This window comes from Vibrio sp. 2092, from assembly GCF_033339635.1.
Taxonomy (GTDB): Bacteria; Pseudomonadota; Gammaproteobacteria; order Enterobacterales; family Vibrionaceae; genus Vibrio; species Vibrio alginolyticus.
Genome location: NZ_JAWOUY010000004.1, coordinates 106,270 through 163,940, shown reverse-complemented (window position 1 = coordinate 163,940; position 57,671 = coordinate 106,270). Strand labels below are relative to the sequence as shown.

Genomic DNA, 57,671 nt, shown 5'->3' with positions numbered 1-57,671 from the left:
CGTTCTTCTCGTTTACTGGGTGGAAAGGCAGCTTCTACGGCGACCTGCATGCTTACGGTAAACAAGCGGTTCGCTTCTACACCGAGACGAAAACTGTCACCGCGCGTTGGTTTGAAGATGACATTCCAAGCGGTCCAAACATGACCATTCAACTTAGCTAATTACTGGATTAGCGACACCTCTAGCCAAGCGCCACCGTTTAAGTGGGCTTGGCTCGGATACAAATGCAACGAATTAGACCTTAGGACTTCAAGATGGATTTTGAATTAAACGAAGATCAACTCGCGTTTGCCGAAGTAGCAAAGCAGTTTGCAGACCAAATGTTAGCGCCTCATGCGGCCGAGTGGGATGAAAACCATCATTTCCCTAAAGACGTACTGCGTCAAGCAGGTGAACTTGGTTTTCTGAGCATCTATACGCCGCCAGAGCATGGTGGCTTAGGGTTATCTCGTTTGGATGCGGCGATCATTTTCGAGCAGTTGGCTATGGGTTGTACCGCGACTACTGCGTTTATGACCATTCACAACATGGCGACGTGGATGATCACCAGCTTTGCCAAAGCCGAAGTGGCGCAGCAATTTAGCGCGGATCTAATTTCGGGTGAAAAGCTCGCTTCCTACTGTTTAACCGAACCTAATGCCGGCTCTGACGCCGCTTCTCTAACGACTAGCGCAGTGCGTGATGGCGATGAGTTTGTCCTCAATGGCGCAAAAGTGTTTATCTCGGGTGCCGGTGATACAGATGTATTGGTCGTGATGGCGCGTTCGTGTGGTGAAGGAGCGGGTGGCGTTTCTGCATTCGTTGTTCCTGCTGATTGCGAAGGCATTAGCTACGGTAAAAAAGAAGCCAAAATGGGTTGGAACTGCCAGCCAACTCGCATGATTACCTTCGAAAATGTCCGCATTCCGGCTGACTATCTGTTGGGTGAAGAGGGAGAAGGCTTTAAGTTCGCCATGCTTGGCCTTGATGGTGGTCGAATCAATATCGCTACTTGTTCCGTCGGTACTGCGCAACAAGCACTGAACGAAGCCAAGCAATATATGAACGAACGCAAACAGTTCGGCCGTTCACTGGCGCAATTTCAAGCGTTGCAGTTCAAGCTTGCTGATATGGCGACTGAGCTGGTCGCTGCGCGTCAAATGGTGCGACTCGCTGCCGCTAAACTCGATGCCCAGCACGCAGAAAAAAGTGCGTACTGTGCCATGGCAAAACGCTTTGCTACTGATGTGGGCTTTAAAGTCTGCGATCAGGCGCTGCAAATTCACGGTGGCTATGGCTACATAAAAGAATATCCAGTCGAGCGCCATTTCCGAGACGTTCGTGTTCACCAAATTCTTGAAGGTACCAACGAAATCATGCGTCTGATCGTCGCAAGACGATTACTAACGGAAGGCGTTGAGCTGCTTTAGTCAGCGAGACACAGCCTTACCTAAAGAAATTAAAAAGGACTGAAAGATTATGACGGCACAAATCAAATTAGAGCGCGAAGCGCATATTGCCAAGCTCACGATTAGTAACCCGCCAGCAAACACCTGGACGCTTGAATCTTTGAATCAGCTAAAAGAGTTGGCAATTGAACTTAGTAATGATCGCTCTATTTATGCGTTGGTTTTAACAGGCGAAGGCGAGAAATTCTTTTCTGCTGGAGCAGATCTTAATAACTTTGCATCGGGTGATAAATCACAAGCAGCAAACATGGCGTTCGCATTTGGTGAAGCGTTTGAAGCGCTTTCTGCATTCGATGGGGTTTCTATCGCAGCGATTAATGGTTACGCGATGGGCGGCGGTCTGGAAGTGGCGATGGCGTGTGACATTCGCATCGCAGAAGAACAAGTACAAATGGCACTTCCTGAAGCATCGGTAGGCTTGTTGCCGTGTGCGGGCGGGACGCAAAACCTGACCGCGTTGGTAGGTGAAGGTTGGGCGAAGCGTATGATCCTGTGTGGCGAGCGTGTGACGGCCGAGCGAGCGGAAAAAATTGGGTTAGTCGAAGAGGTGGTGGCGAAAGGTCAAGCACTCGAAGCGGCTATGGAGCTAGCACAGCGTGTTGCAGGTCAATCACCGAAATCTGTGTCTGCGTGCAAAACGCTAATTCAAGGTCGACGCAGCCAAACTCACGCAGCTGGATTGGTTTTAGAGCGTGAACTGTTTTTACAGCTGTTCAATACACACGATCAGACTGAGGGTGTGAATGCGTTCTTGCAAAAGCGCAAGCCACAATGGACAAACAGCTAGCGGAGGCCAAATGACAGGTACAGTAAATGTTTCAAAACTTAAGTGCGCTGATGGCTCTATTATTGGTGTGCTAGAGCTTGATAATCCAGCTGCTCTCAACGCGTTGAGTTACGTGATGATTGAGAAGTTGTACAAACAGCTTAGTGAATGGCAAACGGACGACAGCGTCGTCGCGGTATTCTTGCATGCTCAAGGTGAAAAAGCGTTTTGTGCTGGCGGAGATATTCAAGCGATCTATCGTGCACTTGAAAACAAAGAGCAAGATTTTGATTCTGCGTTTTCAGCGATGGAAACCTTCTTTGACCTCGAATATCGCTGTGATCATCTTATTCATACTTATCCAAAACCGATCATCGCGTGGGGACATGGTTATTTGATGGGCGGCGGTGTGGGCTTATTTATGGGTGCCAGCCATCGCGTTGCAGAAACGACCACACGCTTTGCAATGCCAGAGATTAAAATTGGCCTTTACCCAGATGTAGGTGCGACGTACTTCCTAAACCAGTTGCCAAAACATTTGGCACTGTTCTTAAGTTTGACTGCTTGTCAAATTAACGCAACAGATATGAAAGCGTTGGGGTTAAGCCAATGGATTGCACAGCCAGAAAACAAGCAAGTGCTGCTGGATCTGCTTGCATCGGTAAGTTGGAAAGGTGAAGCGAACATCAACGAAAAAATCGCCACTACGCTGCGTTCGGTACACGTGGACGAGCCAACCGAAGGGATGTTGATGCCCTATGCGGAATTGATTGAGCAGTTATGTTCGGGTGACTTAGCGTCAATTGTTGATGCAATCAGCCGTGCTAGCGTTGATAACAAGTGGTTCGTCAATGCGCAGAAGTCACTGAACTATGGCAGTCCGTTGTCGCTCAGTATCACTTATCAGCAGTTAACGCAGTATCAAAGCCTCTCTTTGAAAGCGTGTTTTGATATGGAATTTAACCTAACACTACGTTGTGGCTTAGAAGGTGATTTTAGAGAAGGGGTTCGTGCGCTGATTATTGATAAAACCAATCAACCGACTTGGCAACATCGCACGGTTTCTGACGTAACGCCACAAGTTTTGGAGCGCTTCTTCTCGCCAATTGACTCAGCAGAATACCCACTGACCGCATCGTCGGTAGCTATAGCGGCACTTTAGTACAAGGAAGAAATACGATATGGACAAAATTGCATTTATTGGCCTTGGTAACATGGGTGCGCCTATGGCTAAGAATCTACTCAAAGCGGGCTTGAATGTCGAAGTATTTGATTTGAACCCAAGCGCAGTTGAGGAGTTGACCGCATTGGGCGCTTCAAGTGCCGATTCCGTTCAGCAGGCAGTACAAGGTGTGGAGGTGGTTGTCACTATGCTGCCAGCGAGCCAACACGTTCAAAGCGTTTATCTTGGTCAAGATGGCATCTTAGATAGCGTCGAATCAGGCACCTTGCTGATTGATTCATCCACCATCGATCCGGCGACTGCTCGTTTGGTTGGCGAAAAAGCATCGCAACTTGGTATCAGTTTTGTTGATGCACCAGTATCTGGTGGCGTTGCGGGCGCAGCAGCAGGTACGTTAACTTTCATTGTTGGCGGCTCACAAGAGAACTTTGTTCAAGCCAAAGCGGTGCTTAGCCACATGGGTAAAAACATCTTCCATGCGGGCGATGCTGGAGCTGGTCAGGTGGCGAAGATCTGCAATAACATGATGTTGGGCATTTTGATGAGCGGCACCTGTGAAGCACTCAATTTAGGGATGGAAAACGGACTCGATCCCAAAGTGCTTTCCGACATCATGTTGCAAAGTTCAGGGCGTAACTGGGCGCTAGAGCTTTATAACCCTTGTCCAGGTGTGATGGAAAATACGCCTGCAAGCAATGGTTATCAAGGCGGCTTTATGAGCCAGTTAATGGCTAAAGATCTGGGTCTTGCGATGGAAGCGGCGGTTGCCAGTCAAACATCAACGCCAATGGGCAGCTTGGCTCGTAATCTGTTTAATTTTCACAACGGTCAGGGCAACGGGCAAAAAGATTTTTCAAGCTTGTTTGAGTTCTATCAAAAGCAAAATCAGGCCTAAGGAGCGCTTATGGAGTTAGCAAATAAGGTCATTGCGATCACGGGGGCAGGGCAGGGGCTGGGTAAACAAATGGCACTGTCACTGGCGGAAAATGGCGTTCATCTTGCGCTTATCGACCTCAATTCAGATCAACTGGCTGAAACGAAAGCGGAATGTGAATCTCTCGGCGTTACCGCTCGTTTTTATGTGACGAACGTGACTGACGAACAGCAGGTGTGCACTGCTTTTGAGCAAATTGAGGCAGATTTCAAGCAGCTCAATGGCGTTATCAATAACGCAGGTATTATGCGTGATGGTATGTTCATTAAAGTCAAAGATGGTCAGGTTAACACGATGTCGCTGGAACAATTTCAGTCTGTTCTAGATGTGAATGTAACAGGCACTTTCCTGTGTGGCCGTGAAGCGAGCAAGGTAATGCTGAACACCGATAGCAAAGGGGTTCTGATCAACATATCCAGCGTTGCGCGTGCCGGGAATATTGGTCAAACCAACTATTCAGCATCTAAAGCGGCGGTAGCCACCATGGCAACGGTGTGGGCGAAAGAGTTAGGGCGTTTCGGAATTCGCTCAGTGGCGATTGCTCCGGGTGTCATCAAAACTGCCATGACAGACCAAATAAAACCTGAAGCGATGGAACGTTTAATCGGAATGATTCCGGTTGGACGTTTAGGTTTGGCGGATGAAATTTCATCGACCATAAAATACGTGTTAACCAACGAATTCGTGACCGGAAGAGTGTTCGAAGTCGATGGCGGAATGCGAATGTAACCCCTTCTGCAACATAAAAAAGGGGAGCGAGTTTGATTGTCCGCTTCCTTCCATTTTCTCCTTTCTTTTATTGCTTCTATCTGAAAAATGTATTGGATGCATGGTCGACTGCTATCTCATCGAACGGTATAAAAATGGATTCTATTTCTAATGTGAATGGTTAGTTCTATATTGCTTGTCATGTAAATGTATCAACTCACAACTAAGACGATCTTTTGTCTCACTAACGAGATCGTCATTCTTGGTGTGTAAAAAACATTCTTATTGGTCATATTGTAACCGAAAACTATTTCGGCATCTAAAGATGGTGATTTATTATTCAGCGCAAAATACATGGGAATATGAGGCTGACTGAATAACCTTCAGTTGTCTTAATAATAAATAATCAGAATTCTCAATTACACTGAAGTAACTACCCATTAGGGAAGAGCAATAATGTCACTATTTCATTCGCTTAGGACGATGCCGCTATTATTGGGGTGTCTGTGTTTTTCTGTTCAGGCCTCCACAGAAAAGGTGGAACAGGAAGGTAAGTTTTTACAGTCGTTAGAAGGCATCGAAAATCAAATTTACGCATTACCTCAGAGTTCTTTAGCTTTGATTGAAGCGTTAGAAGAAGAGTCTTTACTACAAAACCAACCAACAGCGCTGTTGGTGCGTTACTGGCTTGCCAAGGCCACGGTTTTAGAGCTGCTAGGGCGCGTAGAAGAGAGTCAGAGTGTCGTTCAAAAAGGATTGGAGCTTGTGCGTCCACAGAGCCATGAGTATCTCCTGTTTAAGTTGATTCAGATGCGAACTATGGTTGGAAAGAGCGATATCGATACCGCGCTTTCTGCGTTGGATAGCTTGTTGGAAACATCGCGTGAGAATGGTGATAAGCAACTTGAATCAGAAATCCTGTTGCTAAAAGGACGCTATTACGATGAGCAAGGTGAGTTTAAAAAATCCTATGCTGCACTTATGTCGTCCATGGATGCGGCTGAATCTTCAGGTGTTCACGGGCTGGTCGAACGTGCAGCACTAGAGCTAGGTGACGTACTTGTCAAAATTCAGGGTTACGACCGATCTGAGGCGCTTTTGGAACAAGCATATCGCTATTTTAGGGATAGGCGTATGTCGTTCAATGAGTTGTTGAGCGTTTTGACGATAGCGAAACTTCATAAAGCACAGTTCCAATACGAAGAGGCGATAGCGTCATATCAGCGAGCGTTAAAGCTGGCTCAAATTATCGGTGATGGACGCTTTAGATTTCGAGTTAACCTTGAACTTGCAGCTTTATATCGCGAGACGAAACAAGAAAAGAAGATGGTTAACCACTTGAAGCTGGCGGAGAATTTACAGTACAGAGAAACGTCTAGCGCGTATTTGGCAACATTTAAGTTGTTACAAGCCGAATATATGTTAGAGCAGCAGCAATTTGAAATACTTTTAGCGATGATCGCACCAATGCTGCCGGAGATTATAGAGAGTCGATACGTCAAGCAACAGCAAATGGAGCTACTAAAAGTCGCCGCTATGGCCTATGCGGGAAGCAATGACTTTAAACTAGCATTCGAAACTTACGGTAACTATCACGATAAATTTATCCAATTTAGCAATCAAAGAGAAGTTGAAAATCTTGAGCGCCAGCAGACGTTATTTGAGTTGGAACGACTTGAATATGAGAACGAAGATCTCAACTGGAACAATGTTTTGCAGCGTATGGAGCTAGAAAATAACCGTCGTACTTTTTACTTATTGGGTGAAGCGCTACTTGCGCTCATCGGTGTTCTATTTTTGATGGCGGTAGTATTTCTCGTCGTCAATCGCTCGCGTTTGAGAATGCGTCGCCTCGCAAAGACAGACACATTGACAGGGTTGTTCAATCGCGGTTTTTTAGAGGACTGGTTCACTAAGCCAGTAGAAGTGAGGCGTGAGCGAAAAGAGAAACCGGTACCTCAATCTAAGCAAGAAAAAATACAACACTTTGTTTTTGAGCAAGTCGAGCAAGTTAAGTACGGTTATCTAGCTTTAAATAAATGGGTAGATAGCAAACTCGATAAACAGAAAATGGTGCCAAATAAACCACAATCGGGGCCAGTAACTTTAGCGTTAATCGATGTGGATTATTTCAAGCAGGTAAATGATACCTATGGGCATGTGTTTGGAGATACCGTACTAACGGGCGTTGCCAAAGTGTTGGAGGAAACTGTACGTGAGAACGACATTGTTGCTCGCTTTGGTGGTGAAGAGTTTGTTGTTGTTATGCCCAATACAGACCATGAAAACGCCCTTATTACTGCCGAACGTTTACGTAGCGCTTTATCCCTACATTGCTTTGTTACGGAACAGAAAGAAGAAGTGAGAGTGACCTGTAGTTTTGGAGTCGTTACCACTGAAGATAATGAGATGAGCTTTAAATCACTTTGCGATCAGGCCGATAAATTGCTTTATCAAGCGAAAGCGAACGGACGCAACTGCGTGAAAGGTCGCTCGCTAGCGTAACAGAAATCAAAAGTTCAGGCTCATCGCACGATGAATCTGAACTTATCCCTCCCATTTACTTTGATAGCCAAGTGACTTTGAGATCCTTGCTTCGAATATAAAACGCTGAATCTAAAATCTTAAAGTCACTTGGCGATATTACTTAAAAATGGCTTAAGGATATCGAATCGCATATTCATGGCGTTCAATATAACCTCTCTTTTTGCCTCCTTCACCTTCAAAGTGCGAATGCCACTTGTGTCTACAAAACTATAACAAACTAGTGTGTCTATTCTTTGTACAAACAAACCATGTACAGGTGAAATGATTAGTGGTCGATATAATTTTTTTGTGGCACAGATTTTTGTTGTTCAAAAATCAACTCGTTCATCATCGTTTTAAAAATGGATCTACATTTAAGTGCTTGATTTTAATTGCTTTATTTGTTTGTTCTTAAACTGAAATCTAGTTATCCCGACAAGTTCTTACCGAGCAATTTTTCGTACACCCTCAACTTTTCATCCTTTTTTACTAACATTTTTCTTTAAAAATAATTTGAGTTCGAATTAATTTTCAGGCATTTTATATTTAACTAACCGTTCAATTAAAAATAACAGGGACGCAAAATGCCAAAGGTGGGGATGCCTGAAATCAGAAAACCGCAGCTTGTGAAAGCGACAATGTCAGTGATTGATAGAGTCGGTTTACACGCGGCGAGTATTTCGTTAATCAGCAAAGAAGCCGGTGTATCAACGGGGATTATCAACCACTATTTCGGTGGTAAGCACGGATTGCTGGAGGAAACGATGCGCGAAATCTTGCGTCAGCTTTCGTCCACTATCACACAGAAGTTACGTGAGCTGCCAAGTGATGCTCATCACCAAAGAATTAACGCCATCATTGATGGTAACTTTGTCGGCTATCAGGCAGAAAACCAAGTTGCTAAGACTTGGCTGGCGTTTTGGTCGTACTCAATGCATGACGAGCAGCTCAAGCGTTTGCAGCGTGTCAACGAACGACGTCTATTGTCCCATCTAAGAAAAGAACTCAAAGCATTATTAAATGCAGAGCAGGCTGAATTGGTTGCTCATGGTATTGCATCACTTATTGATGGAATTTGGCTGCGCGGAACGCTCAACCCGCACGGCATTGATGCAGAAAGAGCGAGAATCATCATCAACGATTATCTCGAAAAACAACTTACGTTTTATTCTGAAAAAATATAAAAGTTACAGGTCTTCAAAATGGAAATGAAAGCACACTATATCAATGGTGCGATGTACGACGGGTGTTCAGATGAACACTTCACCACTTACAATCCGGCGAATGGTGAGCCATTGGCCAATATTAAACAAGCGAACCAAGACGATCTTCAAGCAGCGATTGAATCGGCAAAAAAAGGTTTTGCTGCATGGTCGGCGATGACTGCGATTGAGCGCAGCCGTATTTTACACAAAGCCGTTGCCATTTTACGTGAGCGTAATGACGAGTTGGCTGCATTGGAAGTGGCAGATACTGGTAAGCCAATTCAAGAAGCTATCGCGGTTGATGTCACAACAGGTGCCGATGTTCTTGAGTACTATGCGGGACTTGCTCCAAGTCTACAAGGTGAACAGCAGCCACTCAGCGACGATCAGTTTTTCTATACACGTCGTGAGCCATTGGGCATTTGCGCCGGTATTGGTGCTTGGAATTATCCAATTCAAATTGCGATGTGGAAATCGGCGCCAGCACTGGCTGCGGGCAACGCAATGATCTTCAAGCCATCAGAAGAAACACCATTAACGGCGCTTAAGCTCGCCGAAATTTATTCAGAAGCGGGCATGCCAGATGGCGTATTTAATGTCGTGCAAGGGGATTACCGAGTAGGACAGATGCTAACGGCGCATCCTGATATCGCAAAAGTGTCATTCACGGGTGAGTCAGGCACCGGTAAAGTCGTCATGAGTGACAGCGCTAAGACACTAAAACAAGTAACGATGGAGCTTGGTGGTAAGTCTCCGCTGATTATTTTTGATGATGCGAAGTTAAACGATGCCGTTTCTGCGGCCATGGTGGCGAACTTCTACACCCAAGGTGAAGTTTGTACGCACGGTACACGCGTATTTGTCCATGAAGGTATTTATGATGACTTTATCGCACAACTTAAAGCCCGAACCGAGCTGTTAGTCGTCGGCGATCCGCTTGATGAGAACACGCAGATTGGCGCGCTAATCTCTAAAGATCATGAATCGAAAGTTTTAGGAGCGATTGAAGCCGCGAAAGCGAGTGGCGCGACGTTACTGACTGGCGGCTACAAAGTAACAGACAATGGTCTAGCTAATGGTAACTTTGTTGCTCCAACCGTATTTGTCGATTGCGATGATGACATGAGCCACGTTCAACAAGAAATCTTTGGCCCGGTAATGTCAGTCCTGAAATTCCGCGATGAGTCGGAAGTGATTGCGCGTGCAAATGGCACCGATTATGGCTTAGCGGCAGGTGTATTTACTCAAAACCTATCTCGTGCGCACCGTGTGATCCATCAAATTCAAGCGGGTATTTGTTGGGTGAACACATGGGGTGACTCACCTGCGGAAATGCCAGTTGGCGGCTACAAGCAATCAGGTGTTGGCCGTGAAAACGGAGTCGAAACCCTTAAGCACTACACACAAACGAAGAGTGTTCTTGTTCAGCTAAGCGACTTCGAAAGCCCTTACAAATGATACCAATCGTAGTAGATAACTGACCACTTTAGCTTGTTAAAATGCTCGATAACTACGTTGTCAATTTTGATTGTAGGTTAACTACTTATCAAAATTTCCGCCTTGTTCTCAAGCATTTTTCCTACGCTAATTTCGTTCACTTATCTACGGTGATTAGTATTAACTCCTAGGAGAATAAAAATGCAACAACACTACGATTACATCATCGTCGGTGCGGGTTCGGCCGGCTGTGTGTTAGCGGATCGCTTAAGTGAAAGTGGTCAAAATTCGGTCCTTTTACTCGAAGCGGGTGGGTCGGATAAAAGTATTTTTATCCAAATGCCAACAGCGCTTTCTTACCCGATGAACACTGAAAAATACGCGTGGCAGTTTGAGACGGTTGAAGAGCAAGGGTTGGATGGCCGTCAACTTCATTGCCCTCGCGGAAAAGTTCTGGGCGGTAGCTCATCTATCAACGGCATGGTTTACGTTCGCGGACACGCTTGTGACTTTGACCAGTGGGAAGAGGAAGGCGCGAAAGGCTGGAATTATCAGTCGTGTTTGCCTTATTTCCGTAAAGCAGAGTCTTGGATTGGTGGTGCTGATGAATATCGGGGCGATCACGGTCCAGTCGGCACATGTAACGGCAACGATATGAAGCTCAATCCACTGTACCAAGCTTTTATTGATGCAGGCAAAGAAGCGGGCTACCCAGAAACAAAAGATTACAACGGTTATCAGCAAGAGGGCTTTGGCCCAATGCATATGACCGTCGACAAAGGCGTACGCGCTTCGACCTCTAATGCATACTTAAGCCGCGCTAAAAAACGCAAAAACTTCACCCTAATGAAGAGGGTGACGGTTCATCGAGTTTTATTAGAAGAAACTGGTTCAGAAGGAAAGAAAGCGGTAGGCGTTGAATTTGAAAAGTCAGGTTCAATTCAGCAATGTTTTGCGAATAATGAAGTGATTTCGAGTGCGGGTTCGGTTGGCTCCGTTCAGCTGTTGCAGCTTTCAGGCATTGGCCCTAAGGCAGTATTAGAAAAAGCGGGCATTGAGGTGAAACACTCGTTGGAGGGGGTAGGTAAAAACCTGCAAGATCACTTAGAAGTGTACTTCCAATATCACTGTAAGCAACCTATCACGCTCAACAGCAAATTAGGTTTGGTGAGCAAGGGCTTGATTGGCACTGAGTGGATATTAACTCGCAAAGGCCTTGGTGCTACTAACCACTTTGAATCGTGTGCGTTTATCCGCTCTCGAGAAGGGCTAAAGTGGCCAAATATTCAATATCACTTCTTGCCAGCGGCAATGCGTTATGACGGGCAAGCTGCTTTTGATGGTCATGGTTTCCAAGTGCACGTTGGACCTAACAAGCCAGAAAGTCGCGGGTCGGTCGAAGTTGTCTCTGCGAATCCGAATGATAAGCCGAAGATTGAGTTTAACTACATTTCCACTGAACAAGATAAGCAGGATTGGCGGGATTGTATTCGCCTTACTCGCGAGATCCTCAATCAGCCAGCCATGGATGAGTTTCGTGGGGATGAGATCCAACCCGGTCTGAACATCACAACGGATGAACAGATTGATGAATGGGTGAAGCAAAACGTCGAGAGTGCTTACCATCCATCTTGTACCTGCAAAATGGGCGCAGATAATGACCCATTAGCCGTCTTAAATGAGCGATGCCAAGTACGCGGTATTCAAGGCTTGCGTGTGGTGGACTCTTCTATTTTCCCAACCATTCCGAACGGTAATTTAAATGCGCCAACGATTATGGTGGCAGAACGCGCCGCGGATATGATTTTGGATAACGCCCTAGAAACGTCGAACAACGTACCAGTTTGGATTGCACCGGACTGGCAAGAGATGCAACGAATGCATCCGCCAAAAAGAGATCTCGATTCGATCTCATAAAATGAAAAAGTCAGTAATCATTACAAGGAATTCAACATGTCTAAGATGACAAAAATCTTCTCAACAATTGCACTAAGTACTTTAGCAACAGGCGCTTACGCCAACCAATGTGAAACGGTTCGTTTCGCAGATGTAGGTTGGACTGACATCACAGCGACCACTGCCGTTACATCAGAGTTACTTAAAGGGTTGGGGTACAAAACGAAGACCGATCTTCTGTCTGTGCCTGTAACTTACTCCTCTATGGCTAATGGCGATATCGACATTTTCCTAGGTAACTGGATGCCAACGATGGAAGGTGATATCGCGAAATACCGTGATGCAGGTACTGTTGAAACCGTACGCGCGAACCTCGTTGGCGCAAAGTACACGCTAGCGGTTCCAAAATACGTTTATGACGCAGGCGTAACCAACTTCGCTGACCTAGTAAAACATGCCGACAAATTTAAAGACCGCATTTACGGCATTGAACCAGGAAACGATGGCAACCGCTTAATTCAGTCAATGATTGATAGCAACGCATTCGGCCTAAAAGATTTCAGCCTAGTTGAGTCCAGTGAAGCTGGCATGGTGTCTCAAGTATCACGTGCCGCACGCCGCAATCAATGGATTGTGTACCTAGGTTGGGCGCCGCACCCAATGAATAGTAACGTTGAAATGGAATATCTAGCGGGTGGTGATGACTTCTTCGGTCCTAACTACGGCGGCGCGAACGTCTACACAAACGTACGTAAAAATTACCTCGCTGAGTGTCCAAATGTAGGTCAGCTAGTGAAAAATCTAGAGTTTAACCTAGAAATGGAAAATGAACTGATGGAAGCGATTCTTAACCAGAAACAGAAGCCATCAAAAGCAGCGCAAGCATGGTTGAATGCAAACCAAGAGCAAATTGTAGCGTGGCTAGAAGGCGTGAAAACGGTGGATGGCCAAGATGCGCTAACAGCTATTACAAACTACTTAAAAACAAACGCTTAATAAGCAGTATTTGAGCTCGTTTTTTTAAAAGAAAGTGGGCAGTTTTGCCCGCTTCATTAACACAAAGGTTTTATTTTGAATTTTATTACGGACAACAAACTACCGTTGGGCCAATGGATGGAAACTGGCGTCGATTGGTTAACCATCAATGCATCGGGTTTTTTCGATGCAATCTCTATTACACTTGAAACGATCATTCTTTTCGTGGTGGACATTTTTAAATGGATGCCACCTGCAGCGCCAATCATTATGACGGCGGCAATTGCTTGGTTCTTACATCGCAGCATTCCTCTTGTCGTATTTATCGTGTTGGCCTTACTCGCAATTCTCAACCTTGGTTACTGGCAAGAAATGCTGGAAACCTTTGTCCTTGTGTTTGCAGCGACAACGATTTCCGTATTAATTGGCGTGCCGTTGGGCATTATGGCGGCGCACCGTCCTTGGTTATACACCTTGTTGCGGCCAATACTCGATTTAATGCAGACCGTACCGACATTCGTTTACCTAATTCCAACCTTGGTTCTGTTTGGCTTAGGTATTGTCCCTGGTCTAATCTCGACCATCATTTTCGCTATCGCTGCACCCATTCGATTGACGTACCTCGGCATTATTAAAGTGCCGGAGGAGCTACTTGAAGCGGGTAAAGCATTTGGTGCCAGCCGCATGAAGCTACTGTTTAAGGTGGAGTTACCTGCGGCATTGCCAAGTATTATGGCTGGCGTTACGCAGTGCATTATGTTGTCTCTGTCTATGGTAGTCATTGCGGCGCTTGTTGGTGCTGATGGACTTGGTAAACCAGTCGTACGCGCACTGAATACGGTAAACATCTCGCAAGGTTTTGAAGCTGGTTTAGCGATTGTACTCGTTGCCATCATTCTTGATCGCTTGTGTAAAGCACCAAACCAGAAGGAGGCATAATCATGGACGCTATTACTATTAAAAATCTTGATGTCGTTTTTGGTCAGCAACAAGCACAGGCGCTAGCACTACTAGATCAAGGGAAGTCTCGACAAGAAATCATTGATGAAACTGGCCAAGTGGTTGGGGTTGATAATGTTTCGCTGAACGTGAAACAGGGTGAGATCTGTGTCTTGATGGGGCTTTCAGGCTCGGGTAAATCAAGTTTGCTGCGAACGGTTAACGGATTGAACGATATTTCTCGTGGCTCTCTGAAAATTAAAGACGGCGACGACATGGTTGAGCTCTCTAACTGTGACGAACAGAAACTGCGCCACCTTCGTACGCACCGCGTGTCCATGGTGTTTCAGAAGTTTGCATTGATGCCTTGGTTAACGGTGTTAGACAATGTAGCGTTTGGTCTAGAGATGCAAGGCATTGGTAAAGCGGAGCGTCGTAAAAAGGCGCGTGAACAGCTCGAAATGGTCGGTTTATCTGAGTGGGAAACCAAATTCCCGCACGAGCTTTCTGGTGGTATGCAGCAGCGTGTTGGCCTAGCGCGAGCGTTTGCGATGGACACTGATATCTTGTTAATGGATGAACCGTTTTCAGCACTTGATCCATTGATTCGTGCTCAGCTTCAAGATGAATTGATTCTGCTTCAAGAAAAGCTAAACAAAACCATTCTTTTTGTGAGTCACGACTTGGATGAGGCGCTTAAAATCGGCAACAACATCGCCATTATGGAATCAGGAAAGCTGATTCAACATGGCAAGCCAGAACAGATCATTCTTGCTCCAGAAAACGATTATGTGGCGGACTTTGTTGCTCACACTAATCCATTAAATGTGCTGAAGGGACGTTCCTTAATGCGTGACGATTTGGTTCGCGAAGATACGCGTGTTCTGATTTGCCCTGATAAAGATATTTGGGTGATACAAGAGAGCAAGGGGTTAAGTTTAGCGGATAAAGGTAAATCGTTGATTCAATGGAAGAGCGATTCTTCGAACCTTGACGAAGTTAATGAAAACTCTCTGGTTCAGGTTAGTCCAGAAATCAGTATGCGAGAAGCGATTGAACTTAAACAGCGCAGCAATCAGCCTCTGCTTATGGTTGAAGATAATAAGCTGGTTGGTGTGTTAAGCGACAATGAGCTTTACGATGCATTGCTTGGTAATTTTAAGTCAGAGCAAGTTGCGTAAAGTTGACGCAGAACCAAGTAAAAAAGAGCCGCACATTAGTGCGGCTCTTTTTAGTTTGAACAATGATTTAAGTCGCTAAGCTAAGACAATGGTCGACTATAGAGTCGTAATTACGTCATCCATTGCAAGGCGCGCTTTTGGAAGACCATGATTATAATCTTCCCCATCTTTATGGTAGCCAATCGCCAGCGCAACTTCACAAATATGGCCCTCGAGCTCTTCTTTAAACTCTTCTCCAATCAGAGCCGGATCGACACCTTCCATCGGTGTTGAATCAATGCCTAGTCGTGCCAATGTGTGTAGTAGGTTGCCTAGTGCCAAATAGACTTGTGCTTTTGTCCAGTTTCCGTTGAAGCCATTTTCGTCCGTATTTGCATCGGCAAAAGCGTAAGCACCCATAAAGTTGTTGTACATCTCCGCTGGCAAGTGGCCAGATGTTACTTCTGCATCCACACGTTTCGCAAATTTCTCTTTAGTAAATTTAGGATCGTAAGCAAACAGAATCGTATGTGATGCGGCTTTCGCGTGTGGTTGGTTAAACTGGTGCATATTTGCAAACGTATTGTGGAAACGTTGCTTCGCTTCATCACTTTCAATAACGATGAATTTCCATGGTTGTGAGTTGATAGAAGACGCCGACAAACGCAGTGCTTCTTTGATTATCGCCATGTCTTCTTGAGAAACGCGCTTGGTTTCATCATATTTTTTTGCAGTGTAACGGTTATTTAGATCGGTAATGATTTGATGGGACACGTTTATATCCTCTTTATGTGATGACAGATGAGGATGCACTAGCATCGACAACCATGCGTACCTCGAATATGGGTTCATGATAATGGATATTTTTTCATTGATAAGAGGGTGTTTATTTAAATCACTTTTTACTTTTTGTTGAAAATCGATGTGAGTTGATCGATTTGAAACTTAAAAGTCCTTATTTGGAAGCTTTTATTTGATATTAAATTAAACTCATATTGAGGCGTAGGGGAAAGCAACATGAACGTGATTGAAGTTTTTAATGATAGCTATGAACGTTGTACTTCAGATCAGGAGTTTTTCGACTTGTTCTACAAAAATTTATGGTCGAAAAGCGCCAACTTTAGACAGAAGTTTGACGGTATAGACATGCACCAACAAGTGAGAATGCTTAGAGGGTCTATCGTATTTTTTATGATGGCAGATACCTCGACCGAAGCGCACAAAATGGTGGAAAAGTATGGGAAAAAGCATGCAAGTGCCGAAATTGGTATAGAGCCGCAGGATTTTGATGTTTGGCTTGAGAGTTTGTTAGAAACGGTTCGACAGTGTGATTCCGGGTACGATACCGATGTTGAAACCGCTTGGCGAACATGCTTTAAAACGGGCTTAGAAGTAATGAAACAAGAGTGTGATAAAGAAGATGGGCACATCCTTAAAGCGAGTTCCAAATAAGGAAGTAACGTGAGTGGTCGTTACTTCCTAGGGTCAGAACCTTACTTATCTTGTGTCTCTTTATTCTTTTTCACCGCTTCGGCGATATCACTGACAGCTTCGACAAGATTGATCGGCATTGGAAAAATAATAGTGGATGTTTTGTCTGTAGTGATTTCAGTGAGTGTCTGCATGTAACGTAATTGCAGTGCATTCGGTGCTTCGTTGAGCATTTGCGCTGCTTCTTTTAATTTATTTGAAGCCTCTAACTCACCAGTAGCGTGAATGATCTTCGCCCTACGGTTACGTTCTGCTTCTGCCTGACGGGCTAGGGCTCTGACCATGCTGTCATTTAAATCAACATGTTTGACTTCAACCGTAGCAATCTTGATTCCCCTGTCATCAGTTTGTTGATCGAGAATGGATTGTAAATCCTTATTGAGGCGTTCTCGCTCTGATAGCAATTCATCGAGTTCATGCTGACCCAATACCGAGCGCAGCGTGGTTTGTGCTAACTGACTGGTGGCATCGCTGTAGCTTTCAATATTGTTAATCGCCATTTGAGGATCGACTACGCGAAAATAAACGACCGCGTTGACGCGCACAGAAACGTTATCTTTGGTAATTAAATCTTGTGTCGGCACATCCAAAACGACAGTACGTAAATCAACCCTCACCATTTGCTGAATAAATGGGATAAGGATGATCAAACCAGGTCCTTTGACTTCTTGAAATCGACCAAGAAAGAACACAACCCCACGTTCGTATTCTCTCAAAACCTTGAACATTTGGGTCGCTAGTGCGAACAGCAGCACCACGATCACCGCAACGGTATAGAGCATCATAAAGCGCCTCCTATTTATTTTGGCGGTCATCAGGCATCACAGTTAAGGTCAGCCCTTTAACATTAACAATGGTGACGTGATCACCTTGTTTGAATTGTTGATGGTCTTTGGCTTTAGCTCGCCATAACGCACCGTTGAGTTGAACGCGTCCTTCGCCATCGATAAAGTCATCGCTTACCACGGCGACCTTCCCAGGGTAAGTCTCTAAACCCGTCGTTACACGCCGGCGACGAATTTTGAGCAGCAGGCCGACGGTCAGCACGATTAGAGCCACGGAAAATATGGCAATACCAAAAATCAAAGGAAGGGCGATCTGGAATCCTGGTAACTCACTGTCCATGAGAAATATCGAACCGAGTACAAAGGCGACAACGCCGCCTAAGCCCAAAATACCAAAGCTCGGGCTGAATGCTTCCGCTATCATTAGTGCAATACCGAGTAACAGCAGACCAAGACCTGCGTAGTTGACGGGCATCATTTGTAGTGCGTACATGGCAAGAAGCAGACAAATCCCACCTAGCACACCGGGTAAGCCAATTCCTGGGTTGTAAAATTCAAGAAGTAAACCGTAGATGCCGATGAGCATTAGAATGTAGGCAACGTTTGGATTGGTTATAACGGCTAGCATTTCTGCTCGCCAGTCGGGTGTTCTTTCAATCCATACGGGATTTTCCAGTGACAATGTCACATCACGATTGTTAACTTTAACAGTTTGTCCATCAATGGCTTTGACTAAATCCTCTGGTGAGTTGGCTATATAATCAATAACGTTTAATTCCAATGCCTCTGTGGCGTCCAAACTCGCTGCTTCGCTCACTGCTTTCTCTGCCCACTCTGCATTTCGGCCATGAAGCTTTGCTAAGCCTTTAATATAGGCTCTAGCATCATTAATCACCTTTTTCTCCATTGCGGTTTTCGCGGGAACTTTCTCTGAACCTTCGTTGGTTCCTTCTGGCGTTTCTTCCGCGTTTTGATCTTTGCCATCATCCGATGAAGGAGGTTGAGGCGTACCACCTAACGCGACGGGCGTTGCAGCTCCGAGGTTTGTCGCTTCAGCCATGGCGGCTACGTGACTAGCGAGCAAGATGTATGTTCCTGCACTGGCAGCTCTAGAACCAGATGGGCCGACCCAAGTTGCAATGGGAGTCGAGGAGGTGGTAATCGCGTGAATAATATCTCGCATTGCGCTATCTAAGCCGCCTGGTGTGTCCATCTCTAAGATCACTAAACTGACACCGTTTAGTTGAGCTTCTTCTATTTCACGAGATAAATAGTCGCTAGTAGCAGGCCCTATAGCGCCTTTGACAGGAACAATCCAAACGGTATTCGCCAGTGCTTGACTGGCAATCAAGAGTAAAGGTAAGAACCATATCCATAGTCGTTTCATGCAGTCCTCCTTGTGTGGTCACAGGGACTTTTTGAAATCCTAATTCAAGTATATCCAAATAACTTAGAGATGCTTGAGTATAGGTTCTAATGAATAAGTTCCCGAGGCTAATTAGGAGACTACATTTTTATATATAAACGCTGTGTGAGATAGTAAACTAAAGCAAATTATTGGTAATTGTGATGTTTATGTTTATTGTTCAGCGTTTGATTAAGTTGGCCGTTATCTGTGCCGTATTCTTTACTATTTTCGATCTGATCTCGTATGGAGAGGTGACTTGGTTTCAACGGTTTTTGGCTTTTCTACACTAAACTAAGATTTCAATACGTTAGCTACTCATAAGGCGATAGGTTTCTTCCTATTCGCCTTATTACTCCCTCTTCAACCAAAGCCTTAAACAAAGCAATACTTAACTCGTTTTTTCAACTTCCTGTCGGTGGAAAAAACGCCAAAATGCAACTAAGTTCATATCAATGATAAGTTTAAGGTATGTAGTTGATGAGGCAATTCAGCGCAATCGCACTAGCTGTTGTAACACTCATTTTGAGCCAAACAACAACCGCAAGAAACGCGAAGATGTTAGGTGATATCTCCCTAGTTCAGCCCATACAGGGTGATCCTAATGTGGATATTAAGCTAGCGAGAATTGGCTGGCATCTCTTCCGCGATCCTCAATTATCGTCAAATGGTAATGTCAGCTGCGCGACATGCCACAATCTGCAAACCAATGGCGCTGAAAATACACCTGTCTCTACGGGGGTGAAAGGTGATGGAATTAGAAATTCTATAACAGTGTTTAATGCAGCGTTAAATTATCGTTTTTTATGGGATGGTACGGAAAACACCTTGATGGCTCAGATTGATGGTCCAATCCATAATCCAATGGAAATGGATTCAAACTGGCAAACAATAGAGCAATATGTAAAAGAGAGTGAACATTATCAAGCTCTATTTAATCGTGACGGTGAATTGCCGATTAACGTTCATAATATCAAGTCCGCTATTGTGGAGTTTGTTGAAGGGCTGCAGACGCCTGGCGCACCATTCGATGCTTACTTATTGGGTTACACGCATGTACTGAGTGAACAGCAAATCAGAGGTTGGAAAACATTTCAGACTTCAGGTTGTGTGCAGTGTCATCAGGGCAAAAATATCGGCGGAGCGATGATCCAAAGGTTCGCCTATTTCAAGGATAAGCCAGTAGTAGAGGACTCGGGCAGGCAACTCGTTACGATAGAAGATGAAGAGCGATTCTATTTTAGAGTAGCCAGTTTACGCAATGTCGCGCTAACGAGTCCTTATTTTCATAATGGGCAAGTCGATAAGTTATCCGACGCGATACAAATCATGGCTAAAACCCAGCTCGGTATAACGATGAACGATGAGAATGTCGCGGACATTGAAGCATTCTTGCAGTCGTTGACAGCACCTAGACCCATAATTTTAGAGGTGTTGGAAAATGAATAAATTCAAACTGATCAACTTTTGCTTTTTTATTGGGATACTGACGTGCTGCACACTGGCGTATATGTCGTATATGAATTCAAAAAACGCTCAAGAATTTCATGCTGGGCTAATGAATATCGGACATGAGTTGATTGAAGAGCGTGATGTTATCGTGAACCGATATGCCGTTGAAGATAGGAAAAACTATGAGTTAACAACATCTTTAGTAGAGATAGAAATCGCAGTACAGGCACTGTTGGAATCATCAAAGGCATCAGTTTGGTTTCCCGTGACACCCAATCGTATAAAAGTTAGGGATACGCTTGAACAGTTTAAGGAGCGAGTGCTTCAAACAACGTTGAAGCTTGATATGTTAATTGGTGTTCAGGTAGAAAATCGGTATGCATTACTCATGTTGTTCAATTTATATCAGCAAGAGGTTTCTACCGAGAGCGGTCAATCTTTGGGTGGCAGTCGTTATTTTGAATTTCTCAACCAGTTGCTTCTAACACAAACTGAAGTTGAGAGTGAAAAGGAAGCGAACTTCCTTAAACGGCTTCAAACGAGTGATAAAAGAATTGAATTGCTGACGAATGAACTGCTTGATCACACTTATATTGAGTTTGTCGAAAGCTCAGAGCATCGGTTACTCAATATTGCTCAAAGTGAGGCGCGTTTTACGTGGTTGTTTGTATTTATCGCGGTGATGTTTCTAGTTAGCGCGTTTGTTTATCAGTCACATCACCGAATGCATAGCTTAAAACAGTTGAATCTTGAAATTGAAGAGGCGAGAAACAAAGCCGAGCGAGCGGCAAAAGCGAAATCAAATTTTCTTGCTGCAATGAGTCACGAACTAAGAACGCCGATGAATGGTGTACTAGGGCTTTCTCAAATGATTGCAGAAGAGACCAAAGAGCCGACGACGAAAGAGCACATTAGGGTTATTCTTGATTCTGGCCAGCATCTGATGACGATCCTCAACGATATTTTGGATTTTTCTAAAGTTGAAGAAAACAAACTGGAATTTGAGCAAGCTAAGTTTAAGCTCGATCAAGTGCTTTCTCCGGTGTGTAGCGCAATAAAACCACTTGTTGATGAAAAAAATATCGAGTTAATCTTGGAAAACGAGGTTTCTGAATATACTGAATTTACTGGAGATTGTGCGCGTTTACGACAGATCTTGTTTAATCTCGCCGGTAACGCGGTGAAGTTTACCAATGAAGGGCATGTGCTGGTTAGAACTGAGTTAGATGAATCGAATCAGTTGTTGGTCATGCGCGTGAGCGACACCGGTATTGGTATTGCGCCAGACAAGCACGAGCATATTTTTAACTCGTTTGAGCAAGCAGACTCATCAACGACTCGAAGGTTCGGCGGAACAGGGCTTGGGTTAGCCATCGTCAAAAAACTAACCGATTTGATGGGTGGCCATATTACTCTGAAGAGTATAGAAGGCGTTGGAAGTCAATTTATCGTTGAGTTGCCGATTCCTTGGGTAGAATCTGCTCCGAAAAAGCAGCAAGAAGCACCGAAACCTCGCGCAAAATCACACCATTTAAAGATACTACTTGCTGATGATAACCGTGTGAATGCCATTGTGGCAAAAGGGTTTTGCGAAAAGCTTGGGCATGAAGTGGAAGTTGCAGAAAATGGATTAATCGCGGTTAAAAAGGCGAAAGAGAACGAGTACGACCTGATCTTGATGGACAACCATATGCCCGAGATGAATGGCGTTGAGGCGACACGCGTTATCCGACAAGAGTTAGGTATCAAGACATTACTCTTTGCGTACACGGCAGACGTATTTCGTGAAGCTCACGATAGCTTTATCGAAGCAGGAGCAGACCATGTGCTTACGAAACCGCTACAGCATGAGAGCTTTTCAGACGCTCTCAAACAGTTTGCCGCCAGACTCGAACCGAAACAGAATCCGCCACTAACGAGTGACAGCAATGTGCTTCAATTGCAACGTAAGCCAATCGAGAACTTAAGGTTAACAGAGGAAGAACTCTCCCGTTCAGGCATGTTTACTTCTTTACGAGATGAGCCAGAAGCGCTCGACGAGTTGCTAAAAAGCATTATTGTCGATTTTGAGACTTCTGTTGATGAACTTATTGAATACTTTATGGCTGAAGACTTTGCTTCATTAGAGCTGACGTTGCACAAAACGAAAGGGATGGCACTGAACCTAAGTTTACCTATTTTGGCGAGCCAAACGGAGGCCCTGGAAACTCAACTTAAAGCCAACCAAAGTCCCGAGATTGAGCAGTTGCAGATGCTGATCAATCGGTTACAGGTCAACATCCATCAGTCTCATAGACTTTTGGATGATATCCAGAAGAACAATGCCGATCCTCAACAGATTTTATAGTCCCTGTGAGTGCGATGCTTTCCTTAACTCATTTTGTTGTGGTTTACTGTGGCAAGGACGGATAGTGTTGATTCGTCGTCGGAAAATCAGGGAGTTAGAATGAGTAAGCATTCCGCTTTAATCAAATGGCATCGTAAAGCTGGCGAAGAGTTTAGTGATAATAAGTATAGTAGGGCACACATTTGGCAATTTGATGGAGGGTTGCAAGTCCCAGCATCTCCATCTCCCCACGTAGTACCATTACCACTATCCGTAGAAGAAAATGTTGATCCAGAAGAAGCGTTTGTCGCGGCACTTTCTAGTTGTCATATGCTCGTTTTCTTGTCTATTGCAGCAAAGCGGCGTTACGTTGTGGACAGTTACTTAGATGAAGCGGTAGGGGAGCTTGAAAAAGGCGAAAACGGAAAAGAGTGGGTATCAAAGGTAACGTTAAACCCTAAGATAACATTCTCAGGTGAAAAACAACCGACACCATCTCAATTAGAAAAACTGCACCACATGGCCCATGAGAATTGCTTTATCGCCAACTCCGTTAAAACAGAAGTGACAACGCTTATTGCGAATTAAGTGGAGCTCTTTATCAAAAAGCGCGGCCTATTGCGGAGTTATATTAAGCCAGCAGTCATCCTGCTGGCTCGTTCATCTAGACGACACCTTGCTCAATCATTGCATCAGCGACTTTTCTAAAGCCTGCAATGTTGGCGCCTAAAACTAAATTTCCAGGTTGGCCAAACTCTTTACTGGTTTCGTTTGCATTGATGAAAATATTTTTCATGATGGTTTGCAACTGACTATCCACTTGTTCAAACGTCCAGTTTTGCATGCTGGCGTTTTGCGCCATTTCAAGTTGACTGGTTGCAACGCCGCCTGCATTGGCTGCTTTGGCAGGCCCATAAGCTATGTCCGAGTCCACGATAATATTGGCAGCATCACGGGTGGTTGGCATGTTCGCCCCTTCACTAATCAAAATACATCCGTTTTCGATAAGAGCCAGTGCGTCGTCTGACGTTAATTCATTTTGAGTCGCACAAGGGAAGGCAGCATCAGCCTGATATCGCCAAACAGCATGTCCTTCATTAGGATAGTCGCCCTCTGGTGTGTATTCTGCTTCAGGGTAAGTTTCTAAATATTCTTCTAAGCTTGCTCTTTTCACTTCTTTCAGTTGTTTTAGGAGCTTAAGATCAATACCGTGCTCATGATAGATCGTACCTCGAGAGTCGCTGCATGTAACCGGCGTTGCTCCCATATGGTACAGTTTTTCAATGGCGTAGATAGCCACGTTGCCAGCACCAGAAACGAGGCAAGTTTTCCCTTTCAATGAATCGTTGCGGTCGTTGAGCATGCATTCTGCAAAATAGACGGCGCCATATCCTGTCGCTTCTTTTCTGGCGAGTGATCCACCCCAAAGAAGACTCTTGCCTGTAAGCACACCTTCGTAGCGCCCCGTCAATCGTTTGTATTGACCAAACATATAGCCAATTTCGCGCGCCCCGACACCGATATCGCCTGCGGGAACATCGGTGGCAGGACCGATATGACGGTACAACTCGTTCATAAATGATTGGCAAAATCGCATGATCTCGCCGTCGGATTTTCCTTTAGGATCGAAGTTTGAACCGCCTTTGCCGCCACCGATAGGAAGGCCAGTCAGTGCGTTTTTAAAGATTTGCTCAAAGCCGAGAAATTTTATGATGCTCGCATTGACTGAGTGATGGAATCTCAATCCTCCTTTGTACGGCCCCAAAGCAGAGTTGAATTCAACTCGATAACCTTTGTTTACTTGTACATTTCCAGCATCATCAACCCAAGGAACTCGAAACATGATTTGACGTTCTGGCTCGACGATCCTCTGGATAATCGCTTGTTCCTTATATTTATTATTGCCTTCTATTACCGGCGCGAGAGAAGTTAATACTTCTTCTACCGCTTGGTAAAATTCTTTTTGCGCAGGGCTACTGTGTTGCAACGCAACAATAGTATCGTGTATGTATGACATAGATTTCTTCCTTGATGTGAATAAGCAATCAGTTTATATGAATGTATTTCCATTAAATAGTGATTTTGACCAAGATTCAATGGTTGTAGTGGTATTTCCTGCGGATGAGAATGTGCAGCTTATAACCCGGGCAGTGTTGGTTGAGATAGGTAGGGTGAGCTAAGTAAGCGGGTGGTTGAGTGATCAGTTTCACATATAACAAGCAGAAATCACTTTAGTCGATGTTGTTGTGCAGTTACGCAAATTGTTTATGTTAACGTCATGTTAAAGTTTTTGTGTGTGATAACTTGTGAAAAGACAACTATATGGATGAGCTTAAGGTTCTGAACTCGTTTATTCAGCAGAATGGTCTACCAGCGTTTGGCCACCTTGATGGAATTCCAACATCGTTACAGCTAGATAAATTTACTTACCTCGATGAGATGGATAAGCCAGTGTCTAAGTGGCGCCGTTACCGCGATTATAAGCAGTTTCAGTTCGTCAATTTGGTCACACCTGATTACGTCATTGGAGTAGCGATTGCGGATATACGGTATTTAGCATCCGGCTTTTGCTACCTGTTTGATATTAAAAAGAATAAGTTGATTGAGCAACAATGGTTGAAACCTTTTAATATAGGTTATCAAACTCAGCCTTCCAGTTGGTGCAGTCTTGCCCATCTTGCTAACAAAAGAGTTCAGTTTTCTATTAAGGATGGTATTTGGCACGTCCACTTTGTGACAGAGTCAGTCAATGCGGATCTCTATTTACGTCCAGAAAATATGAGTTTGCCATTAATGTTGTGTACGCCAACAGGTTATGCGGGTTGGACATATACTCAGAAGCACAATGCGTTAGCAGTAGACGGTAACTTGTTCATATTAGGAAAAGAGCAAGATCTATCAGAGGTGGCTGCTGGTTACGATTTTTCCGCTGGGTACATGCGACGAGAAACAAGTTGGCGCTGGGCAAGTATCAATTGCTTTGAGGATGACAGGCGTCTGGGGTTGAACTTGGCAGCTGGCGTTAATGAAACTGGCTATTGCGAAAATGTATTGTGGATTAATGGTCAGCGTCACTTTTTGCAACCTGTGCAGTTTCAGTTTTCACGAAGTGATGAAGGGCAAAAGTGGCATATTACGTCTGAAGATAAACGAGTTAACTTACAGTTCACGCCTTTGAATCGACGCTCAGAGAAGAAAAATTTTTGGCTTCTCAAAAGTAACTTTCGTCAGTACATCGGTTATTTCTCTGGCTATATTATCGATGGAAATGGCATCAAACATCAGTTAGAAGAAGTTATGGGTCTTACTGAAGATCACTATGCAAAATGGTAGAAACACAATGGATTGGACGCAGTTGATGGACCGCCCAGAATTACTTCTGATGATTCTGGCTCCAGTTTTCTTTTTCTGCATGCTTGCCGAATATTGGTTCGGACAAAGAAGGGGATGCTTGCCTGAAAGCGCGACGTATTACTTCCCTGAAGTAGCGTGTAATTTTGTTCTTGCGGGCTTACACCAAGCGACAGACATACTCACGGGTTTACTGATTGCTCAGTTGTATTTGTGGTGGTTCGATTGGCGTTTGTTTGATATCGAAATGAGCGTCTCAGCTTTTCTTTTACTTGTTGTCCTGCAAGATTTTTTCTATTACTGGTTTCATCGGGCTAGCCATCGTATTCGTTGGATGTGGGCCGCGCACGTTGTTCATCACAGTTCGGAAAGAATGAACTTCAGTACCGCCTTTCGTCAAAGTTTAATGTATCCGCTAGCGGGGATGTGGATTTTTTGGTTGCCCTTGGTGATTATTGGTTTTGAGCCAAAATGGGTTGTCTTCGTTGTGTTGTTTAATCTGGGCTTACAGTTTTTTGTTCACACCCAATCAATTCGTTCGCTCGGGCCACTAGAGTGGGTATTTAACACGCCGTCTCATCATCGCGTTCATCATGGTGTGAACCGTCAGTACATCGACAAAAATTATGCGGGTGTATTAATTATTTGGGATCGAATGTTCGGAACGTTTGAACCAGAGGTGGAAACGGTTCGGTATGGGGTTTCTAAACCTGTAAACAGCTTTAATCCCATCCGCGTGACGTTTGCAGAATGGAAAGACATGTTTTATGACGTAACTCGACCAAACTTATCATGGAAACAACGCTGCCGCCGTTTGTTCGCTCCGCCATCGGATTTTTATGAGTAAACTGAGATAAAGAGATTGGAGCGGGCAGCGGGAATCGAACCCGCATCATCAGCTTGGAAGGCTGAGGTAATAGCCATTATACGATGCCCGCGCATCGATAGGACTCGGTTAATATGCCACACTGGACGAAAAAGAAAAGTCTTTTCTCATCAAATGTTTGTCAGTTGCCTAAAAAAGTAGCGGACTGATGTTAAAGTGTTCATTGTCTCTGGTTTTTTGTGGCACTCGCGATTTCGTTACTAAGCCTAGAGGCTTCCAATTAGGTCGTAAACACCGAATTCTTAGGTGTTTAGATGTTGATGATATTCAAGATTTTCTGTGTAAAGGTTAATCTCGTTTATTGAACAGTCACGTTTCATGGTCAAGACTAGATATTGAAATGATTACTTTTTACTGTTGATGCGTATGTATAACACAGGGTAATTCTGCTGAAACAGTCAGCTTAACCAAAGGAGATTTAACATGATGAGAGGTTTGATATTAGGGCTGGTGGTGATGCTGGTATCTGCTTGTACTACCGTTACAACCGATGTAGATAAACAAGCCGACTTTTCAGCTTACAGAACGTTTGACTTCGGTGCTCAGGCGGAAGCTCCTACCAGTATTGATGGTCGACGTATTGAGCAAGGGCTTGCTGAACAGCTTGAGGGTAAGGGTTTAAATAAGGTAAATAGTGGCGGTGACCTTTACGTACATCATGATATCGTAGAAGAATCCGAGCTTGTTTCTTCAGGATCGTCGGTGAGCTTTGGCTATGGCTGGAATAGCTTTGGTGTGATCACTTCAAGCCCAGAAAGATATAAAGAACGTAAGTATGGGAAGTTGGTGGTTGAACTGGTTGATGCAAAGGCTAATCAAGTCGTTTGGAAAGGCGTTTCAAGTCGTAAACTGTCTGAGTCAATGAGCTCTGAGAAAAGAGAATCTCTCATCCAAGAAGAAATCGCGAAGATGTTTGAAAGCTACCCTTACGGTGAAAAATAATTAGTATTCTTAACGATTAAGAATACTAATTGCCAATAGTTACGCACAGGGTTAAAAGAACTTATCATTTTGGTTCTGGTTACCTTTGTGCGTACGACTCTGATTGCTTTACTCGGACTACTTTTCTGCTTGTTGGCTCCGAGCATGAGCCTTGCGCACTCACACCCAAATTTTCTTTCCGTTCATAACCAGAATATCGCTGTTGACGCTAAGTCGAAGCACTTTTCAGAACATCCCATCTCTTCAATACAACAAGACTTTCCGAGTTTAAACAGCCGGAATGTATTGAGGGTTAGCCATGCTAAGGAAATGAGCTCGAACGACGATGTAGAACCCGAATGGTTTGAAATGCTTGATGTAACATGGTGGGCGCATCGTTCGGAAATTTACTCGATGAAGCGGCTAAAACGCATCGGTAATGAGGCTTTAGATTGTTGTATTGAATGTATTTTTACTCACTCTAAATACAGAATAGGCGTGAGAAAAGAATCGAATTTCATATACCGCTTTATACATGCTCGCTAACACATTCCATGTTTTTGCAACTTTTGGTTAATTATGCTTAGGAGCGGTTTATGTTTGATTCGATCATTCAGGTCTTGAGTGCTTTTTGGCATCAAGATTTCACGGCGTTAATGGCGCCAGGCAGTGCAGGTTTGGTTTATTTTGTTGTTGCTGTGAGTATCTTTTTGGAAAGTGGTTTTATTCCTGCTGCACCTTTCCCATGCGACAGTGTCGTCGTATTATCCGGTACGCTGGCGGCGGTTGGCGTCCTTGACCCAATTATGATCATGTTGGTGATAGCTGTTAGTGCGGGGTTGGGAAGTTGGGCGGCTTATTTACAAGGCAAGTGGCTAAATCGCTTACCTAAGGTTCAAGGCTGGGTGAGTGCGGTTCCTCAAAAGCGTTTGGAACAAGTCGACGTATTACTCAGTAAACATGGATTGGTTGCGCTTTTGTGCGCGCGGTTTATTCCGGTTGTTCGTTCCCTATTGCCATTAATGATGGGGTTGCGAGTGAAACGTATTAGTAAATTCCATTACTTTGCGTGGCTGAGTGCGATTTTATGGACGCTGATATTATGCGGTTTTGGTTCATTACTTCCTTTGCTACCAGAAAATATGAGCAAAGCAATCACAATGCTATTAATGGCGGCACCAATAATTACTCTTGTGATTGGAGTGCTTAGTTTCTTGTTTGTTAAAGCACGTCGAGCGACCTGTAAACCCAAGGATGTGTCAGAGTTTTCCCAATAAGTTTACTTTGATTTGCACTTTTAAGCTTGTATGCAGATTAGACCTCTAATCGACAGGTTTTTGTCAGTAAAAAGAAAGGCGCATACATTGCGCCTTTCTTTTTGAGTGTCGTTAGGGTTTCGAATTTAATAGCCAATGCTATATAGGTATTCGCCAACTTCTTTGCACTGAGACTTGTAGATGTTCTCTACTTCAGACTCATTCTTATCTGCTGCTTTAAATTCAAGTTCGGCAGACGATAGCTGGTCAAAGCTGTAGTCTCTCTCAGACATTAAGTAGTGTCTGAACATCGCTCTGTGTTCCGGAACTGCAATACGTGCGTTAGAAACGTTGGCACACTCTAACAGAGTGTCGTTACTCATTTCTTCTGGCTTAGTTTCTGTGTTTGCTAAGGTTGAGCCCGCTGCAAATAGTAATGCTAGTGCGATGGTTGTAGCGATTCTTGTCATTATATGGACCTCAAATTGGTTCTAGTAACAATGAGCATATTGGTTCTTATCGTTACATTTTCGTGTTCTCTGTATGTCATAAAAAGTTAAACAACAGAGAAGGCGTTGCGACCATGAGTAAAGACGTACATTAAGTTCGCTTCCTTTCTTCCTGAGAGGCGATAAAGAGAGCGTTGACTCATGAGTCCGCCATAACTGTCTAGAGGTAAGCGAGATGCTTGTTTTGCCAACTCCAGTAGTGGTGGAGAAGAGAAAGCAATAAGTAAAAAATAATCAGGAGTAAAATCTGATGATAAAACGCCATCAGTAGCTGATGTTCGGCGACAGGAGACAAGCCCGAACAACTCGCGCTTTATATGTAGGTAGTAACTTTCTGAACCCCAAGAGCTCAGAGAAGCTGAGGCATGAAAATCAGTGTGTGCTAGCTCAAAATCGTCCTGTTGAGAGAGTTTAAGTAGGCGCTCGGAAGTGTAATGTTTGGTGTGGTGCCACTCATGCGCATATGAAGCTGTGATGAGCCCTGAGAGCAGGGACAAAGAAAGCATCAATAATATACGGTGTAGATAACGCAAGAAGTAACCCTAAACATATAAAGCCACAGTTACCCACCATGATTAAGGAATCTTAGTGGAACTATGATAACGATGAAAGCCAGTGTCTGATCAACTCAGCGTATACTAACGAGATGGAAGGGGGATGAACAGAGTTTTCTGATCGCACTTAGGTATATCAGCGAATAACACAATAATTTTCGCTTTCGAGTAAGCGAAAATGGAAAGAGAGTCGTTGCACAGGACGATTAAGCTAACAGGATTATTACTAGGGAAGAAATAGAATCTTCTTTTTCTTCCCCATATGTGTCGCATCGATATTATGCGCTTGCGTAAATAACGCTGCCGCCTTTTATGGTGTCAATGATCTCGCGAGACAACTTCTCTGGCAAAGCAGGGCAACCCCAACTGCGTCCGAGGTATCCATTCTTCTTGATGAAGGAAGGGTTTGCGTAATCGGCACCGTGCACGACAATGTAACGCTCGCGAGCTTTGTCGTTTAATCCAGAGCTTAGCCCATCTAATCGAAGTGAATAGCCATTTGAGCCGTAGTAAGTGGTATCAGTCAAAAAAGTGCCCAATGATGTTTTTCGCGAGTTCACGACATTTGAAAACTGTGTCGCTGTTTTCTTTCCGCTGTTCACGCCGTGAGAAACATACGTATTGTAGATTAGCTTCTTTTTATCTAAATCCACCACATAAAAACGCTTTTCAGTTGATGGTTTACTATAGTCGATGATCGTTAGTACCGACTTCTTTCTATCGGGTGTCTTCTGATAAGCGATGTAAGCGTCACTGAACAACTTAAAGTCTACTATGCCATCTAGCTTGGCTTGTTTAAACACATGTTCAACTTGCTTTGGTCGTAAATGATCCCTGGGTTCGTTATCTGATTGTTTTGCAAAAGCAAAAGGTGATACAGACAACAGCGCACATGTAAATAATATAATTAATTTTTTCATCTTGGCTAAATAAAACTCTATGGTGTTACAAATTTACCGATTGCTTCATGCATTCGTTAAAACAACATGCACATCAATATAATTCTATTCCCAATGTTTCTTATTGCACGCTTAGGTGCTTGATATTGGGTTGACGATAAGTTTTCGAGTTAAAAACTAACTGATTGAAACTTATATAAAATATGAAGTTTAACGATGGTTTCTATAAACTTCGGCGTAAATAATATCTGATATATGTAATTAATAAAACTGTGTTTAAGGATATTTGTGAAGTTGCTAATTTATAAAAACGGCGTTTTATTTTTCGTACTTTAGAAACTCTTTTTATTTCAATGTGTTTTCTTTTTCTACACTTTATCCAATACCTCAAAAGTTTGTGACTTAACTCGTAACAAATCGTAACGCCGAATCGTTATGTGTATAAGTGCATTTATAATGTATGAATAAACAACAGGGTGGTAAGAAAAGGCAGTAAAACAGCGGTGAATCGGTTGTTTTTAATTCACGATTGACAAAGCTAAGTCTAAGTCGTTCAAAAATTGAACTTGTGAATGTATCATTTAAGTGAGGGTGATGAGCTCAACAAAAGTGAAGTGACGCGTGCTACTGTTTATTTTCTAATTTATTCGATTACATAAGGAAGGGTACATAGTAAAAATTGAAAAAATAATTCTATCGTGTGGATTAAAATATATAAATAATAAAACTTCGAAATTAAAAGATAAGAACGCCAGATCTTAATTCATTAAATTTTTGAACATGAAAGTAAACTCTATCTATTATGCTTGGTTTGGTTTGGTTTGGTTTGGTGTGAAAGCGCTCATCTCATTAAGAAAAGCGCTAGAATTTATTTAAGGACGGTTATGACAGCATTTAATAAAGTGTTTATTGTCTCTCCCAATGTTAATGATTTTGCAATGTTGCAAGAGTCGCCATTGGAAATGTCTCTTCAAGTAACGGCAAGCAAACCTATCCAACTCTATGGAGAGTCTGTTAAAGCCAGTTGGAAAAGTATTGATATTGAATGGTTAGACGTTATGGGTGAAAAGCCATTGCCCAGGCCTGATATTGCAGCATGGGGATCTTTTACTCTTGCTGTATCCGCTTCTATTGCGGATAAGCTCGATGTGTTGAGCGAGAATGTCGAATTTTTACCATTAAATCTACAAGGAAAGCCTTGGCGAGCATTAAACATTGTCACTCAAATTGATGCCATTGATACCTCTGCTACCGAGTATAATCTTCGTCATGGTAAGCTAAGTCGTGCTAGACCGTTTAAGAAACTCGTTTTGAATAGAGAAGCCGTTAATGAATCTGACTTGTTCAGAGTAAAAGGTGCTGGGCTCAGAACGTTTTGCACGGACAAAAAAGGTGGCTTGTACGATAGCGTCAAAGCGCTGAATTTGACCGGTTTGGATTTCAAGGAAGTGCTGGTTTAAAAACGAATAAATAGTGATTTACTCAACTAAAGTCATAGATATAGGTATGGGGGAACAAAAGCTGAGCATCTATCAATGAAGCTCATATACAGCTAAATACAGCCGCCACAGTTGTGACTGCTGTATGTCTCCCCTTAACTTATGTTCTTGAAACCCTAATTGAGCTGACCATGGACGCATCAAATCGACTGTCATCATTTGCCGATTGCCACCACAAGCTCAATTGTTCTTTAGTCATTGGTTTGCCAAATAAATAGCCTTGCATATAGTCGCAGCGGTATGCCGATAGCCATTCATGCATCATATTGTGTTCAATACCTTCTGCTGTAACCGTTTTATTTTGGGCATGGCATAGCTCAATAATAGGTTTGATCACATGGCCGTTGTTGGTGTTCATCAATGTAACGAGGAACTCTCGATCAAATTTGATTTTTTGAACCGGATACTGAACGAGCTGAGTTAACGATGTGTAACCAGAACCAAAGTCATCAATTGCAAGACGGTAGCCACGTTTTGATAGCTCATCAAGTAGAGCCGTGCCTTGTTGTTCTGCGGCAAAGGTTTCGGTTATTTCTATCTCAATACATTCTGGTTTAACACTGTGCAGTGTCGCTTGTTCATGGATGTAGTTTGCCATTTCTATCGAGTTTAGCTCTGCTGATGAAAGATTGACCGAAAGAACAATATCCTTACCGAAAATATTCCTTAATTGATGGTATTCCGCCGTTGCATTGGCGAAAACCCAGCGGTCAATTTTATCAAATAATCCGGCTTGCTCTGCAATTGGAATAAACTCCTTTGGAGGGATAGGGCCGATACCTTCGGCTTCCCAGCGCAACAAGACTTCTAACCCCTCAATTTCGTTGCTTCGATTGTTCATATAGGGTTGAAAAACAAGGTGAAACTCTTCCTCTACATTGCTTTTTCGGAGCGCACGTTCAAGTTGACTTCGTCTTTGAGACTCAATATTGAGAGCGGCTGAATAATAGGCGTATTGATTTTTCCCTGCCCGTTTTGCTTGATACATAGCCGCATCGGCACTGGAGAGTAACTTTGCGATGTCAGTACCGTCTTGAGGATATTGTGCAATACCTACGCTTGCCGTAACGGGAAATGAATTACTCCAAGATGAACTGAGATTACTAATCGGTTTTAGCAGCTCTGATGCAAGCAAATCAGGTAAGCGTTTTACCTCTTGATTTGAGCTCAGCAAAATTGCAAATTCGTCACCAGACAACCTGGCGGCAAAGCAGGGGCTGTTGTAATCGTGCGAGAACTTTTGACAGGCATTCTTGATGTGTGATGAGAACACTTTTAATAAGTTATCTCCCAATTCATGCCCGTATTTATCATTCACGTATTTAAAGTTATCAAGATCGACGTAAACAACCCACAGAAACTGCGAAGGGGAGATAAGTTCACGAGTGGCAAGCTCATGAAAACGATGGCGATTGGCGAGTTGCGTCAGGTGATCCGTTTCAGCTAGGCGTTTTGTCTTTTTATAGATGACATTAAGTTCCTCATACATATCAAAAAAGCGTGCAGAGAGGCGTCCTATTTCATCGTTTGTTTCTAGCTTTTCAATATTGTCACGTTGATTAGATTCAAGTTCGTTCAGCTGCTTATCAAGGCGAGAAACAGGGCGCAACACATAGCGGTACAACACCAAAATGATTAATGTGATGGTGAAAAACGCCGCTACGCCAAAGGAGAAAGCAAGTTCTAGCCACACTTTATCGACTTTATTCCACATTAAATATTCGGCAGGAGAAAGCACGGCATAAAAGTGCGGCAGCAGCTCAATGGTTTGAGCGAGAGGAATATCAAGATAAATGGGTTTGTCGGCGAAAGTAATCACGCTGTGTGTGTCAAACTCGATGTCATGCTTAATCTCGTTAAAGGCTTCAAGTGATACGGAAACTACCACAAAAAACACATTTTTCGAGTCAAAGCTCAAAGGGTGAGTCCCCGTTCTTTTGTCGACGACCTCATATTGAAGAAGAATGCTTTGTCCACTGGAGTTATAAATAAAGCCAGTGTGACTGAAAGCCTCTCTCTCATTGAAACTTCGTGATATGTACTCTAACACCTTTGGGTCGACCACACCTGATGATTCGTAATATTTGTTTTCTGTGTAATAGAGAAGGTTTTGTTTGCCGTCGAGGATCGCCATGCTCGCATCGCCTTTGTAACCATGGCTTAATACTTCAGCGGTCTCGTCTAATCGATTAAACAAGACTCGCTCACGATAGGGGTTGTTATGATTAACCAAATAGTCTTGTAATACATCACTTTTACTGAGCGTATAGGCATAGCTATTAAGAAAAATATTCGCTTGTCGAAACTGCCCGGCGAGCTTTTCCATCTGCAACTGAATATAGCTGTCTTCCCGCTTGATGAGCGTCACTTTTTGAATGCTATAAATAATATAGCTAGATACTAACGCGCTTAATAAGATCACTGGCGCGACAAGCAAAATGACTCTATTGCTTAACTTCATTATGGTTCTTAGTTTCCGTTTGTGTCCCTACAAACGTCGCGTACCAGGTAAGGTACTGAACGGATGATGTGTTTTGGCAAATTGTAACCAGATTGTAAGGTGAGCGTTCTCCAAAATCAGGCAGCTATCTAAGAATTGTGATGACGTGAAAGGTTTCGAGCTTATTAACTAGAGGTTTTCTCAGTAGTTGGACGTCTCTTTTCCTTCCTCCTTGTATAAAACCTAACCGTAATGATAGGAAAATACCGTCATCGAAACGTTTCGATTGTAAAGTGTGACTCAAGTGCGCTTTTCCTATTCAATGACAATTGAATTACAGATCATTCTCACACCTTATCGATCTCACACTGGTCAAATTGCGATGACGAATTATTATTTCATCGAAACGTTTCGATGAGTTTTCTGTTAATAACGAAAACACTTTAAAACAGGCGCTCATGGTTGTATGAACGTGTAACCGAAAGGTCGATGAGATGAAAAAAAGTACCCTAATTAACTCAGATATTTCTTACTTGGTGGCGACGCTAGGCCACACCGACGAGATCACGATATGTGATGCTGGTCTACCAATCCCAGAGCATGTTCAGCGAATCGATTTGGCGCTAACGCATGGGGTACCAAGTTTTCTTGATACTGTTCGCGTAATTCTATCTGAGTCCCAAATCGAAGGGGTCATCATTGCGGAAGAGTTCTCTGATGCAAGCCCAGTTTTGCATGAAGCGTTGCTCAACGAACTGAGCAAAGAGAGTGAAGAGACGGGCAAATCTATTGAGGTGAGCTACGTGTCACATGAAGCGTTTAAAGCACGCACGGCCCAAAGTCGCGCTATCGTAAGAACCGGCGAATGCTCGCCATATGCGAACGTTATTTTCCAAGCGGGCGTGGTTTTTTAAGCCAGAGATATTGAGGACAGATTATGACTCAAGCCATTCTACAACTAAGCGAAATTGAGAAGGCGTTTCCGGGCGTAAAAGCACTCGACAAAGCAAGCCTGAATGTTTATCCAGGCCGTGTTATGGCGCTGATGGGTGAAAATGGAGCAGGCAAGTCAACGTTAATGAAGGTGTTGACAGGCATTTACCACATGGATGCGGGGAGCATTCAATATCAAGGTCAGCCGGCGGCCTTTAAAGGTCCACGCGATTCACAGGAAGCTGGTATTAGCATTATTCACCAAGAGCTGAACCTGATTCCTGAACTGACGATTGCCGAAAATATTTACTTGGGACGAGAGTTCACCGGCTCCTTAGGGCGTATCCAGTGGGGCAAAATGTATGACGAAGCTGACAAGCTTTTAAAACGTCTCAATGTAAAGCATTCATCAAAAACATTGCTTGGCGATTTAAGCCTTGGTGAACAACAAATGGTGGAAATTGCAAAGGCACTTTCGTTTGAGTCGAAAGTCATCATTATGGATGAACCAACGGACGCACTGACCGATACCGAAACGGAATCACTGTTTAAAGTGATTAATGAGCTCCGCGAGCAAGGATGCGGCATCGTATACATTTCGCATCGTCTTAAAGAAATCTTTGAAATCTGTGATGATATTACCGTGCTTCGTGATGGTAAGTTTATCGGTGAGTGCAAGGTGTCCGACACTGATGAAGATGGCCTAATTGAAATGATGGTTGGCCGAAAATTAGAAGAGCAATATCCACGTATTGATGTCCAACATGGCGAAACCTGTCTTGCAGTCATTGGTTTGACTGGGTCTGGCGTTCAGGATGTGAGCTTTACTCTCAAGCGCGGTGAGATTCTCGGAATTTCTGGCTTGATGGGCGCAGGCCGCACTGAACTCATGAAAGTCATTTACGGCGCATTACCTAGTGAGCATGGTGTTATCAATCTTGACAACAAAACTATTAACCCGGTTAGCCCGCAAGATGGCTTGGCAAATGGTATCGCTTACATCTCTGAAGATCGCAAAGGCGATGGTTTGGTTTTAGGTCTTTCAGTTAAGGAGAACATGTCACTTTGTTCGCTAAACCAGCTGACCAAAGGCTTCCAGATTCAACACAGCGACGAAGTGATTGCAGTGGAAGATTTTATTAAGTTATTCAACATTAAAACCCCAACGCGAGATCAAATCATCGGCAACTTATCTGGTGGTAACCAGCAAAAAGTTGCGATTGCGAAAGGGTTAATGACGAAACCTAAAGTTCTGATTCTGGATGAGCCAACACGTGGTGTTGATGTCGGAGCAAAAAAAGAGATTTATCAGCTCATCAACAAGTTTAAGGCCGAAGGCATGAGCATCATCTTGGTTTCTTCCGAGATGCCTGAAGTGCTCGGCATGAGCGACCGTATTTTAGTGATGCATGAAGGTCGTATCACTGGCGAATTTGATGCGAAAGACGCCGATCAAGAAAAATTACTCGCCTGTGCCGTAGGCAAAGAGATCAATGAGGAAGCAGCATGAGTACGAATACCATGAGCAAACCAACCGAAACTGGCAACAAGAAGTTGTTTACAAAAGAGTGGCTGATTGAGCAAAAATCACTGATAGCTTTGATCTTTCTGATCGTTGTTGTGTCATTTTTGAACCCGAACTTTTTTACGGTCGACAACATTCTCAACATTCTTCGTCAAACCTCCGTGAATGCCATTATCGCAGTGGGTATGACATTAGTTATTTTAACCGCAGGTATCGACTTAAGTGTTGGTTCGGTATTGGCATTGTGTGGTGCCTTTGCGGCAAGCATGATTGCGCTTGAGGTTCCGGTGCTGGTGGCGGTTCCAACTGCTTTAGTCGCAGGTGCAGCGTTAGGTGCGATCAGCGGTATCATTATTGCAAAGGGTAAGGTGCAGGCATTTATCGCTACGCTGGTTACCATGACGTTACTACGCGGTGTGACCATGGTGTACACCGAAGGTCGTCCAATCTCGACAGGCTTTACTGACACCGCAGATGCGTTCGCATGGTTTGGTACTGGCTACGCGCTAGGCATTCCAGTTCCTGTTTGGTTAATGGTGGTTGTGTTCGCTGCGGCTTGGTATTTACTTAACCACACGCGCTTTGGTCGCTATGTTTACGCACTAGGCGGCAATGAGTCTGCGACTCGCCTATCAGGTATCAATGTAGACCGAGTGAAGATTGGTGTCTACGCCATCTGCGGTATGTTAGCAGCGCTTGCAGGCATTATTGTAACGTCTCGTCTTTCTTCGGCGCAGCCAACAGCAGGTATGGGCTACGAGCTAGACGCTATCGCAGCGGTTGTTCTTGGCGGTACCAGCTTGATGGGCGGTAAAGGCCGTATCATGGGTACCTTGATTGGTGCGCTGATCATCGGTTTCTTGAACAATGCACTTAACCTACTTGATGTTTCTTCCTACTACCAAATGATTGCAAAAGCAGTGGTTATCTTGCTGGCGGTATTGGTAGACAACAAAAACAAGTAATTCATAACAATCTGTATATATAAAACAGTGAATACAAACCGAGTCAGGGGACGTGTACTGGCTCACCCTACACAAAGGACTAGAACGATGAAAAAACTTGCAACTCTTATCTCTGCTGCACTTCTTTCTTCAACCGTATCGGTAGCGGCGCAAGCTCAAGATACCATGGCGATTGTGGTTTCGACGCTAAACAACCCGTTCTTCGTAACGATGAAAGACGGTGCGGAAGCAAAAGCGAAAGAATTGGGGTACGACTTAATTGTACTGGACTCGCAAAATGACCCGAGTAAAGAACTGTCGAACATCGAGGATTTAAGTATTCGCGGCGTAAAAGCAATTCTTATCAACCCAACGGATTCTGATGCAGTGTCTAATGCAATTCGTATGGCGAACCGTTCTAAGATCCCTGTGTTGACATTAGACCGTGGTGCAAGCCGTGGTGAAGTTGTGAGTCACATCGCTTCGGACAACGTAATTGGTGGTGAAATGGCAGGCCACTACATCATGGAAAAAGTCGGCGAAAAAGCAAAAGTCATTCAACTTGAAGGTATTGCGGGCACATCGGCAGCGCGTGAGCGCGGTGAAGGCTTTATGAATGCCGTGAAGGGCAGCGATATGGATCTTCTTGCTAGCCAACCAGCTGACTTTGACCGCACGAAAGGTCTAAACGTAATGGAAAACCTGCTAGCGGCTAACCCGGATGTACAAGCGGTATTTGCACAGAATGATGAAATGGCGCTAGGTGCACTTCGCGCAGTTCAAGCTTCTGGCAAAGATGTCGTTATCGTTGGTTTTGATGGTACGGAAGACGGCATTGCAGCAGTTAACCGTGGCAAACTAGCGGCAACTATTGCTCAGCAACCAGACCTTATCGGTGCTTTAGGTGTTGAAACGGCTGACAAAGTTTTGAAAGGTGAAGAAGTAGAAGAGTACATCCCGGTACCACTAAAAGTAGTCACTAAGTAAGTTTTTAGTTCCAATAAATCATCCTAATTTTTGCTCTCTCCTCCGTTTATATCTGTCGTTTAGGAGGTGAGGGCAAACTTACCCAAAATACTGCAAAGTGTGGGGTATAGATGCCTTTGGCTTTTTGTCGAGACTCCTTTATCAGGAAGAGAAGTTAAAGTCATCTAATGTATTTTCCTAAACCGTTTTTAAAAAGGGTTCATTCAGAACCGAGGATAACCGTATGAATAAGTTAGTGGTGTTAGGTAGTGTAAACGCTGACCATGTTCTTCAAGTGCCTTCTTTCCCTCGCCCAGGCGAGACGCTGCATGGTCGCAACTATCAAGTTATCCCAGGTGGCAAAGGTGCCAACCAAGCCGTCGCGGCGGCGCGATTAAATGCAGACATCGGTTTTATCGCTTGTGTGGGCGACGACTCATTCGGCATTAACATTCGCGAAAACTTCAAAATGGACGGCATCGATATCACTGGTGTGAAGATGCAGCCAAATTGCCCGACAGGTATCGCGATGATTCAAGTGTCGGACAGTGGGGAGAACAGCATTTGCATTTCAGCTGAAGCGAACGCCAAACTGACAGCAGAAGCGATTGAGCCAGATTTAGAGCGTATTCGCCAAGCAGATTACTTGCTAATGCAATTGGAAACGCCGATGTGCGGCATTGAGAAAGCTGCGCGTGTAGCGAAAGATGCCAAAACCAATGTCATTCTGAACCCAGCGCCAGCTCGTGAATTGTCAGATGAATTACTGTCTTACATTGACGTGATTACGCCAAATGAAACGGAAGCTGAAGTTCTGACAGGTATTACTGTAACAGACAACGAAAGCGCGCAAGAAGCGGCGAATGTGCTACATGGTAAAGGTATAGAAATTGTCATGATCACACTCGGTGCAAAAGGCGTTTGGCTAAGCCAAAACGGTCGAGGCGAAATCATCTCGGGTTTCCGCGTTGAAGCGACGGATACTACCGCAGCGGGCGATACATTTAATGGGGCATTCGTCACTGGTCTCCTAGAAGGTTTACCTTTAGAATCAGCGATTAAGTTTGCACATGCGGCGGCTGCAATTTCTGTGACCCGCTTTGGCGCGCAAACGTCGATTCCAACCCGCGAAGAGGTGGACGCGTTTCTCGCTGAACAATAAGGCGCACAACGCCTCATTAAAATAGGAGTAGTAACATGGCGACGATGAAAGACATCGCAAAACTGGCAGGGGTTTCCACTTCAACAGTGAGCCATGTTATTAACAAGACGCGTTTTGTGAGCGAAGAGATCTCTGAACGCGTTAACAATGCCGCAAAAGAGCTTAACTACTACGCGCCCTCTGCGTTGGCGCGTAGCCTCAAAGTCAATCGTACCAAAACCATTGGTATGCTCGTGACAACCTCAACCAACCCATTCTTTGGCGAAGTCGTAAAAGGCGTCGAACGCAGCTGCTACCAAAAAGGCTACAGCCTCATTTTATGTAACACCGAGGGTGATAACGAACGTATGCGTCAATCCATTAATACGCTATTGCAAAAGCGTGTCGATGGTTTGATCTTGATGTGCTCGTCGCTAGAAGGAGAGCGTATCGATGTATTTGAGCGTTACCCAGATATCCCAGTTGTGGTAATGGACTGGGGGCCGATGCTATTTACAAGCGATAAAATCCAAGACAACTCACTTCGTGGCGGTTACTTAGCGGCGAAATACTTAATTGATTGCGGCCATACCGAAATTGGGTGCATCACTGGCCCTTTGATTAAACACCAAGCGCAAATGCGATACGAAGGTTATAAGCGAGCAATGAACGAAGCTGGCTTGGAATTTAATGCCAATTGGATCATTGAGTCTGACTTCGAATGTGAGGGTGGGTATCAAGCGTTCAAAAAAATGGCTCAGCGTGGCGCATTACCCAGCTCGATTTTCGTCTCTAACGATATGATGGCGATGGGTGTGATTAACGCCGCAAATGAGCTCGGTATTAAAGTGCCGGACGACCTATCCATTATTGGTTACGATGACATCCATATCGCGAAATTTATGTCGCCATCGCTAACTACCATTCATCAGCCTAAGTACCGTTTGGGGCAGGCTGCCGTTGAGACTCTTGTCCGAAAGTTGGATGAAAAATCAACAGAGGCACAGGTCGTACAATTAGAGCCGACTCTAGTGGAACGAAAAAGCGTCAAGAGGTTAAAGTCAAACCTCACTGAATGACGTGTGATGTTGAGCTAAAAAATTAAAAAAGTCGTTTCTCTTTATACGATAAAGCCTTACTATCGTCGTTGATTATAAATAAAACTATTAATTGTTGTCTGGCGGATTAGTCAAATGTTATCAAAAGGTTACGCTAAGTTATCTGTAAAACACCCTTGGTTTCACCGAGTTAATGTTATTACAGTTGTATTGATTTTTTTTGTGAGCTGCTATCAGCTACTGGTTAATGAAGCATTTGAGTACGCAATTGGCTTTATTATTACACTTTTGGCGTCAGCTTTATTTGCATCAGCTTCTGCATTCAAAAAACGCTATCTAGGCTTGGACTCATAGGCACGTCTATTTCCAACACCGTTCAATAGCATCATTTATTGCTTTCAAGTAAACATTGAACTGAATTATGATCGAGTGCATCAAGAGGAGGACAAATGTCCTCCTTTTTGTTGGGGATCACGCTCTAATATAAGCGTATTCCAAACAAAATAATAAAGGACATGTTATGGACCTCTTTGCCTTACTCGATATTAATAATACTCTCGTTAACATTCCGATTGGCGACGGCTACGCAATGAGCTGGATCGAAGCTTTCGGTACCGTTTTTGGACTGCTTTGCATTTGGTTTGCCAGCCAAGAAAAAACCATCAACTACTTATTCGGTTTGCTGAATGTCACGCTTTTTGCCGTTATCTTTTTTCAAATTCAGTTATACGGATTATTGCTTCTTCAATTGTTTTTCTTCTGTGCGAACATTTACGGCTGGTATGCGTGGACTCGTCCAAACGCACAAGGTGAAACGCTGGAGGTTCGCTGGTTAAATAAACAGAAACTTATTACTACTGCCTCTATTAGCGTTGCATGTATCGCATTATTAACGATCTATATCGACCCATTTTTCTTTGCGCTAGCAAACATTGCTGTTGATAGCTTGAATCTCTTTGGTGCTGACTTGGCTGAACCGGTGCTTGAACCTGACGCGTTCCCGTTCTGGGATGCAACCATGACAGTACTTTCTGTTGTTGCACAAATTCTGATGACACGTAAATACGTCGAAAACTGGATTCTATGGGTTGTGATTAATATTATCAGTGTGGGTATCTACGCGACGCAAGGTGTTTACGCAATGTCTGTTCAGTACGCGATTCTTATGTTCATCGCTGCCAATGGCACGCGTGAGTGGGCTCGTAGCGCTAAGCGCAATGGCGATAAAACCTTAGCGCACGCTGCTGCGTAAGGAACGAAAAATGGCCAAACAACCTCATATCGGAGTGGATGAAACACAAATCGCTTCCCTCGTTATTGTATGCGGCGAGCCAGATCGAGCGAATCGTATCGCGGTATTATTTGATGATGCAGAAATGGTGTCGGAAAACCGCGAGTACCGTGTGTTTACCGGCAACTACAAAGGCAAGCCTGTTTCAGTATGTAGTACAGGTATAGGTGCGCCATCGATGATCATCGCAGTGGAAGAGCTAAAACAGTGCGGTGTGACTCATGTGGTACGCGTTGGATCGGCGGGGGCAATGCAATCAGGCATTCATCTTGGCGAGTTGATCATTGCCGAAGGCGCGGTAAGAGATGAGGGCGGCTCTAAAGCGTATGTCGATTCGTCTTATCCAGCCTACGCAAGCTTTTCACTGTTAAAGGAAGTTGAGCGTTACTTGTCGATGCAAAAAGTGCATTATCATTTTGGTGTGGTGCGTTCTCACGACAGTTTCTATACCGATGACGAGGATGCAATATGCCAACATTGGAACAAGAAAGGCATCTTAGGTGCCGATATGGAAACCTCTGCGCTGTTTACGGTCGGTCGACTACGAGGCCTTCATGTGGCTTCGATATTAAACAACGTGGTGCTGTATCAACAAGATGTGAAAGAAGGTGTTGGTCAGTACGTTGATGAGGCCAAAGTAATGATGCAAGGTGAGAAGAGTGCCGCGATTACGGCATTAGAAGCCTTGGTTGCTCAGCGTTAGCCAGTCTCTATCTCAGTAAGTCACATAAACAGAATAGATGTAAAGCGACAGGTCACTGTCGCTTTTTTATTTGGAGTTACGGGGTACAATCCACCTTAAATAGTTGTCCGTAACTTTTTCTGAGAGAGCAGAAAATGAAAATCAGCCCTTATCCGACTGGTCGCTTCAAAACATACCTTGAAGAAAAGAGTGCCACCTTTCGCGATTTGATTTATCAATGCCAAATAAATTCGCGTTACTTTGATGCTGGGGAAGCAATTCTCCGCCAAGGTGAGCAACTTCAGTACTTGTATGTTGTGCCAGTAGGTCGAGTCTCGATGAACATATTGGCCGCAAATGGACGACGTTTTCAATTAGGGGAAGCTAACTGCGACTATCATATTTATGGTGAAATGGAGTTCTTCACTCAGACTCCTTGTCAATGGAATGTGATAGCAGATGAACATATGCAGGTTGATGTTATCTGTATCCAAAAACTAACCGAAGCACTGCAAAATCATCCCCAAATGATGGTGTTCTTCGCTTCAGCATTGGCTGAGGATTATCAAGACTCCATGGATATCTACACTAATCGTTTGTTGCATCCCATTACTTACAACATTGCCTATGATCTTCTCGTCCGTAATCAGACGGATAAGCTGCTTGGTGGCTTTGATAAAGTGAACCAAGAGGCTGAGCGGTTTGGTACCTCAGGCCGAGTCTATCGACGTGCAGTTAAGGACTTGATTGAAAAGGGATTGATTACCAAAACGGACAACGGTTTGGAGATTATTGATGAGCTGGCACTCAAAGCGTTTATTGAAGCGCATGAATGATACGCCCAGGTATTGAAATTGATGAGTTTTATAAGTCTTTGATATATCTAAGTCTTGAGTAAACGTAACTAATGTAAAGTACCTTAAATTTTGTTGAATGCATTAAAGAGTAGCGTTATATTGCGAACGCGTATGATAATAGATCTCATTAAGGCTTAACAAAATGAAAAAATTCGTCGGTGCGGCTATGCTGTCGTTATTTACTGTTTCTCCTTCTTTCGCTGCTAAAGTTGTGATTGACCACTACATGGGTCAAACAGAGCTAGAGCAATCCCCAGAGCGTGTGGTTGTGATTGGCTTTGGCCCGCTAGATGCGCTGGACAACTTTGGTATCGATCCTGTTGCAGTATCTAACTCGTCTAATCTTCCTAGTTACCTTTCAAAATACAGCAAAGATAACTACACCTCTGCGGGTAGTTTGTTTGAACCTGATTTTGAAACCATCTACATGCAAAAACCGGATTTGATTTTGGTTGGTCCGCGAGCGTCTGCGAAATATGAAGAGCTGAGTGAAATTGCCCCTACAGTTGTTTTCGCGGCGAAAGAAAACCAAGGCTATTGGGAAGGCACGCAAGCGCAATGGCGCAATATTGGTAAGATCTTCAATATCGAAGAAAAAGTAGAGCAGAAAATTGAAGCGCTAGATGCTCAATTCAAAGCAATCCGCGACTACAACCAATCGAACAAAAATGATGCATTAACGATTTTAAGCATGGGTGACAACATCAGCGCGTTTGGTGCCCAGTCGCGATTTGGCGTCATTTATAACGACTTTGGCTTCTTGGAAACGGTTGAGCACGTGAAAACGGGCACTCACGGAGATGTCATTTCTTATGAGTTTATTCGTGAAGCTAACCCGAAAAATATCCTCGTGGTTGACCGAAATTCTCTGACAGGTACGCCGGATAACGATATTCGTAAATCCATGGATAACGACTTAGTCAAAGCGACTGCGGCATATAAAAATCATAAAATCACCTATTTAGATGTGGACGCTTGGTACTTGTCGATGTCTGGTGTGACAGCAACAGAAAAAATGGTCAGTGAGATAAAGCAAACCGTTGAACTGTAATCCAAGATAGCAGAGGTTAACTTTGAAGAAGTTATTGCTAACCCTTGTGGTTTTAAGCACGGTTTCGTTATTTGTTGGGGTGGCAAACATGACGCCCCAACAACTCTTTTCAGGTGATGAGAAAGCATTAGAACTTTTCTTTACCAGCCGTATACCACGTTTATTTGCCATATTGCTTGCTGGTGCTGGCTTGAGTATTGCGGGTCTTGTCATGCAGCAAATCAGCCAGAACCGATTTGCTGCACCTTCTACAACTGGTACGATCGAATGTGCCATGTTGGGCTACGTACTGAGCGTGGTTTTCTTTGGTAATGATAATCACCTTTGGCTCGTGTTCGGCATCTCGGTATTTGGGACGCTGGCGTTTGTTTTCTTTATTCAGCGCATTCAATTTAAGAGCGTGGTTTTTGTGCCGCTTGTCGGGATTATTTTCGGCAATGTCATCCAATCCATGACTACGTTTATCGCTTACAAATATGATGCACTTCAAAGTCTGAATGCTTGGACAGTCGCAAACTTCGCTAACATCTTGCGTGGTGATTTTGAACTGCTGTACATCGCGGTACCAATGGTTATACTCAGCTATCTTTTTGCCGCAAGGATCTCTGCCGTAGGTATCGGAAAAGATTTCGCGATTAACTTGGGTTTGAATTATCAGCAGGTTGTGACGATTGGCGTGCTATTGGTGTCCATCATGTCAGCAAGTGTCGTGATGATTGTTGGCCAGTTGCCATTCTTAGGGCTGATTGTGCCGAATCTCGTGAGTCACTTTTATGGCGATAATCTCAAAAAGAACATTCCGCTTACGGCCATGTATGGGGCGATTTTAGTGTTGTGTTGCGACTTGGTGAGTCGTTTAATTATTTTCCCTCATGAAATGCCAATCTCTATCGTGATCAGCATATTGGGTGGCGTGGTATTCATCGCTATGTTGTTGCGAGGTAAGCAACATGCGTGATTCAACGAAAATCCTGCTGCTAGGTGGCATTGCGATTCTTTTCGCGTGTCTGTTTATTGGTATTGGGCTAACGGCTGACAACTACCAATATTTTTTGTCTCGTAGAGTTCCTAAAGTATTGGCGATAGTGCTAGCGGGTGTGGCCATTGCTCAGTCTTCACTTGTATTTCAAACCATTACGCACAACCGAATTTTAACGCCAAGTATCATGGGTTTTGATGCGCTGTATGTGTTAACCCAAATTTTGATCGTGTTGATTTTTGGTGGGTTGAGTACCTTAGTTCTTAACTTGTACGTCAATTTCGCGATTGCAGTAATTGTAATGGTGTCGTTTTCGCTACTGCTGTTTGGGTTTTACTTTTCAAAAGGAAGCAAGAACCTGATTACGTTGCTATTGGTCGGCTTGATCTTTGGTCAGCTATTTTCCAATGCGGCGTCATTCTTTTCTTTGCTGATGGACCCAAACACATATGCAATTGTTCAGTCGAAACTGTACGCCAGTTTCAATAATGTCAAAGTGAACTTGGTTTACTTTAGTGCTCCGGCTTTGATGTTTGCATGTTGGTTGTTGTTTAGGATGCATCGCACTTTAGATGTGTTTTGGCTCGACCAAGACAATGCGAAAAGCTTGGGTGTTGATGTACCTAAAGTGACAAGAAATGTGTTTATTATCTCGGCGGTTTTGATTGCTATTTCTACGGCTTTGGTAGGGCCAATCATGTTCTTTGGTTTACTAGTGACCAACTTAAGCCGAGAAATGTTCCGAAGTTACCAACATAAAACGCTATTGGTCGGATGTTCGTTTCTATCCATAAGTTCACTACTTGCTGGGCAATGGATAATCGAAAACGTGTTTAGTTTTGAGACGACGTTGAGTGTCGTAATTAACTTTATCGGCGGTGCGTATTTCTTATACCTGCTGCTGAAAAACAAAGTTGTATAAATATGATAGTAATAGATAAATTAACGAAGGCTTTCGGTTCAAACAAAGTCGTAGACGAGGCCAATACTCAGTTTGAAAAGGGCAAGGTAACATCGATTATCGGTCCAAATGGCGCGGGAAAGAGCACGCTGTTATCTATGGCCTCGCGCTTAACGGAGCGAGATGGCGGTAGTGTTATCATTGATTGCAAGGAAATCGCGGAATGGGACACAAAAGAGCTAGCGAAAAAACTGGCAGTACTTCGCCAAGCTAACTCGATTACAATGCGGTTTACCGTAAAAGAGTTAGTCTCTTTTGGTCGTTTCCCATACTCTAAAGGAAATCTGACTAAAGAAGATCATGAGGTCATAGAACAAGCAATCGACTACTTAGATTTGCAAGATATTCAAGACAAATACTTGGATGAATTAAGTGGTGGTCAGCGACAGCTTGCATTTATTGCTATGGTGATTGCACAAGATACAGATTATGTCTTTCTTGATGAGCCTCTTAATAACTTAGATATCAAACACTCTCTTCAGATCATGAAAGTTGTGCAGCAGTTAGCCCATGACATGAATAAAGCCATGGTGGTCGTGATTCATGATATTAATTTCGCGGCGTGTTACTCAGATGTCATATTGGCGCTTAAGAAAGGCAAGGTTGTGGCGAGTGGTGCGGTTGAAGAGGTTATTCAAGCGTCTACGCTAGAGGACATCTACGAAACGCCATTTAACATCATAGAGTTAAACGGTAAGCGCATGTGTACCTATCATTAAGCGAGCTAGTTCGTTTTTAACGAGATCAATAGATAGGCGGGCTTACTTGGTGAGCTCGTCTATGATTGGGCATCGGCTCTCTGCATCTCCAGGACAAGAAGAAACCCAACCTTCAAGTTGCGTTTTGATCTCCATGAGGTGTGCAATTTTTTCTTCAACCTCTCTCAGTTTGTCCATGGTTCTTGCTTTTACTTCGCTACTTTTGCGGTTGGGGTTATGAGCAAGTTGTACGAACTCTTTGCATTCTTGCAACGAAAAGCCTGCGCTTTTTGCGCGTGATACCAAGTTAAGCTCTTGAATATGATTATCTGAATATTCGCGATAGCCAGAGTCGCTACGCGCTGGTGGAGATATGATCCCTTTGTCTTCATATAATCGAATCGACTTAGATGAAAGCCCAGTGAGCTTCGCGACGGCACCAATATTCATGTTTAACCTCCATAACGTTTAAGGCGAGTATATACCGATGTTGTGGATAAGACACTCCTAAATAACAGTCAGTTACCTAGAGTCTCCTTACTCTTTAATCACTTCATGTGGTGGCACACCAAATGCCTTTTTAAAGGCATAAGTGAAGTTAGAAGGGTGGTGGTATCCGGCTTCATAGGCGGCTTCTGTTATCGTCACTAGGCCACGTTCCAAATGTTGCCTAGCAATCTCAAGACGTCGAAAACGAATGTAGCCGTTTATGGTCATATTAAGTGATTGTTTAAATCGACGCTGTAGGTTTGAAACACTCATTGAGAATTGGCTCGCCAACTTTTCCAAGCGTAGTTCTTGATCAAGGTGAGTTTCAATATAGCTGACAATATCCTCAATTCGACCATCAATGTGTCGTTCAATACTGCTGTTTTTAGCACTGAAATTCTTAGGAATTTGCTTGGTGGCTTGATGTAATATTTGATAGATCAAGCTTTCGACCTCTAGCTTTTCTTGGAACTCTTGCGGTGTTTCTCTATTTGTTAACGTTTCGGCCAGCTCGCATAGCGTCTGGTTAGGCTCCAACTGTTGAAACGCCTGATGAGAGTTAAAAAAGGCTCGATGACTACAATTTTGCTCAAGGCGGGCCTCTAGCCATTGGGGCTTAACCAATATGTTGATCTTATTAATGAGGTTATCTTTGAGCAGTGAACGACGAAAATTTGCAGGTTTGAGTAAGTTCACCACTACACCCTTAGGGCCGTCGCTCGCGTCTAAATCAAATTGCAAATCGTCGTAGCCAAACGAGAGTCTACCTTCTAAAAGAATAGTGACCAGCAGTGAGGCGTGTGCAGTAGAAACAATATTCGAATCAATAAGTTCTAGACAACGCCCGCCATGAACAAAAATTTGATCATTGTACTGATATGATAGGAACTTACCTTCGGCCAGTTGAGTTTGACAAGGTTGGCCTTGCGTGACAATCCATTGTTTCTCTGTCGCCTCTAGTCTTTGGGTTAAAGCTATCTTGGCAATTTTAGTTCGTTTTGTTGTGACTTCCTGCATTTGACACTTCCTCATAACACTTGTGCGATTTCGCATAACCGAATCGCCTTTGTATTTATAAAACTCATGCTTATTATACCTGAGAATTATTATCATTAATATTTAGGAATTAAGTTATGGAAAGCCCTGCTTGTTCACCTATCAAGCTTTCAAGCCTTTGCCTTGCAGTGGGAATGGCGCTATCAACCCCTGTTTTAGCTCAAGATACTGAGTCACATTTTGAAGAGGTCGTTGTATGGGGAACGAAAGTTTCCAGCAACACTGAGTCGATGTTTGCGGACGACATGTCACTGAAGCAAGCGGATCATATGTCTGATTTACTGCGCGATATTCCCGGTGTGGATGTTGGTGGCACACACTCTGTGAATCAACGTATTACGATTCGTGGTTTGAGCGAAACCGATTTGGACATTCGTCTTGACGGTGCTTCTCAGCATGCGAGCATGTTCCATCATATTGGTAACTTGACGTTGAACCCTGACATTCTCAAATCTGCGGACATTCAGGTAGGTAATAACTCTGTGACTCAAAACGGGTTAGGCGGTTCGGTCTACTTTGAAACGAAAGACGCTCGTGACTTACTTCGTTACGATGAAAAGTTTGGTGCGCGTGTTTATGGCGGCTATGCATCCAACGACAACCAACAAGGTTCGTTGACACTGTACGGACTTTTGTCCGAAAACATTGATGCGATGGTCTATGGCCATTACGTTACGCGTGATGATTTTGAAGATGGTGATGGCAATAAAACCTATGGTGCTGCAGGTGATGTTTACAACATTCTGGCTAAGCTGGGGTATGAACTAAATGACATCCATCGTTTTGAGCTCTCTTATGACATGTACCGAGACAGTGGAGATTACAGTCCGCGTCCTGATATGTCTGGTAGTGCAAATAATAGCCTGTCGAGCAAGTTACTTATCCCTACGGATTATGACCGCGATACCGTTACTTTGAGTTACGAGTTGCGAGGCGAACAACACCAAGGAAACGTCACTCTTTATAATACCGAGACAGAAATTAAACGTGACGAAACGGTGATGGCCCCTCGTTGGCCCTCGAACCGTTTATCAAAGAACACCGCCAAAAACCAAAACTTTGGTTTGAATGGAAAATTCCAGTCAGATGTTATGTTAGGTGAGTTTGATAATCGAGTCACTTATGGCTTCGACTACATGGATAAAACGTCTTCGAGTTACTACGGTAGTCGTAAGTTTATGGACGAATCGGCGATTTCAACCGCACTGTTTGTAGAAGATCAGTTCTTCTTCTCTGATGCCTTCTTTATTACCGCAGGTATGCGCTTTGATGATTACAAACGCAAAGCTGAGACAGGAACCAGTAATTATGATGATGTGACTTGGGCTCTAGCTGCAGAGTGGGCGGTGACTCAAGATTGGACGTTGTTTGCGAGTGCACGTTCTCTATTTAAAGGTCCAGAGCTAATGGAAACCTTTATTGCTTACCAAGACGTTGCATTTTTAGAGGATGGGCTAAAGCCAGAAACGGGATTGAACACGCAGGGTGGTGTTCGTTTTGATAAAACCTTTGATAAGCATTTCTTTGGGGCGAATATTACGGTATTCCAAACGGAAATTGATGATTACATTGCAGACCAGTACCAAAACGCGACTCAAACTTACCTGATTTACAACTTAGGTGATGTTGAGATTAAAGGCTTTGAGGCAAGTGCTTCTTATGGTTACGACAAGTTTAACAGCAAACTTTCTTACTCTAAGTCGGACACCAAAAACAAGAATACTGGTGGTCCTGTTGCTGGGGGCAATGGGCGTAGCATTGATATGGGTGATAGCATTGCTCTAACTTTGGATTACCAGTCAGACGCTTTAGAAACGATCTTCGGGTGGAACTCAATGTTTGTTCTAGAGGAAGACAACGTCTTTGATGGTCAGCCAAAGAAAGCAAGTTATGATGTGCATAATCTATACGCTCAATGGGTGCCGTCTGATATTGATGGACTGTCGGTGACCTTTGGTATTGATAATGTATTTGACGAGTTGTACAGCTCTCATGCGTCTCGTTCGGGTACTGCACGTGGCTTCACGCTTGATGACTACGAGCCGGGTCGCAACTTCAAGCTCTCTGCAGCTTATCAATTCTAACAAGGTTCTTCATAGGACGTTTCAAAGTAACGAGTAAGTTCATGATTAAAGAAAGCACCCGAATAGATAGTGAACACGCTGACAAATACTTAGTGACGCTTTGTCGGCATTTTGGACGAAAGGTTCCTGCTACTTGGAATGAAAATAGCGGTTTGGTGACATTTCCGACGGGAAAAGCGGAGTTTAACCTTTGTGCATCTAGCCTAACTATAACCTGTGAGGCGGATTCAGAAGAGAAACTGAATACGGTTAAGGCGATCATTTCATCGCATGTGGACATGTTTTCTCGTCGAGAAACATTAGCACTTAGCTGGGTTCGTTAGCGCTCGTTTAAGGATGCTGTGATAGAAAGGGAATGTTAAAAGCAAAAGCCCGCAATCTTATGATTTGCGGGCTTTTATTGTTTGAATGCTATTGCGCTTTCTCAGGCTCTAGGCTTTTTTTTTCCTGCTGCATTTTTGCTAGGAAGTAGATGTTAACGCAAGCTATAAAACCGTTAGTTAGTACTACAGGCCAAGAATCAATCATTAGTCCGTAAGCGGTAAATAGCGCACAACCAATAAAGTTAAGGATACGAAGCTTAACAATATCTTTCATAGTTAGCGAAATAGCGACCATGATTGAAGCTGCATAACCTAAAATCTCAACCATATTCATGTCCATTTTTTGACCCTCTTAAAATCTGCCGAATTTTGTCGGTACCAATTCTTCTCATCTTGAGATTAATGAGGAAGCTCCATGCCTCGAATGGTCTTTTTTTGTTGTATGGACGCACTATATCAATGGAAAAACCGTGATAAAAGCCTCAAATCAAGGTTAAGAGAAGGTTAGCGATTACGCAAACGTTTAGGACTGGAATTACTGATAATTTTACTTATTGTGTTGATTGATAATAACGATGACATTAATAGCTCAAACACCATTGAAAGTAAGGGAATATTTACATATGATTGAAAATGATAATTATTTTCAAGTGCTGTGTTTATGTATTTTATTATTAGCTTGGTCGTGTTTTTTTTGTTGTATATCAGAACAAAACCGAACTCGTGGTGTGCGGGGATTCATATCGTAAGCCACATTTTTATCGTTGCATTTTGTCCTGCAATTTATGTTGTTCAATATTTAATCGTTACGTTTTTTTCGTCACCGATATTGATTAAGCTGTCATCACGCTCCGGTGTATACAACATTCTCATTGCTTTTCTTCCATCATTGATCGCAACCGGCAGTCTGGCGTTTAGCTGAATGATTTCATCTTTCTTCTTTTCTTAAAACAACTACACTTAATTAAAATAAGGTATCAATTTCATATAATTATTCGATATCTACGCGTCAGCACATGTGTCACATTTCTGTGACTACGAGTAAGTTTTACTTATGTTGCTCGGTAGTAGGGTATTTATCGATTGTTTAATGATTCAATACTTAGTTTAATCGCATAAAGGTGTGCAGTATGCCGCACTAAATTAATAAGAAATTATCTAAAAAGGTTAATGGGAAACGTAAGCCATTAGCGGAGGTCAGATGAGTACGCACACGGTACCGCAGAGCGCGATTGTAAATGCTGTCAAAGGTGAAGTTTTGGTTTTGGGCCTGGATGGAAACGTTAAGGTCATAAAAGCGGGGGATGAGTTAAGACCTGGCGAGATTATTATCACAGAAAATAATGCTTCTCTCGACGTACAGATAAATAATGAGCTTTATCTGGTCGATGCAAATTGTGTTGCTTGTCTTCCTGTGCCTTCTTCTGAACCGTTAGAACCAGTATTGGTACAATCTCCAGTTAATGGCTTGGTGACTTTTGACCCAACGGCTATTGGAAGTGCTGACTTCGACGCCAACGATATTGCCGCTATCCAGCAAGCTATTTTAGACGGAGCTGACCCTACCGCTATCTTAGAAGCAACAGCTGCTGGCGCAGGTGCTGAAGGCTCGGCTAATGCTGGCTACGTGACGGTTGAATATAATAACCCGGAAGTACTCGCGTCTACTTTTTTTGAAACGTCTGCGACTCGCAGCGGAGAAGATGATCGCGACGAAGATGACGGTTTGAATGTCACGATCTTTGCTGATGGTGGGCAGTCACTGCAATCTAGCGTAACAGAAGGCTCAATTTCTCTATCTAGCTACCCGCAAACCATTTCTTCTAGTGTGCTGGTTGAAGCAGGGGATCTCGCACTTGATACTGCTTCATTTGTGCCTGAAACGTCCTCATTAGAGTCTTTGTTAACCGAGTTAAACAGTGACATTACCTCTGGTGGTCAGCCAGTAGCGTTCGTTTACGACGAAGCGCAAAATGCCATTATCGGCACTCAAGGTGGTAACGAAGTGCTTCGTATCGAGATCGAAGCGACATCTTTAGGCCGTGATTTAGAGTTAGAGGTCGTTACCACGATTAGCCAGGGTATTGACCATGTGGCGTCCATCGCTGATGGCCAAGTATCTATCGTCGGTGATCAAATCAATATCGCTTTTGACATTACAGGCGCAGATATTGGTGGTAATAGCATTCAAGCGCCTATCGATTTTACGACAACCGTTATTGATGGCGATGATCCTGCGCCGCAGAACGTTACTTTTGAAAACGTTGAATCTTCTTCTACACCAATGACTGGCACTTTTGTTGATATTGGTAGTGATCAATTGGCAACGGTCACGTTTAATCAAGAAGGACTTAGTCAGTTCGATGGCCTACTGAGTGATAATCAGGCGACAGAAGCGGTACTCTCTGAAGACGGCAGTACTATCACCTTGTCCATTGCGGGCTCGAATGAAACCGTCTTAACCATCAGTTTGAATACTGATGGTACCTACCAATTTGAGCAATTTAAGCCGTTAGAACAAACAAACGGTGAAGATACGATTGAGCTCTCTTTGCCAACCACAATCGTCGATTTCGACCAAGATACGGCAAGCAACACCTTTACGATGACCATCCTCGATGGCGATAATCCAGTGATTGAGAACGTGACGGGCTTGTCTTTAGACGAGGCGGGGGTTGACCAAGGTTCACAGGAAGGCGCGGCAGTAACAAGTGGTACTGGGTCGATCACGACAGCGGTCGGAAGTGACATCATTGATCACTATGAGTTGGAACCTACAGAGTTCAATGTTGGTGGAGAACTCCAATCTCAAGGGCAGGTTGTTCAACTAGAACTAGCGTCCGAGAGTAACGGCGTACGTACTTACGAAGGCTTCATCGAGCTGGATGGTGTGCGTATTACCGTATTTGATGTGGCGATTGATGCACCTGCATTGGGCGAACACCAATTCAACTTGTATGAACAACTTGACCATACGGGTGCTAACGATGACTCGCTCACTTTCTCACTGCCAGTTTACGCGGTAGATGCGGATGGTGACCGCTCCTCGATTACCGACGGCTCGAACACACCAGAAGCAGCGCAAATTGTCATTCAAGTTCAAGATGACGTTCCTACGATTGATGGCGTTGAGGCTCTAGCCGTCGATGAAGACGATTTATCAAGCATAGGCTCCGATCAAAGCGACTCTGTGCTCGCGCAAGGCAACTTCACGACGACTCAGGGCTCAGACCGTGTCGTAAGTTATCAATTAGAGAGCGGCACTGATCCACTCAATGGGTTGGAATCACAGGGTCGATCTATCTCTCTGACGGAAACAACCAATTCAGATGGCAGCTTTACCTATTCTGCAACAGCTGAAGGGGATGCTATCTTCACCTTACAAGTGAACCCTGACGGTTCTTATTCATTTACCCTTGAAGGTCCAATCGATCATGCTGCGGGTAGTGATAGCTTAACTCTAGACTTCAATATTGTCGCAACGGACTTTGACGGTGACACCAGTTCACTTGTTCTACCGGTTACCATTGCTGATGATGTGCCAACCATTAACAACGTTGTTGCTCTTACCGTCGATGAGGATGACTTGAGTTCGGTAGGCTCTGACCAATCACAGCCAACGCTGGTTGAAGGTCAGTTCACGACGACTCAGGGTTCTGATGGCGTCGTACAGTATCAGTTGGATGTAAACGCTGATCCTTTAAAAGGCCTGCAATCTCAAGGTCAGACCGTCTCCATTGCCGAAACGCAAAATGCAGACGGCAGTTACACCTACAGCGCAACGGCAAATGGCAGCGCAGTTTTCACATTAATTTTGAATACCGACGGCTCGTACAGTTTTGAGCTGCAAGGTCCAATCGACCATGCGGCAAATAGCGACAGCTTAACCCTCGATTTTAATGTTATTGCTACTGATTTCGATGGTGACACAAGCCAAATCGTATTGCCTGTTACCATCGTGGATGATAAGCCGACCATTACCGACGTCGATGCGATTACCGTTGATGAAGATGACTTAGGCACGATTGGGTCAGATCAGACTGACCCGATTTCAATCGATGGCAACTTCACCACCACACAAGGCTCGGACCGAGTAGTGAGCTATCAGCTCGATGCTTCTGCAACACCAGTTGACGGCCTTACATCACAAGGCGTGGCAGTTACGCTGACTGAAACCGCAAACGGTGATGGCAGCTTTACTTACGAGGCGACAGCGGGTAGTGAAGCGGTCTTTACGCTGACGGTGAATACTGATGGTAGCTATAACTTCACGCTTGAAGGTCCAATCGACCACGCGGTAGATAGCGATGAGCTGACACTCAACTTCCCAATCATCGCAACAGACTTTGATGGCGACACCACAAATGCCATTATCCCAGTGACAATCGTGGACGATAAGCCTGTTATTACCGACGTCGACACCATTACGGTTGATGAAGATGATCTAGCGTCAATTGGCTCAGACCAAAGCAATCCAATTTCTATTGATGGCAACTTTACTACCACACAAGGCTCTGACCGAGTGGTGAGCTACCAACTCGATGCTTCAGCAACACCAGTGGACGGTTTAACATCGCAAGGCGTGGCTGTCACACTGATAGAAACCGCAAATGGTGATGGTAGTTTCACTTATGAAGCGACTGCGGGTGGCAACCCAGTATTTACTCTGACAGTAGATACTGATGGCTCTTACAACTTCACGCTAGAAGGGCCAATTGATCACGCGGTGGATAGTGATGAGCTGACACTCAACTTCCCAATTATCGCAACCGACTTCGATGGCGACACCGTTACTGAAACCATTCCAGTCACGATTGTTGATGATGTACCGACCATCACAGAGGTGGATGCGTTGAGTGTCGATGAAGATGACCTTAGCGGCGTGGGCTCAGACCAAACTGACGCTGTGTTCGTTGAAGGCGCGTTTACCACTATTCAAGGCTCTGACCGAGTGGTGAGCTATCAAATGGATTCAACGGCTGATCCTGTTGCGGGGCTAACGTCTCAAGGTGAGGCGATTACCTTGGTGGAAACCGCGAATGGCGACGGCAGCTTTACTTATGTTGCGACCGCAGATGGCAATCCTGTCTTCACGTTGAATGTAGCAGCAGATGGTACTTACGACTTTACGCTGCAAGGCCCGATTGACCATGCAGCTAACAGCGACAGCCTGACGATTGATTTCCCAATTATTGCCACCGATTTTGATGGTGATACGACTTCGGCAACCATTCCAGTCACCATTACGGATGATGCACCAATCATCGATAATGTTGTGCCTCTGGCTGTAGACGAAGATGATTTATCAGGCATTGGTTCAGACCAAAGCGACGCTGTGTTTGTTGAAGGCGCGTTTACGACCACCCAAGGTTCAGACCGTGTGGTGAGCTACCAACTTGATTCAACTTCTGATCCTGTCGCAGGTTTAACTTCTCAAGGTGAGCCTGTTACTTTGGTAGAGACGGCGAATGCCGATGGCAGCTTTACTTACGTGGCTACCGCGGATGGCAATCCGGTTTTCACCATGAACGTGAATGCAGACGGTACATACAGCTTCCGTCTAGAAGGTCCAATCGATCATGCGTTAAACAGCGATGAGCTAGTACTGAACTTCCCAATCATTGCAACAGACTTTGATGGCGATACGACGACCGCGACCATTCCAGTCACGATTACTGATGA

At 44.0% G+C, this 57,671-nt stretch carries 50 protein-coding genes and 1 tRNA gene (1 of these 51 running past the window's edge); 39 read left to right on the top strand and 12 right to left on the bottom strand.

Annotated elements, in window-relative coordinates; genetic code table 11:
- The 13 genes from R7P80_RS09415 to choV form a co-directional block, all read left to right on the top strand.
- Positions 1-161, top strand: partial view of a CoA-acylating methylmalonate-semialdehyde dehydrogenase gene (locus R7P80_RS09415; protein ID WP_005373229.1) — the final stretch only. The gene continues 1,333 nt to the left of window position 1, outside the view; 161 of the gene's 1,494 nt are visible here — the last part of the coding sequence; the start codon falls outside the window, past its left edge; it ends in the stop codon at positions 159-161.
- A gap of 93 nt (positions 162-254) precedes the next feature.
- Positions 255-1,409: an acyl-CoA dehydrogenase family protein gene (locus R7P80_RS09410; RefSeq protein WP_005373226.1), complete on the top strand. Its 1,155-nt coding sequence runs from the start codon at positions 255-257 to the stop codon at positions 1,407-1,409.
- 49 nt (positions 1,410-1,458) lie between these two features.
- Complete coding sequence (locus R7P80_RS09405) at positions 1,459-2,235, top strand: enoyl-CoA hydratase (protein ID WP_005373224.1); 777 nt, start codon at positions 1,459-1,461, stop codon at positions 2,233-2,235.
- Positions 2,236-2,245: 10 nt separating this feature from the next.
- Positions 2,246-3,376, top strand: coding sequence for an enoyl-CoA hydratase/isomerase family protein (locus tag R7P80_RS09400; protein WP_005373222.1), 1,131 nt, complete (start codon positions 2,246-2,248; stop codon positions 3,374-3,376).
- Positions 3,377-3,395: 19 nt separating this feature from the next.
- On the top strand, positions 3,396-4,292 hold the full coding sequence (gene mmsB / locus R7P80_RS09395; RefSeq protein ID WP_005373220.1) for a 3-hydroxyisobutyrate dehydrogenase: 897 nt from the start codon (positions 3,396-3,398) through the stop codon (positions 4,290-4,292).
- A 9-nt stretch (positions 4,293-4,301) separates the two neighbouring features.
- Positions 4,302-5,060, top strand: coding sequence for an SDR family oxidoreductase (locus tag R7P80_RS09390; RefSeq protein ID WP_005373217.1), 759 nt, complete (start codon positions 4,302-4,304; stop codon positions 5,058-5,060).
- A 462-nt stretch (positions 5,061-5,522) separates the two neighbouring features.
- Positions 5,523-7,544 (top strand): tetratricopeptide repeat-containing diguanylate cyclase, encoded by a 2,022-nt coding sequence (locus R7P80_RS09385; RefSeq protein WP_005373215.1) that lies wholly within the window; start codon positions 5,523-5,525, stop codon positions 7,542-7,544.
- A gap of 605 nt (positions 7,545-8,149) precedes the next feature.
- Positions 8,150-8,749, top strand: coding sequence for a transcriptional regulator BetI (gene betI, locus R7P80_RS09380; RefSeq protein WP_031778820.1), 600 nt, complete (start codon positions 8,150-8,152; stop codon positions 8,747-8,749).
- Between the two features lie 18 nt (positions 8,750-8,767).
- On the top strand, positions 8,768-10,228 hold the full coding sequence (gene betB / locus R7P80_RS09375) for a betaine-aldehyde dehydrogenase (protein WP_025767886.1): 1,461 nt from the start codon (positions 8,768-8,770) through the stop codon (positions 10,226-10,228).
- Positions 10,229-10,408: 180 nt separating this feature from the next.
- Positions 10,409-12,124 (top strand): choline dehydrogenase, encoded by a 1,716-nt coding sequence (gene betA / locus R7P80_RS09370; protein WP_005382647.1) that lies wholly within the window; start codon positions 10,409-10,411, stop codon positions 12,122-12,124.
- 36 nt (positions 12,125-12,160) lie between these two features.
- A complete protein-coding gene (locus R7P80_RS09365; protein WP_225491570.1) occupies positions 12,161-13,099 on the top strand; it encodes a choline ABC transporter substrate-binding protein in 939 nt (312 codons plus the stop codon).
- 75 nt (positions 13,100-13,174) lie between these two features.
- On the top strand, positions 13,175-14,017 hold the full coding sequence (choW, locus tag R7P80_RS09360; RefSeq protein ID WP_005392552.1) for a choline ABC transporter permease subunit: 843 nt from the start codon (positions 13,175-13,177) through the stop codon (positions 14,015-14,017).
- 2 nt (positions 14,018-14,019) lie between these two features.
- The gene (gene choV / locus R7P80_RS09355; RefSeq protein WP_017633664.1) at positions 14,020-15,198 is read left to right on the top strand and encodes a choline ABC transporter ATP-binding protein; all 1,179 of its coding nucleotides are present in this window, start codon (positions 14,020-14,022) and stop codon (positions 15,196-15,198) included.
- Positions 15,199-15,294: 96 nt separating this feature from the next.
- On the opposite strand, the gene R7P80_RS09350 is transcribed toward choV, so the two are convergent.
- Positions 15,295-15,951 (bottom strand): NAD(P)H-dependent oxidoreductase, encoded by a 657-nt coding sequence (locus R7P80_RS09350; RefSeq protein WP_042523604.1) that lies wholly within the window; start codon positions 15,949-15,951, stop codon positions 15,295-15,297.
- A gap of 243 nt (positions 15,952-16,194) precedes the next feature.
- On the opposite strand from R7P80_RS09350, the gene R7P80_RS09345 reads away from it, so the two are divergent.
- Positions 16,195-16,629: a globin gene (locus tag R7P80_RS09345; protein WP_053349193.1), complete on the top strand. Its 435-nt coding sequence runs from the start codon at positions 16,195-16,197 to the stop codon at positions 16,627-16,629.
- Between the two features lie 41 nt (positions 16,630-16,670).
- On the opposite strand, the gene R7P80_RS09340 is transcribed toward R7P80_RS09345, so the two are convergent.
- Positions 16,671-17,453, bottom strand: coding sequence for a slipin family protein (locus tag R7P80_RS09340; protein WP_225491571.1), 783 nt, complete (start codon positions 17,451-17,453; stop codon positions 16,671-16,673).
- Between the two features lie 10 nt (positions 17,454-17,463).
- Positions 17,464-18,840: an NfeD family protein gene (locus tag R7P80_RS09335; RefSeq protein WP_053307604.1), complete on the bottom strand. Its 1,377-nt coding sequence runs from the start codon at positions 18,838-18,840 to the stop codon at positions 17,464-17,466.
- A gap of 498 nt (positions 18,841-19,338) precedes the next feature.
- Between R7P80_RS09335 and R7P80_RS09330 the strand changes: the two genes are divergently transcribed.
- The 3 genes from R7P80_RS09330 (at position 19,339) to R7P80_RS09320 (ending at position 23,224) form a co-directional block, all read left to right on the top strand.
- Complete coding sequence (locus R7P80_RS09330; RefSeq protein WP_017820324.1) at positions 19,339-20,307, top strand: cytochrome-c peroxidase; 969 nt, start codon at positions 19,339-19,341, stop codon at positions 20,305-20,307.
- A complete protein-coding gene (locus R7P80_RS09325) occupies positions 20,300-22,657 on the top strand; it encodes an ATP-binding protein (RefSeq protein WP_225491572.1) in 2,358 nt (785 codons plus the stop codon). Before R7P80_RS09330 ends, R7P80_RS09325 begins: the two co-directional genes overlap by 8 nt.
- 99 nt (positions 22,658-22,756) lie before the next feature.
- Positions 22,757-23,224: an OsmC family protein gene (locus R7P80_RS09320; protein ID WP_005373176.1), complete on the top strand. Its 468-nt coding sequence runs from the start codon at positions 22,757-22,759 to the stop codon at positions 23,222-23,224.
- Between the two features lie 76 nt (positions 23,225-23,300).
- Here R7P80_RS09320 and gdhA read toward each other — a convergent pair whose 3' ends face one another.
- Positions 23,301-24,653, bottom strand: a complete 1,353-nt coding sequence (gene gdhA, locus R7P80_RS09315; RefSeq protein ID WP_017633658.1) for an NADP-specific glutamate dehydrogenase — start codon at positions 24,651-24,653, stop codon at positions 23,301-23,303.
- 305 nt (positions 24,654-24,958) lie between these two features.
- Here gdhA and R7P80_RS09310 point away from each other — a divergent pair, with 305 nt between their 5' ends.
- The gene (locus tag R7P80_RS09310; protein ID WP_017633657.1) at positions 24,959-25,969 is read left to right on the top strand and encodes a DUF2804 domain-containing protein; all 1,011 of its coding nucleotides are present in this window, start codon (positions 24,959-24,961) and stop codon (positions 25,967-25,969) included.
- A gap of 7 nt (positions 25,970-25,976) precedes the next feature.
- Positions 25,977-26,834 (top strand): sterol desaturase family protein, encoded by an 858-nt coding sequence (locus R7P80_RS09305; protein ID WP_053304739.1) that lies wholly within the window; start codon positions 25,977-25,979, stop codon positions 26,832-26,834.
- A 16-nt stretch (positions 26,835-26,850) separates the two neighbouring features.
- Here the strand turns inward: R7P80_RS09305 and R7P80_RS09300 are convergent.
- Positions 26,851-26,925 (bottom strand) — tRNA-Gly (locus R7P80_RS09300).
- Between the two features lie 371 nt (positions 26,926-27,296).
- Here R7P80_RS09300 and R7P80_RS09295 point away from each other — a divergent pair.
- The 3 genes from R7P80_RS09295 to R7P80_RS09285 all read left to right on the top strand — a co-directional run bounded on the left by R7P80_RS09295 (position 27,297) and on the right by R7P80_RS09285 (position 29,071).
- Positions 27,297-27,815: a DUF4136 domain-containing protein gene (locus tag R7P80_RS09295; RefSeq protein ID WP_053304498.1), complete on the top strand. Its 519-nt coding sequence runs from the start codon at positions 27,297-27,299 to the stop codon at positions 27,813-27,815.
- 87 nt (positions 27,816-27,902) lie between these two features.
- Positions 27,903-28,340, top strand: coding sequence for a hypothetical protein (locus R7P80_RS09290; protein ID WP_318086621.1), 438 nt, complete (start codon positions 27,903-27,905; stop codon positions 28,338-28,340).
- A 50-nt stretch (positions 28,341-28,390) separates the two neighbouring features.
- Positions 28,391-29,071: a DedA family protein gene (locus tag R7P80_RS09285; RefSeq protein ID WP_054577812.1), complete on the top strand. Its 681-nt coding sequence runs from the start codon at positions 28,391-28,393 to the stop codon at positions 29,069-29,071.
- 125 nt (positions 29,072-29,196) lie between these two features.
- Here R7P80_RS09285 and R7P80_RS09280 read toward each other — a convergent pair whose 3' ends face one another.
- The 3 genes from R7P80_RS09280 to R7P80_RS09270 all read right to left on the bottom strand — a co-directional run bounded on the left by R7P80_RS09280 (position 29,197) and on the right by R7P80_RS09270 (position 31,033).
- Positions 29,197-29,520, bottom strand: a complete 324-nt coding sequence (locus R7P80_RS09280; protein WP_005373158.1) for a hypothetical protein — start codon at positions 29,518-29,520, stop codon at positions 29,197-29,199.
- A gap of 86 nt (positions 29,521-29,606) precedes the next feature.
- Positions 29,607-30,065 (bottom strand): hypothetical protein, encoded by a 459-nt coding sequence (locus tag R7P80_RS09275; RefSeq protein ID WP_017633653.1) that lies wholly within the window; start codon positions 30,063-30,065, stop codon positions 29,607-29,609.
- 326 nt (positions 30,066-30,391) lie between these two features.
- Positions 30,392-31,033: a murein L,D-transpeptidase catalytic domain family protein gene (locus tag R7P80_RS09270; protein WP_017633652.1), complete on the bottom strand. Its 642-nt coding sequence runs from the start codon at positions 31,031-31,033 to the stop codon at positions 30,392-30,394.
- Between the two features lie 863 nt (positions 31,034-31,896).
- On the opposite strand from R7P80_RS09270, the gene R7P80_RS09265 reads away from it, so the two are divergent.
- Positions 31,897-32,472, top strand: a complete 576-nt coding sequence (locus tag R7P80_RS09265) for an imm11 family protein (protein WP_171343171.1) — start codon at positions 31,897-31,899, stop codon at positions 32,470-32,472.
- 139 nt (positions 32,473-32,611) lie between these two features.
- Here R7P80_RS09265 and R7P80_RS09260 read toward each other — a convergent pair whose 3' ends face one another.
- Positions 32,612-34,972 (bottom strand): EAL domain-containing protein, encoded by a 2,361-nt coding sequence (locus R7P80_RS09260; RefSeq protein ID WP_054574642.1) that lies wholly within the window; start codon positions 34,970-34,972, stop codon positions 32,612-32,614.
- A gap of 473 nt (positions 34,973-35,445) precedes the next feature.
- On the opposite strand from R7P80_RS09260, the gene rbsD reads away from it, so the two are divergent.
- The 13 genes from rbsD to vctC all read left to right on the top strand — a co-directional run bounded on the left by rbsD (position 35,446) and on the right by vctC (position 48,058).
- The gene (rbsD, locus tag R7P80_RS09255; protein ID WP_005382620.1) at positions 35,446-35,865 is read left to right on the top strand and encodes a D-ribose pyranase; all 420 of its coding nucleotides are present in this window, start codon (positions 35,446-35,448) and stop codon (positions 35,863-35,865) included.
- Between the two features lie 23 nt (positions 35,866-35,888).
- Positions 35,889-37,394: a ribose ABC transporter ATP-binding protein RbsA gene (rbsA, locus tag R7P80_RS09250; protein ID WP_053304495.1), complete on the top strand. Its 1,506-nt coding sequence runs from the start codon at positions 35,889-35,891 to the stop codon at positions 37,392-37,394.
- Entirely contained in the window at positions 37,391-38,374 is a 984-nt protein-coding gene (gene rbsC, locus R7P80_RS09245) for a ribose ABC transporter permease (protein WP_005382618.1), read from the top strand. The genes rbsA and rbsC overlap by 4 nt, the downstream gene beginning before the upstream one ends.
- 87 nt (positions 38,375-38,461) lie before the next feature.
- Positions 38,462-39,340 (top strand): ribose ABC transporter substrate-binding protein RbsB, encoded by an 879-nt coding sequence (gene rbsB / locus R7P80_RS09240; RefSeq protein WP_005373143.1) that lies wholly within the window; start codon positions 38,462-38,464, stop codon positions 39,338-39,340.
- Between the two features lie 223 nt (positions 39,341-39,563).
- Positions 39,564-40,481: a ribokinase gene (gene rbsK, locus R7P80_RS09235; RefSeq protein ID WP_017820311.1), complete on the top strand. Its 918-nt coding sequence runs from the start codon at positions 39,564-39,566 to the stop codon at positions 40,479-40,481.
- 35 nt (positions 40,482-40,516) lie between these two features.
- Complete coding sequence (locus tag R7P80_RS09230) at positions 40,517-41,539, top strand: substrate-binding domain-containing protein (RefSeq protein WP_005373138.1); 1,023 nt, start codon at positions 40,517-40,519, stop codon at positions 41,537-41,539.
- A gap of 499 nt (positions 41,540-42,038) precedes the next feature.
- Positions 42,039-42,770, top strand: coding sequence for a nicotinamide riboside transporter PnuC (gene pnuC / locus R7P80_RS09225; protein WP_017820308.1), 732 nt, complete (start codon positions 42,039-42,041; stop codon positions 42,768-42,770).
- A 10-nt stretch (positions 42,771-42,780) separates the two neighbouring features.
- Positions 42,781-43,512 carry a nucleoside phosphorylase gene (locus tag R7P80_RS09220; RefSeq protein ID WP_225491573.1) on the top strand — a complete coding sequence of 244 codons (732 nt, stop codon included), beginning with the start codon at positions 42,781-42,783 and terminating at the stop codon, positions 43,510-43,512.
- Positions 43,513-43,646: 134 nt separating this feature from the next.
- Positions 43,647-44,327, top strand: coding sequence for a Crp/Fnr family transcriptional regulator (locus tag R7P80_RS09215; RefSeq protein WP_005382613.1), 681 nt, complete (start codon positions 43,647-43,649; stop codon positions 44,325-44,327).
- Between the two features lie 163 nt (positions 44,328-44,490).
- The gene (locus R7P80_RS09210; RefSeq protein ID WP_005376635.1) at positions 44,491-45,399 is read left to right on the top strand and encodes a siderophore ABC transporter substrate-binding protein; all 909 of its coding nucleotides are present in this window, start codon (positions 44,491-44,493) and stop codon (positions 45,397-45,399) included.
- A gap of 22 nt (positions 45,400-45,421) precedes the next feature.
- Positions 45,422-46,357 carry an iron chelate uptake ABC transporter permease subunit VctD gene (vctD, locus tag R7P80_RS09205; RefSeq protein ID WP_017820306.1) on the top strand — a complete coding sequence of 312 codons (936 nt, stop codon included), beginning with the start codon at positions 45,422-45,424 and terminating at the stop codon, positions 46,355-46,357.
- A complete protein-coding gene (gene vctG, locus R7P80_RS09200; RefSeq protein WP_005376631.1) occupies positions 46,350-47,300 on the top strand; it encodes an iron chelate uptake ABC transporter permease subunit VctG in 951 nt (316 codons plus the stop codon). Before vctD ends, vctG begins: the two co-directional genes overlap by 8 nt.
- Positions 47,301-47,302: 2 nt before the next feature.
- Positions 47,303-48,058: an iron chelate ABC transporter ATP-binding protein VctC gene (gene vctC / locus R7P80_RS09195; protein WP_017635379.1), complete on the top strand. Its 756-nt coding sequence runs from the start codon at positions 47,303-47,305 to the stop codon at positions 48,056-48,058.
- 42 nt (positions 48,059-48,100) lie between these two features.
- Here the strand turns inward: vctC and cueR are convergent, their stop codons facing one another.
- Together cueR and R7P80_RS09185 are read right to left on the bottom strand one after the other, a co-directional pair.
- Entirely contained in the window at positions 48,101-48,487 is a 387-nt protein-coding gene (gene cueR / locus R7P80_RS09190) for a Cu(I)-responsive transcriptional regulator (RefSeq protein ID WP_005376627.1), read from the bottom strand.
- 87 nt (positions 48,488-48,574) lie between these two features.
- Positions 48,575-49,543 carry a helix-turn-helix domain-containing protein gene (locus tag R7P80_RS09185; protein ID WP_005382609.1) on the bottom strand — a complete coding sequence of 323 codons (969 nt, stop codon included), beginning with the start codon at positions 49,541-49,543 and terminating at the stop codon, positions 48,575-48,577.
- Between the two features lie 116 nt (positions 49,544-49,659).
- On the opposite strand from R7P80_RS09185, the gene R7P80_RS09180 reads away from it, so the two are divergent.
- Both R7P80_RS09180 and R7P80_RS09175 read left to right on the top strand, forming a co-directional pair.
- Positions 49,660-51,666: a TonB-dependent siderophore receptor gene (locus R7P80_RS09180; protein ID WP_005382608.1), complete on the top strand. Its 2,007-nt coding sequence runs from the start codon at positions 49,660-49,662 to the stop codon at positions 51,664-51,666.
- Between the two features lie 41 nt (positions 51,667-51,707).
- Positions 51,708-51,989, top strand: coding sequence for a DUF2218 domain-containing protein (locus R7P80_RS09175; protein ID WP_005376622.1), 282 nt, complete (start codon positions 51,708-51,710; stop codon positions 51,987-51,989).
- A gap of 88 nt (positions 51,990-52,077) precedes the next feature.
- Here the strand turns inward: R7P80_RS09175 and R7P80_RS09170 are convergent, their stop codons facing one another.
- Positions 52,078-52,329 carry a YgjV family protein gene (locus R7P80_RS09170; protein ID WP_005376619.1) on the bottom strand — a complete coding sequence of 84 codons (252 nt, stop codon included), beginning with the start codon at positions 52,327-52,329 and terminating at the stop codon, positions 52,078-52,080.
- Positions 52,330-53,190: 861 nt separating this feature from the next.
- Between R7P80_RS09170 and R7P80_RS09165 the strand changes: the two genes are divergently transcribed.
- The coding region (locus R7P80_RS09165) for a retention module-containing protein (protein ID WP_318096699.1) at positions 53,191-57,671 on the top strand (4,481 nt) is incomplete at its 3' end.

Bases quoted from the DNA above. Each gene is read 5' to 3' on its own strand.
- R7P80_RS09180 (WP_005382608.1), top strand. From the start codon at position 49,660: ATGGAAAGCCCTGCTTGTTCACCTATCAAGCTTTCAAGCCTTTGCCTT.
- R7P80_RS09335 (WP_053307604.1), bottom strand. From the start codon at position 18,840: ATGAAACGACTATGGATATGGTTCTTACCTTTACTCTTGATTGCCAGT.
- rbsB (WP_005373143.1), top strand. From the start codon at position 38,462: ATGAAAAAACTTGCAACTCTTATCTCTGCTGCACTTCTTTCTTCAACC.
- mmsB (WP_005373220.1), top strand. From the start codon at position 3,396: ATGGACAAAATTGCATTTATTGGCCTTGGTAACATGGGTGCGCCTATG.
- R7P80_RS09385 (WP_005373215.1), top strand. From the start codon at position 5,523: ATGCCGCTATTATTGGGGTGTCTGTGTTTTTCTGTTCAGGCCTCCACA.
- R7P80_RS09295 (WP_053304498.1), top strand. From the start codon at position 27,297: ATGATGAGAGGTTTGATATTAGGGCTGGTGGTGATGCTGGTATCTGCT.
- R7P80_RS09345 (WP_053349193.1), top strand. From the start codon at position 16,195: ATGAACGTGATTGAAGTTTTTAATGATAGCTATGAACGTTGTACTTCA.
- rbsC (WP_005382618.1), top strand. From the start codon at position 37,391: ATGAGTACGAATACCATGAGCAAACCAACCGAAACTGGCAACAAGAAG.
- R7P80_RS09330 (WP_017820324.1), top strand. From the start codon at position 19,339: ATGAGGCAATTCAGCGCAATCGCACTAGCTGTTGTAACACTCATTTTG.
- R7P80_RS09325 (WP_225491572.1), top strand. From the start codon at position 20,300: ATGAATAAATTCAAACTGATCAACTTTTGCTTTTTTATTGGGATACTG.
- R7P80_RS09410 (WP_005373226.1), top strand. From the start codon at position 255: ATGGATTTTGAATTAAACGAAGATCAACTCGCGTTTGCCGAAGTAGCA.
- cueR (WP_005376627.1), bottom strand. From the start codon at position 48,487: ATGAATATTGGTGCCGTCGCGAAGCTCACTGGGCTTTCATCTAAGTCG.
- R7P80_RS09280 (WP_005373158.1), bottom strand. From the start codon at position 29,520: ATGACAAGAATCGCTACAACCATCGCACTAGCATTACTATTTGCAGCG.
- R7P80_RS09340 (WP_225491571.1), bottom strand. From the start codon at position 17,453: ATGATGCTCTATACCGTTGCGGTGATCGTGGTGCTGCTGTTCGCACTA.
- R7P80_RS09175 (WP_005376622.1), top strand. From the start codon at position 51,708: ATGATTAAAGAAAGCACCCGAATAGATAGTGAACACGCTGACAAATAC.
- betB (WP_025767886.1), top strand. From the start codon at position 8,768: ATGGAAATGAAAGCACACTATATCAATGGTGCGATGTACGACGGGTGT.
- R7P80_RS09365 (WP_225491570.1), top strand. From the start codon at position 12,161: ATGTCTAAGATGACAAAAATCTTCTCAACAATTGCACTAAGTACTTTA.
- pnuC (WP_017820308.1), top strand. From the start codon at position 42,039: ATGGACCTCTTTGCCTTACTCGATATTAATAATACTCTCGTTAACATT.
- R7P80_RS09260 (WP_054574642.1), bottom strand. From the start codon at position 34,972: ATGAAGTTAAGCAATAGAGTCATTTTGCTTGTCGCGCCAGTGATCTTA.
- R7P80_RS09405 (WP_005373224.1), top strand. From the start codon at position 1,459: ATGACGGCACAAATCAAATTAGAGCGCGAAGCGCATATTGCCAAGCTC.
- R7P80_RS09285 (WP_054577812.1), top strand. From the start codon at position 28,391: ATGTTTGATTCGATCATTCAGGTCTTGAGTGCTTTTTGGCATCAAGAT.
- R7P80_RS09400 (WP_005373222.1), top strand. From the start codon at position 2,246: ATGACAGGTACAGTAAATGTTTCAAAACTTAAGTGCGCTGATGGCTCT.
- R7P80_RS09320 (WP_005373176.1), top strand. From the start codon at position 22,757: ATGAGTAAGCATTCCGCTTTAATCAAATGGCATCGTAAAGCTGGCGAA.
- R7P80_RS09210 (WP_005376635.1), top strand. From the start codon at position 44,491: ATGAAAAAATTCGTCGGTGCGGCTATGCTGTCGTTATTTACTGTTTCT.
- R7P80_RS09275 (WP_017633653.1), bottom strand. From the start codon at position 30,065: ATGCTTTCTTTGTCCCTGCTCTCAGGGCTCATCACAGCTTCATATGCG.
- vctC (WP_017635379.1), top strand. From the start codon at position 47,303: ATGATAGTAATAGATAAATTAACGAAGGCTTTCGGTTCAAACAAAGTC.
- R7P80_RS09390 (WP_005373217.1), top strand. From the start codon at position 4,302: ATGGAGTTAGCAAATAAGGTCATTGCGATCACGGGGGCAGGGCAGGGG.
- R7P80_RS09215 (WP_005382613.1), top strand. From the start codon at position 43,647: ATGAAAATCAGCCCTTATCCGACTGGTCGCTTCAAAACATACCTTGAA.
- gdhA (WP_017633658.1), bottom strand. From the start codon at position 24,653: ATGTCATACATACACGATACTATTGTTGCGTTGCAACACAGTAGCCCT.
- vctG (WP_005376631.1), top strand. From the start codon at position 46,350: ATGCGTGATTCAACGAAAATCCTGCTGCTAGGTGGCATTGCGATTCTT.
- betI (WP_031778820.1), top strand. From the start codon at position 8,150: ATGCCAAAGGTGGGGATGCCTGAAATCAGAAAACCGCAGCTTGTGAAA.
- R7P80_RS09310 (WP_017633657.1), top strand. From the start codon at position 24,959: ATGGATGAGCTTAAGGTTCTGAACTCGTTTATTCAGCAGAATGGTCTA.
- R7P80_RS09270 (WP_017633652.1), bottom strand. From the start codon at position 31,033: ATGAAAAAATTAATTATATTATTTACATGTGCGCTGTTGTCTGTATCA.
- R7P80_RS09220 (WP_225491573.1), top strand. From the start codon at position 42,781: ATGGCCAAACAACCTCATATCGGAGTGGATGAAACACAAATCGCTTCC.
- R7P80_RS09265 (WP_171343171.1), top strand. From the start codon at position 31,897: ATGACAGCATTTAATAAAGTGTTTATTGTCTCTCCCAATGTTAATGAT.
- rbsK (WP_017820311.1), top strand. From the start codon at position 39,564: ATGAATAAGTTAGTGGTGTTAGGTAGTGTAAACGCTGACCATGTTCTT.
- rbsD (WP_005382620.1), top strand. From the start codon at position 35,446: ATGAAAAAAAGTACCCTAATTAACTCAGATATTTCTTACTTGGTGGCG.
- choV (WP_017633664.1), top strand. From the start codon at position 14,020: ATGGACGCTATTACTATTAAAAATCTTGATGTCGTTTTTGGTCAGCAA.
- R7P80_RS09305 (WP_053304739.1), top strand. From the start codon at position 25,977: ATGGATTGGACGCAGTTGATGGACCGCCCAGAATTACTTCTGATGATT.
- rbsA (WP_053304495.1), top strand. From the start codon at position 35,889: ATGACTCAAGCCATTCTACAACTAAGCGAAATTGAGAAGGCGTTTCCG.
- betA (WP_005382647.1), top strand. From the start codon at position 10,409: ATGCAACAACACTACGATTACATCATCGTCGGTGCGGGTTCGGCCGGC.
- R7P80_RS09185 (WP_005382609.1), bottom strand. From the start codon at position 49,543: ATGCAGGAAGTCACAACAAAACGAACTAAAATTGCCAAGATAGCTTTA.
- R7P80_RS09170 (WP_005376619.1), bottom strand. From the start codon at position 52,329: ATGGACATGAATATGGTTGAGATTTTAGGTTATGCAGCTTCAATCATG.
- R7P80_RS09230 (WP_005373138.1), top strand. From the start codon at position 40,517: ATGGCGACGATGAAAGACATCGCAAAACTGGCAGGGGTTTCCACTTCA.